General features: G+C 72.0%; 49 protein-coding genes and 4 tRNA genes (1 of these 53 running past the window's edge). 38 read left to right on the plus strand and 15 right to left on the minus strand.

The features are described 5' to 3' along the window. Positions 1–380: 380 nt before the first annotated feature. Both ACZ5DC_RS13145 and ACZ5DC_RS13150 read right to left on the minus strand, forming a co-directional pair. The gene (locus ACZ5DC_RS13145; RefSeq protein ID WP_468652229.1) at positions 381–1706 is read right to left on the minus strand and encodes a sensor histidine kinase; all 1326 of its coding nucleotides are present in this window, start codon (positions 1704–1706) and stop codon (positions 381–383) included. Positions 1707–1961: 255 nt separating this feature from the next. After that, the gene (locus ACZ5DC_RS13150) at positions 1962–3206 is read right to left on the minus strand and encodes a sensor histidine kinase (RefSeq protein ID WP_468652231.1); all 1245 of its coding nucleotides are present in this window, start codon (positions 3204–3206) and stop codon (positions 1962–1964) included. Positions 3207–3404: 198 nt separating this feature from the next. Between ACZ5DC_RS13150 and ACZ5DC_RS13155 the strand changes: the two genes are divergently transcribed. The 12 genes from ACZ5DC_RS13155 to ACZ5DC_RS13210 all read left to right on the plus strand — a co-directional run bounded on the left by ACZ5DC_RS13155 (position 3405) and on the right by ACZ5DC_RS13210 (position 15155). Continuing rightward, complete coding sequence (locus tag ACZ5DC_RS13155) at positions 3405–3824, plus strand: NADH-quinone oxidoreductase subunit A (RefSeq protein ID WP_225811474.1); 420 nt, start codon at positions 3405–3407, stop codon at positions 3822–3824. Further along, complete coding sequence (locus ACZ5DC_RS13160; protein ID WP_468652234.1) at positions 3815–4420, plus strand: NADH-quinone oxidoreductase subunit B; 606 nt, start codon at positions 3815–3817, stop codon at positions 4418–4420. The genes ACZ5DC_RS13155 and ACZ5DC_RS13160 overlap by 10 nt, the downstream gene beginning before the upstream one ends. Next, complete coding sequence (locus ACZ5DC_RS13165; RefSeq protein ID WP_468652236.1) at positions 4417–5814, plus strand: NADH-quinone oxidoreductase subunit C; 1398 nt, start codon at positions 4417–4419, stop codon at positions 5812–5814. Before ACZ5DC_RS13160 ends, ACZ5DC_RS13165 begins: the two co-directional genes overlap by 4 nt. Then, complete coding sequence (locus tag ACZ5DC_RS13170; protein ID WP_468652238.1) at positions 5811–6779, plus strand: complex I subunit 1/NuoH family protein; 969 nt, start codon at positions 5811–5813, stop codon at positions 6777–6779. The genes ACZ5DC_RS13165 and ACZ5DC_RS13170 overlap by 4 nt, the downstream gene beginning before the upstream one ends. Before the next feature lie 2 nt (positions 6780–6781). Next, a complete protein-coding gene (locus ACZ5DC_RS13175) occupies positions 6782–7342 on the plus strand; it encodes a NuoI/complex I 23 kDa subunit family protein (protein WP_468652239.1) in 561 nt (186 codons plus the stop codon). After that, positions 7339–7935 carry an NADH-quinone oxidoreductase subunit J family protein gene (locus ACZ5DC_RS13180; protein WP_468652241.1) on the plus strand — a complete coding sequence of 199 codons (597 nt, stop codon included), beginning with the start codon at positions 7339–7341 and terminating at the stop codon, positions 7933–7935. The genes ACZ5DC_RS13175 and ACZ5DC_RS13180 overlap by 4 nt, the downstream gene beginning before the upstream one ends. Beyond that, a complete protein-coding gene (gene nuoK / locus ACZ5DC_RS13185) occupies positions 7935–8324 on the plus strand; it encodes an NADH-quinone oxidoreductase subunit NuoK (protein WP_171153742.1) in 390 nt (129 codons plus the stop codon). Before ACZ5DC_RS13180 ends, nuoK begins: the two co-directional genes overlap by 1 nt. Beyond that, complete coding sequence (locus tag ACZ5DC_RS13190; protein WP_468652244.1) at positions 8321–10315, plus strand: NADH-quinone oxidoreductase subunit 5 family protein; 1995 nt, start codon at positions 8321–8323, stop codon at positions 10313–10315. The genes nuoK and ACZ5DC_RS13190 overlap by 4 nt, the downstream gene beginning before the upstream one ends. A gap of 6 nt (positions 10316–10321) precedes the next feature. Then, positions 10322–11950, plus strand: a complete 1629-nt coding sequence (locus ACZ5DC_RS13195; RefSeq protein ID WP_468652246.1) for a complex I subunit 4 family protein — start codon at positions 10322–10324, stop codon at positions 11948–11950. Beyond that, a complete protein-coding gene (locus ACZ5DC_RS13200; RefSeq protein ID WP_468652248.1) occupies positions 11947–13464 on the plus strand; it encodes an NADH-quinone oxidoreductase subunit N in 1518 nt (505 codons plus the stop codon). Before ACZ5DC_RS13195 ends, ACZ5DC_RS13200 begins: the two co-directional genes overlap by 4 nt. Before the next feature lie 189 nt (positions 13465–13653). After that, positions 13654–14517, plus strand: a complete 864-nt coding sequence (htpX, locus tag ACZ5DC_RS13205) for a zinc metalloprotease HtpX (protein WP_468652250.1) — start codon at positions 13654–13656, stop codon at positions 14515–14517. Positions 14518–14699: 182 nt separating this feature from the next. Further along, complete coding sequence (locus ACZ5DC_RS13210; RefSeq protein WP_468652252.1) at positions 14700–15155, plus strand: hypothetical protein; 456 nt, start codon at positions 14700–14702, stop codon at positions 15153–15155. 23 nt (positions 15156–15178) lie between these two features. Here the strand turns inward: ACZ5DC_RS13210 and ACZ5DC_RS13215 are convergent, their stop codons facing one another. Then, positions 15179–17710, minus strand: coding sequence for an ATP-binding protein (locus ACZ5DC_RS13215; RefSeq protein WP_468652254.1), 2532 nt, complete (start codon positions 17708–17710; stop codon positions 15179–15181). Between the two features lie 315 nt (positions 17711–18025). On the opposite strand from ACZ5DC_RS13215, the gene ACZ5DC_RS13220 reads away from it, so the two are divergent. Continuing rightward, positions 18026–18493: a hypothetical protein gene (locus tag ACZ5DC_RS13220; protein ID WP_468652256.1), complete on the plus strand. Its 468-nt coding sequence runs from the start codon at positions 18026–18028 to the stop codon at positions 18491–18493. A 386-nt stretch (positions 18494–18879) separates the two neighbouring features. Here the strand turns inward: ACZ5DC_RS13220 and ACZ5DC_RS13225 are convergent, their stop codons facing one another. Together ACZ5DC_RS13225 and ACZ5DC_RS13230 are read right to left on the minus strand one after the other, a co-directional pair. Further along, entirely contained in the window at positions 18880–19281 is a 402-nt protein-coding gene (locus tag ACZ5DC_RS13225) for a YccF domain-containing protein (protein ID WP_468652258.1), read from the minus strand. Between the two features lie 133 nt (positions 19282–19414). Continuing rightward, positions 19415–20668: an APC family permease gene (locus tag ACZ5DC_RS13230; RefSeq protein WP_468652260.1), complete on the minus strand. Its 1254-nt coding sequence runs from the start codon at positions 20666–20668 to the stop codon at positions 19415–19417. A gap of 158 nt (positions 20669–20826) precedes the next feature. On the opposite strand from ACZ5DC_RS13230, the gene ACZ5DC_RS13235 reads away from it, so the two are divergent. Then, positions 20827–21093, plus strand: coding sequence for a GlsB/YeaQ/YmgE family stress response membrane protein (locus ACZ5DC_RS13235; RefSeq protein WP_361466213.1), 267 nt, complete (start codon positions 20827–20829; stop codon positions 21091–21093). Between the two features lie 115 nt (positions 21094–21208). Here ACZ5DC_RS13235 and ACZ5DC_RS13240 read toward each other — a convergent pair whose 3' ends face one another. Beyond that, entirely contained in the window at positions 21209–21697 is a 489-nt protein-coding gene (locus ACZ5DC_RS13240) for a YajQ family cyclic di-GMP-binding protein (protein WP_356147287.1), read from the minus strand. 233 nt (positions 21698–21930) lie between these two features. Here ACZ5DC_RS13240 and ACZ5DC_RS13245 point away from each other — a divergent pair. The 4 genes from ACZ5DC_RS13245 (at position 21931) to ACZ5DC_RS13260 (ending at position 23041) form a co-directional block, all read left to right on the plus strand. After that, positions 21931–22012, plus strand: a tRNA-Tyr gene (locus ACZ5DC_RS13245). 128 nt (positions 22013–22140) lie between these two features. Further along, positions 22141–22497, plus strand: coding sequence for a DUF6233 domain-containing protein (locus tag ACZ5DC_RS13250; protein ID WP_468652263.1), 357 nt, complete (start codon positions 22141–22143; stop codon positions 22495–22497). Positions 22498–22541: 44 nt separating this feature from the next. Beyond that, positions 22542–22766 (plus strand): hypothetical protein, encoded by a 225-nt coding sequence (locus ACZ5DC_RS13255; RefSeq protein ID WP_468652265.1) that lies wholly within the window; start codon positions 22542–22544, stop codon positions 22764–22766. A 62-nt stretch (positions 22767–22828) separates the two neighbouring features. Then, the gene (locus tag ACZ5DC_RS13260; protein WP_366748541.1) at positions 22829–23041 is read left to right on the plus strand and encodes a hypothetical protein; all 213 of its coding nucleotides are present in this window, start codon (positions 22829–22831) and stop codon (positions 23039–23041) included. Between the two features lie 115 nt (positions 23042–23156). On the opposite strand, the gene ACZ5DC_RS13265 is transcribed toward ACZ5DC_RS13260, so the two are convergent. After that, entirely contained in the window at positions 23157–23813 is a 657-nt protein-coding gene (locus ACZ5DC_RS13265; RefSeq protein WP_366748542.1) for an NAD(P)H-binding protein, read from the minus strand. Positions 23814–23960: 147 nt separating this feature from the next. Next, entirely contained in the window at positions 23961–25226 is a 1266-nt protein-coding gene (locus ACZ5DC_RS13270) for an amidohydrolase family protein (protein WP_468652267.1), read from the minus strand. A gap of 315 nt (positions 25227–25541) precedes the next feature. Between ACZ5DC_RS13270 and ACZ5DC_RS13275 the strand changes: the two genes are divergently transcribed. The 9 genes from ACZ5DC_RS13275 (at position 25542) to ACZ5DC_RS13315 (ending at position 31154) form a co-directional block, all read left to right on the plus strand. Further along, positions 25542–25614: transfer RNA gene (locus tag ACZ5DC_RS13275), tRNA-Thr, on the plus strand. A 46-nt stretch (positions 25615–25660) separates the two neighbouring features. Then, positions 25661–25733, plus strand: a tRNA-Met gene (locus tag ACZ5DC_RS13280). Positions 25734–25823: 90 nt separating this feature from the next. Beyond that, positions 25824–25988, plus strand: coding sequence for a 50S ribosomal protein L33 (rpmG, locus tag ACZ5DC_RS13285; protein WP_003948671.1), 165 nt, complete (start codon positions 25824–25826; stop codon positions 25986–25988). Between the two features lie 170 nt (positions 25989–26158). Beyond that, entirely contained in the window at positions 26159–26611 is a 453-nt protein-coding gene (locus ACZ5DC_RS13290) for a MaoC family dehydratase N-terminal domain-containing protein (protein WP_171153719.1), read from the plus strand. Between the two features lie 7 nt (positions 26612–26618). After that, positions 26619–27047 carry a MaoC family dehydratase gene (locus tag ACZ5DC_RS13295; RefSeq protein ID WP_171153717.1) on the plus strand — a complete coding sequence of 143 codons (429 nt, stop codon included), beginning with the start codon at positions 26619–26621 and terminating at the stop codon, positions 27045–27047. A 121-nt stretch (positions 27048–27168) separates the two neighbouring features. Further along, a complete protein-coding gene (locus tag ACZ5DC_RS13300; RefSeq protein WP_468652270.1) occupies positions 27169–27738 on the plus strand; it encodes a TetR/AcrR family transcriptional regulator in 570 nt (189 codons plus the stop codon). Positions 27739–27835: 97 nt separating this feature from the next. Further along, positions 27836–29287, plus strand: a complete 1452-nt coding sequence (locus ACZ5DC_RS13305) for an MFS transporter (protein WP_468652272.1) — start codon at positions 27836–27838, stop codon at positions 29285–29287. Between the two features lie 28 nt (positions 29288–29315). Next, entirely contained in the window at positions 29316–29696 is a 381-nt protein-coding gene (locus ACZ5DC_RS13310) for a DUF3291 domain-containing protein (RefSeq protein WP_468652274.1), read from the plus strand. 402 nt (positions 29697–30098) lie between these two features. Next, entirely contained in the window at positions 30099–31154 is a 1056-nt protein-coding gene (locus ACZ5DC_RS13315) for a UDP-N-acetylmuramate dehydrogenase (protein ID WP_468652276.1), read from the plus strand. A 38-nt stretch (positions 31155–31192) separates the two neighbouring features. Here the strand turns inward: ACZ5DC_RS13315 and ACZ5DC_RS13320 are convergent, their stop codons facing one another. Further along, a complete protein-coding gene (locus tag ACZ5DC_RS13320) occupies positions 31193–31825 on the minus strand; it encodes an NAD(P)-dependent oxidoreductase (RefSeq protein ID WP_468652278.1) in 633 nt (210 codons plus the stop codon). A 111-nt stretch (positions 31826–31936) separates the two neighbouring features. Here ACZ5DC_RS13320 and ACZ5DC_RS13325 point away from each other — a divergent pair, with 111 nt between their 5' ends. Continuing rightward, positions 31937–32560 carry a TetR/AcrR family transcriptional regulator gene (locus ACZ5DC_RS13325; protein WP_366748549.1) on the plus strand — a complete coding sequence of 208 codons (624 nt, stop codon included), beginning with the start codon at positions 31937–31939 and terminating at the stop codon, positions 32558–32560. A gap of 410 nt (positions 32561–32970) precedes the next feature. Here the strand turns inward: ACZ5DC_RS13325 and ACZ5DC_RS13330 are convergent, their stop codons facing one another. Both ACZ5DC_RS13330 and ACZ5DC_RS13335 read right to left on the minus strand, forming a co-directional pair. Next, positions 32971–34011, minus strand: a complete 1041-nt coding sequence (locus tag ACZ5DC_RS13330; RefSeq protein WP_468652281.1) for an adenosine deaminase — start codon at positions 34009–34011, stop codon at positions 32971–32973. Positions 34012–34146: 135 nt separating this feature from the next. After that, positions 34147–35373, minus strand: a complete 1227-nt coding sequence (locus ACZ5DC_RS13335; RefSeq protein ID WP_468652283.1) for a pyridoxal phosphate-dependent aminotransferase — start codon at positions 35371–35373, stop codon at positions 34147–34149. Between the two features lie 260 nt (positions 35374–35633). Between ACZ5DC_RS13335 and ACZ5DC_RS13340 the strand changes: the two genes are divergently transcribed. The 10 genes from ACZ5DC_RS13340 (at position 35634) to ACZ5DC_RS13385 (ending at position 50680) form a co-directional block, all read left to right on the plus strand. Beyond that, positions 35634–35706: transfer RNA gene (locus ACZ5DC_RS13340), tRNA-Trp, on the plus strand. Between the two features lie 106 nt (positions 35707–35812). Further along, complete coding sequence (gene secE, locus ACZ5DC_RS13345) at positions 35813–36100, plus strand: preprotein translocase subunit SecE (RefSeq protein ID WP_014674349.1); 288 nt, start codon at positions 35813–35815, stop codon at positions 36098–36100. A gap of 80 nt (positions 36101–36180) precedes the next feature. Continuing rightward, on the plus strand, positions 36181–37041 hold the full coding sequence (nusG, locus tag ACZ5DC_RS13350) for a transcription termination/antitermination protein NusG (RefSeq protein ID WP_132786967.1): 861 nt from the start codon (positions 36181–36183) through the stop codon (positions 37039–37041). Positions 37042–37209: 168 nt separating this feature from the next. After that, entirely contained in the window at positions 37210–37644 is a 435-nt protein-coding gene (gene rplK, locus ACZ5DC_RS13355) for a 50S ribosomal protein L11 (RefSeq protein WP_030345386.1), read from the plus strand. 101 nt (positions 37645–37745) lie between these two features. Then, a complete protein-coding gene (rplA, locus tag ACZ5DC_RS13360) occupies positions 37746–38471 on the plus strand; it encodes a 50S ribosomal protein L1 (protein WP_366748553.1) in 726 nt (241 codons plus the stop codon). A gap of 167 nt (positions 38472–38638) precedes the next feature. Beyond that, a complete protein-coding gene (locus ACZ5DC_RS13365; RefSeq protein WP_468652286.1) occupies positions 38639–39559 on the plus strand; it encodes an SCO4651 family lipoprotein in 921 nt (306 codons plus the stop codon). A gap of 2052 nt (positions 39560–41611) precedes the next feature. After that, positions 41612–42142, plus strand: coding sequence for a 50S ribosomal protein L10 (gene rplJ / locus ACZ5DC_RS13370; protein ID WP_030641169.1), 531 nt, complete (start codon positions 41612–41614; stop codon positions 42140–42142). 111 nt (positions 42143–42253) lie between these two features. After that, positions 42254–42643, plus strand: coding sequence for a 50S ribosomal protein L7/L12 (gene rplL / locus ACZ5DC_RS13375; RefSeq protein WP_467392524.1), 390 nt, complete (start codon positions 42254–42256; stop codon positions 42641–42643). 549 nt (positions 42644–43192) lie between these two features. Further along, positions 43193–46678: a DNA-directed RNA polymerase subunit beta gene (gene rpoB / locus ACZ5DC_RS13380; protein ID WP_468652289.1), complete on the plus strand. Its 3486-nt coding sequence runs from the start codon at positions 43193–43195 to the stop codon at positions 46676–46678. Positions 46679–46780: 102 nt separating this feature from the next. Further along, positions 46781–50680, plus strand: coding sequence for a DNA-directed RNA polymerase subunit beta' (locus ACZ5DC_RS13385; RefSeq protein ID WP_171153693.1), 3900 nt, complete (start codon positions 46781–46783; stop codon positions 50678–50680). 72 nt (positions 50681–50752) lie between these two features. On the opposite strand, the gene ACZ5DC_RS13390 is transcribed toward ACZ5DC_RS13385, so the two are convergent. From ACZ5DC_RS13390 to ACZ5DC_RS13405, 4 genes are all read right to left on the minus strand, one after another. Further along, on the minus strand, positions 50753–51736 hold the full coding sequence (locus ACZ5DC_RS13390) for a M48 family metalloprotease (RefSeq protein ID WP_468652291.1): 984 nt from the start codon (positions 51734–51736) through the stop codon (positions 50753–50755). Between the two features lie 631 nt (positions 51737–52367). Further along, positions 52368–52901 carry a Pycsar system effector family protein gene (locus ACZ5DC_RS13395; RefSeq protein ID WP_468652293.1) on the minus strand — a complete coding sequence of 178 codons (534 nt, stop codon included), beginning with the start codon at positions 52899–52901 and terminating at the stop codon, positions 52368–52370. Then, positions 52898–54304 carry a PE-PGRS family protein gene (locus ACZ5DC_RS13400; protein WP_468652295.1) on the minus strand — a complete coding sequence of 469 codons (1407 nt, stop codon included), beginning with the start codon at positions 54302–54304 and terminating at the stop codon, positions 52898–52900. The genes ACZ5DC_RS13395 and ACZ5DC_RS13400 overlap by 4 nt, the downstream gene beginning before the upstream one ends. A 31-nt stretch (positions 54305–54335) precedes the next feature. Beyond that, positions 54336–56411, minus strand: the 3' portion of a protein-coding gene (locus ACZ5DC_RS13405) for a hypothetical protein (RefSeq protein ID WP_468652297.1). The gene runs 117 nt beyond the window's last position; only the last 2076 of its 2193 coding nucleotides appear in the window; its start codon lies beyond the right edge, outside the window; the stop codon is at positions 54336–54338.

Below are 56411 nucleotides of genomic sequence, written 5' to 3' on the forward strand. Positions count from 1 at the left end.
CGCGCGGGGCGCTCGGGCGTGCCGCCTGTTCAGCCGCCAGGAGTGCCCCCGCACCGCCGCCCCCGCGCCCAGGCGTGCCGCCGTTCTGCCGCGCGGGCGGGCTTTGGCGTACCGCCTCGGTTGTGCGGGCGCTTTGGCGTGCCGCCGTTCTGCCGCGCGGAGCGCCCACGCGTGGCGCCGTTCCGTCGGTCAGGCGTGTCACCGCTCTGCCCAGCGAGTTGCGCCGCTACGCCGTTCTGCCGCGCGGGGCGCTCGGGCGTGCCGCCTGTTCAGCCGCCAGGAGTGCCCCCGCACCGCCGCCCCCGCGCCCAGGCGTGCCGCCGTTCTGCCGCGCGGAGCGCCCACGCGTGGCGCCGTTCCGGCTGTGGGCCGTTCGGGGGTCAGCCGCGCCAGGGGAGTTCCGCGATCACCCGGGTGGGGCCGCCCGCCGGGGAGTCCACCATGAGGATGCCGTCCACCGCGTCCAGGCGGGCGGCGAGACCGGCCAGCCCGGAGCCCCGGGACGCGTCGGCGCCGCCCACGCCGTCGTCGGTCACCTGGAGCATCAGCCGGTCCTCCGAGCGCCACACGTCGACGGAGGCGGACCGGGCGCCGCTGTGCTTGCTGATGTTCTGGAGCAGCTCGGAGACGGTGAAGTAGGCGATGCCCTCGATCGCGGGCGCGGGCCGGGCCGGCAGGTCGACCTCGACCCGCACCGGCACCGCGCAGCGGGAGGCGACCGCCGACAGAGCCGCGTCCAGGCCGCGGTCGGTGAGCACGGCCGGGTGGATGCCCCGGGCCAGGTCCCGCAGTTCCTGCAGTGCCGTCTTCACCTCGCCGTGCGCCTCCTCCACCATCCGCGCCGCCGTCCGCGGGTCCTCCCGCAGCTTCTCCTTCGCCAGCCCCAGGTCCATCGCCAGGTTCACCAGCCGGGCCTGCGCCCCGTCGTGCAGGTCCCGCTCGATGCGGCGCAGATCGGCGGCGGCCGTGTCGACCACGACCCCCCGGTCCGACTCCAGCTCCACCACCCGCGCCGACAGTCGCGACGGGCCGAGCAGCCCGCGCACGAGCAGCCCGTCCACGGTCGTCAGGGCCCGTACGAGCCAGGGCGTGGCCAGGGTGAACACCAGCCCGACCAGCGCGGTCACGGTGATCTCGAAGGGGTTGTCGAGATAGACGCTGTGGTGGCCGTCGCCGTAGAGCTGGATCCCGCCCTCGCCGGCGTACGCCGGGAACACCCAGAACCACAGCGGATAGCTCAGCAGCGCCCAGCCGCAGGACCAGAAGGTCACCGCCACCGAGAACGAGAACACCGCCCACGGGAACTGCACCAGCGCGTACAGCGCGTGCCGCCAGGAGGCGCCGCTCTTGAGCACCGCGCCCATCCAGGCCGCCGCACCCTGCTTGCGCGGCCGCAGCGGCTCCGGGTCGGTCACCTCCAGGTCCAGCAGGCCGCGCGCCCGCGCCCGCTCCAGCACGCCGAAGCCCCGGCAGCCGGCGAGCGCCGCCGCCAGCACCGGGATGCCGAGGAAGGTCACCAGCAGGCCCGCGCCGAGCGCGACCATCGTCACCGTCCAGCTGAACAGGACGACCGCCACCGGCAGGCTCAGCAGCACGTAGCCGAACTCGCGCCAGCTGCGGCCCTCGAAGGGCGCCCGCAGCCCGGCGGGCAGCCGGTGCCGCGGCTCGCTGCGGGTGGCGTGTCCCTGTCCGTAGTCCGTGACCATCGGTGTCGTCCCGTTCTCCTCGTTCCGGCGGCGGTTCCAGCCGTACCTCCAGGGTCGTCCGCCGGGCCCTCCCGGGACATGGAGTACGTCGGCGTCTTGAGCGGGGGGTTTTCCCCACCCCCGCGCTCCGCCCAGCCGTAGTGCCCTGGAGGGCGCCGCGGTCGCCCGGTCCGGAAACGCGGCCACGCGCGCGTGAGGCGTCTTTCTCGTCTCACGCGCGCGTGCCGCCGCGGCCGCCGGCCAGGTGCGGCGGGGCTACTCCTGCCGGTCCCGCCAGGGCAGCTCCGCCGTGACCACCGTCGGGCCGCCCGCGGGGGAGTCGACCACGAACAGGCCGTCCACCGCGCCCAGCCGGTCCGCCAGGCCCCGCATCCCGCTGCCCCCGTCCAGCCGGGCGCCGCCCCGGCCGTCGTCCCGGACCTGGATGAGCAGCCGGTCCTCCGAGCGCCACACGTCGACGGAGGCGGACCGGGCGCCGCTGTGCTTGCTGATGTTCTGGAGCAGCTCGGAGACGGTGAAGTAGGCGATGCCCTCGATGGCCGCCGCCGGCCGGGCCGGCAGGTCCACGGTCACCGTCACCGGCACCGTGCAGCGGGAGGCGACCGCCGACAGGGCCGCGTCCAGGCCGCGGTCGGTGAGGACGGCCGGGTGGATGCCCCGGGCCAGGTCCCGCAGCTCCTGGAGGGCCAGCTTCACCTCGCCGTGCGCCTCGTCCACCATCGCCGCCGCCGCGTCCGGGTCCTCCAGCAGCTTCTCCTTGGCGAGGCCCAGCCCCATGGCCAGGTTGACCAGCCGCGCCTGGGCTCCGTCGTGCAGGTCCCGTTCGATCCGGCGCAGGTCCGCCGCCGCCGTGTCCACCACGATCCCGCGGTCGGACTCCAGCTCCGCGATGCGGCGCTCCAGCTCGTCCGAGGGCGACAGCAGCCCCCGCACCATCGCCCGGTCCAGGTTCGCCATGCCCCGCGCCAGGTACGGCAGCAGCGGCCACAGCACGAACAGCGAGACCAGCACCGTGCAGAAGGTGAGGATGCCCCAGGGCAGCCGGACGGCGTCGTACAGCATCGTGCGCCACCCCACCGGGTCCTTCAGCGCCATCCACAGCCGCTGCACCGGGCCCCCGCCCTTGGCGAGCGGCAGCGGCGAGGGCTCCTCCACCCGCACCCCGAGCAGCTTGCGGGCCCGGGCCCGTTCAAGTTTGCCCAGCTGCCGCGCGCCCAGCAGGGACAGTGCGAGCAGCGGCAGACCGATCACGGTGAGGGTGAGGGCGCCGCCGGCCACCAGCACGGTGACCGCGTACGTGAATCCGAACAGCGCCACCGGCAGGTTCAGCAGGAGATACGCGATTTCCTTCCAGGTGTGCGCCTCATAGGCCGGCCGGGGCGGCGGCAGCCGGTGCGGGCCGTCGTGTCCGCCGTGTCCGCCGTGTCCTCGGTCACCGGCACGGCCGTCACGTTCGTCGGTGCCGCCGGTCCGGTCGGCGGCGGGGCTGGGAGCGGTCATGCTGATCAGCCTGCCGTGCCCGGCACCGTCCACGCCATGCGGTACGCCGCCCTCCGCCGCCGGGGGAAAACCCCACCCCATCCCGGGTACCGGCTGTCTCACGGCCTGACGGGCTGCTTACCGGTTCTTTATCAGGGCCTAGACTCCCGTGCGTACAGGTCAACGAGGTCAACGAGGTCAGGGAGCGAGGGACGGACGGTGCGGGAGACGTTGGGGGACTCGTCGTACGCCGCGGTGAACGTCGTCGCGGCCGGCTACTTCCGGTCCTACTCGGTGGTCGGACTGCTCGCCCTCATCGGCGTGCTCTTCGTCGCGGTCGCCTTCGGCGCGGGCCGCCTGCTGCGTCCGGTCGTGCCGACACCGGAGAAACTCCTGACCTACGAATGCGGAGTCGACCCCGTCGGCGAGGGCTGGGCCCACACCCAGGTCCGCTACTACGTGTACGCCTTCCTGTACGTGATCTTCGCGGTCGACTCGATCTTCCTGTTCCCCTGGGCGACGGTCTTCGCCGCCCCCGGCTACGGCGCGGCGACCCTGGTGGAGATGTTCGTCTTCCTCGGCTTCCTCGCCGTCGGCCTGCTGTACGCATACAAGAAGGGCGTCCTGGCATGGACGTGAACCCCGCCGAGCCCGTGTACCTGCCCGAGCCCAAGAGGCTGGGCGCGCTCGCCCGCCTCGCCCCGGAGCCGATGAAGGTCGTCCTGAACTGGGGCCGCCGCTACTCGCTCTGGGTGTTCAACTTCGGCCTCGCCTGCTGCGCGATCGAGTTCATCGCCGCGTCGATGGCCCGCCACGACTTCATCCGCCTCGGCGTGATCCCGTTCGCGCCGGGCCCCCGCCAGGCCGACCTGATGGTGGTCTCGGGCACGGTGACGGACAAGATGGCCCCGGCGGTCAAGCGCCTGTACGAGCAGATGCCGGAACCCAAGTACGTCATCTCCTTCGGCGCCTGCTCCAACTGCGGCGGCCCCTACTGGGACTCGTACTCGGTGACCAAGGGCGTCGACCAGATCATCCCCGTCGACGTCTACGTCCCCGGCTGCCCGCCGCGCCCCGAGGCGCTGCTCCAGGGCATCCTCAAGCTCCAGGAGAAGATCGCCCGCGAGTCGCTGGGCGAGCGGTACGGCAGCGGGCCCGCCCGGCCGTCCGCCGCCGCCCTCCAGAGCGGCCTGGTGCGGCCCCCGGCGCCGGCCGGTGAGGAGGACCCGCGATGAGCACGGCCGCCGGCTGGCTGCCCGCCCCCGCCGAGGAACTCTTCGGTACGGGGGCCACGGCCGAGGAGTCCTACGACGTCCTGACGGTGGACGTACCGCCGTCCGCCTGGCTCACCGCCCTGGAGACGGCCCGTACGACCCTGTCCTGCACCTACTTCGACTGGCTGAGCGCGGTCGACGAGCCGGGCACCGGCTTCCGGATCTGCGCGCACGTCGTCGCCCTGCACCCGGTCCGCCGGCTCCTCGTCCGCACGACCGTGCCGCACGACGCCCCCGCCCTGCCCTCCGCCGTCGGCGTCTACGCCGGTGCCGCCTGGCACGAGCGCGAGACCCACGAGATGTTCGGCGTCGTCTTCGAGGGCCACCCCGGGCTGGAGCACCTCCTCCTCCCGGAGACCTTCGAGGGCCATCCCCTCCGCAAGGACTTCGTCCTCGCCGCCCGCGTCGCCAAGGCCTGGCCGGGCGCGAAGGAACCCGGCGAGTCCGAGCACGGCGGCCCCAAACGCCGGCAGATGCTGCCCCCCGGCGTCCCCGACCCCAACGAGTGGGGCCCCCTGAAGGGCCAGCTCCCGCCCGCCCCGGCCCGCCCGGCGAGGGCGGCGGCGGGCCGCACGGCGGCAGGTGCCGCGGCAGGCGCGGCGGGGGAGCGTCCGGTACGGCGCGTCCGCTCGGCCTCCCAGGGCTCGGCCAGCCAGGCCGCAGCCCCTGCCGCTGCCGCGGGCGGGGCCGGGGAGGCTGCTGGTGCCGGTGCTGGTGCTGGTGCCGGTGCCGGTGCGTCCGGTCGGCCGCGTCGGATGCGGAGTGCGAGCCAGGGCTCGGTGAGCCAGGCGGCGGCGCCGGCCGAGGACGCGGCGACGCGCGAGCAGGCCGCGGCCGAGGGCGACGCCACCCGGGCGGCGGCGCAGGGACCCGCGGAAGGGCCGGCCGCCGAGGCCTCGGTGGCCTACGAGCCCGGCCCGACGCCCGCACCCGCCCGGGCGCGCCGCGCCCGCAGCGCCTCCCAGGGCTCGGCCTCACAGCGGCCCGCGACGGCGCCGGAACCCTCCCCGACGGAACCGACGGAACCGACGGAACCGACGGAACCGACGGAACCGACGGAGCCGACGGAGCCGACGGAGCCGGCCGGCGCCACCCGCCCCGCCCGCCGCGGCACCGCCCCGCGCAGTTCCGACGCCCCGTGGCATCACGCCCGCCCGGCGTTCGCCGAGCCGGAGACCCCTGCTGAACCGGAGCCGCGGAAGGCAACCGGGCCGGAGCGGCCCACGGAACCCGAGCGGCCCGCGGAACCGGCACCGGAGCCGGAGGCGGAGCAGGCACGCGCCCCCGAGCCGCGCCCCGACGCCCCCGAGCACGACCCGACCACCCCCGACGACCCCGCCGGAGGCCCGCAGTGAACGGCGCGTGGGACGTCGCCCTGCGACTCGTGGTCGTCTTCGTCGTCTTCCTCACCTTCCCGCTGATCGTGGGCCAGACCGAGCACAAGGTGATGGCTCACATGCAGGGCCGGCTCGGACCGATGTACGCCGGCGGCTTCCACGGCTGGGCCCAGCTCATCGCGGACGGCGTGAAGTTCGCGCAGAAGGAGGACGTGGTCCCGGCGGGCGCCGACCGCCGCGTCTTCCAGCTCGCCCCCGCCGTCGCCCTGTTGCCGTACCTCCTCGTCCTCCTGGCCATCCCCATCGGCCCGGGCGAGGGCGCCGTCGGCCAGGTGCTGGACGCCGGCGTGTTCTTCGTGCTCGCGGTGATGGGCGTCGGCGTCCTCGGTTCGCTGATGGCCGGCTGGGCCAGCGCCAACAAGTTCTCCCTGCTCGGCGGCCTGCGCACGGCCGCCCAACTGCTCGCCTACGAACTCCCGATGCTGCTGGCGGCGGCCTCGGTCGCGATGGCGGCGGGCACCGTCTCCCTGCCCGGCATCGTGCACGCCTTCCACTGGTGGTGGCTGCCGTGGCAGATCGTCGGCGCGATCGTCTTCTTCGTCGCCGGACTCGCCGAGCTGCAACGCCCGCCGTTCGACATGCCCGTCGCGGACTCGGAGATCATCTTCGGCGCGTACACCGAGTACACCGGGCTGCGGTTCGCGCTCTTCCTCCTCGCCGAGTACGCCGGGATCGTCGTCCTGTGCGGCCTGACCACCGTCCTCTTCCTCGGCGGCTGGCACGGGCCGTGGGGCCACGACGGCCTGGGCTGGCTGTGGACGCTGCTGAAGACCGCGATCCTCGCCTTCCTCGTCATCTGGCTCCGCGTCACCTACCCGCGGCTGCGCGAGGACCAGCTCCAGAAGCTGTCCTGGACCCTCCTCGTCCCCCTCTCCCTCGCCCAGATCGCCCTCACCGGCATCGTCAAGGTGGTGATCAGCTAACCATGGCCCCCCTTCCCGGTAGCGGCCTCGCCAAGGGCCTGGCCGTCACCCTCCGCACGATGACCAGGAAACACGTCACCGAGCAGTACCCGGACGTCCTGCCCGAACTCCCGCCCCGCAGCCGCGGCGTCATCGGCCTGTTCGAGGAGAACTGCACGGTCTGCATGCTGTGCGCCCGGGAGTGCCCGGACTGGTGCATCTACATCGACTCGCACAAGGAGACGGTCCCGCCCGCCGCCCCCGGCGGGCGCGAGCGCAGCCGCAACGTCCTCGACCGGTTCGCCATCGACTTCTCCCTGTGCATGTACTGCGGCATCTGCATCGAGGTGTGTCCTTTCGACGCCCTGTTCTGGTCACCGGAGTTCGAGTACGCCGAGACCGACATCCGCGACCTCACCCACGAGCGGGACAAGCTCCGCGAGTGGATGTGGACCGTGCCGGCCCCGCCCGCCCTGGACCCCGGCGCGGAGGAGCCCAAGGAGATCGCCGCCGCCCGCAAGACCGCGGAGAAGCTGGCCGCCGCCCAGGCGCTGCCGGCCGAGCCGCGGGAGGGGGAGTCGTGACCCCCGCCGCAACCACGGTGGCCGCCTCCGCGACACCGGGCTTCCTGTCCCCGACCGGCGTCGAGATCGCGTTCCTGCTCGTCGGACTGGTCACCCTCGGCGCCGCGCTGGTCACCGTCACCACCCGGCAGCTGGTGCACGCCGCCCTGTGGCTGGTGGTCGCGCTCGGCGGCCTCGCCGTGGAGTACCTGCTCCTCACGGCCGAGTTCATCGCCTGGGTGCAGGTCCTGATCTACGTCGGTTCCGTCGTCGTCCTCCTCCTCTTCGGCCTCATGCTCACCAAGGCCCCCATCGGCCGCTCCCCGGACGCCGACTCCGGCAACCGCTGGGCCGCCCTCACGGTCGCGGTGGCCGCCGCCGTCGCCCTGGTGTGGGTGGTCGTCGACGCCTTCAGGGCCACCTGGATCGACCTGGACGGCCCGGCCGCCGGCACCACCGAGGTCACCGGCGCGAGCCTGTTCCGGCACTGGGTGCTGCCCTTCGAGGCCCTGTCCGTGCTGCTCCTCGCCGCGCTGGTCGGCGCGATCGTCCTGTCCCGCAAGGCCAGGGCCGACGCCGGCCCCGCGGCCCCCGGGAAGGAAGGCGCCCGCTGATGCACCTCGCCTACCCCGCCGTACTCTCAGCCCTCCTGTTCTGCACGGGCCTGTACGGCGTCCTCGCCCGCCGCAACGCGATCCTGGTCCTGATGTCGGTCGAGCTGATGCTCAACGCCGTCAACCTCAACCTGGTCGCCTTCGACGTCTGGCTCAGCCGTGCCGCGAAGGAGACCCTGCACTCCGGCCAGGCCCTGACCCTGTTCACCATCGCCATCGCCGCCGCCGAGATCGGCATCGGCCTGGCGATCGTGCTCGCCGTCCACCGCAACCGCGGCACCTCCGACATCGACAAGCTCCGCGACACCGCCGAGGGCCCCGACGCCGCCGGTCCCGGCACCGAGGGCCCCGGCACCCCCGCGGCCGGGAAGGCTGAGGCCACCGCGTGACCACGACCACCCTCGCCGTCCTCGTCCCCCTCCTGCCGTTCCTGGGCGCCGCGGCCGGCCTGCTCCTCGGCCGCACCGCCCCCGGGTTCGTCCGCCCGCTCGCCGTGCTGCCGCCGCTGGCCTCCCTGGTGCTGGCCGCGCTGGTCGCCGCGCGGCAGGGCGGTGACGCGGCCGTCGACGCCCACACCGAGCTGACGCCCACCGGATCCGTGCCGATCGAGCTGGCCCTGCACATCGACGGCTTCGCCGCGCTCGTCGCCGTCCTGGTCGCGTTCGTCGCGGCCTGCGTGCAGATCTACTCCACCGGCTACCTGCGGGACGACCCGCGCTACCCCTCGTACGCCGCGCTCGTCTCCCTGTTCACCTCCGCGATGCTCCTGGTCGTCTACTCCGGCGACCTGATCGTTCTGCTGGTCGGCTGGGAGGTCATGGGCATCTGCTCCTACTTCCTGGTCGGCCACTACTGGGAGACCCCCGAGGCCCGCGCCGCCTCCCTGAAGGCCTTCCTGGTCACCAAGCTCGGCGACGTGCCGTTCCTCATCGGCCTGTTCGCGCTGGGCGCCGACGCCGGCTCGTTCCGCATCACCCGCGTCCTCGGGGCCGTCGCGAGCGGCGGCATCGGCCACCCGACGGTGATCGCGCTGCTGCTGCTCGCGGGCGTCGCGGGCAAGTCGGCGCAGTTCCCGCTGCACACCTGGCTCCCGGACGCGATGGCGGGCCCGACGCCCGTCTCCGCGCTGATCCACGCCGCGACGATGGTCGCCGCCGGTGTCTACTTCACCGCCCGTCTCCTCCCGCTCTTCGAAGCCTCTCGGGCCGCGATGGTGGTCCTCGCCGTCATGGCCGCCGTCACCATGGCCGGCTCCGGTCTCGCCGCGCTCGCCCAGGACGACATCAAGCGCGTCCTCGCCTACTCGACGATCGGCCAGCTCGGCTACATGACCGGCGCCCTCGCCGTCGGCGACCGCGGTGCCGCCGTCTTCCACCTCCTCACGCACGGCGCCTTCAAGGCGCTGCTGTTCCTCGCGGCCGGCGTGGTCATCCACGCCGCCGGCACCAACTCGCTGGCCGCCATGTCCCGCATGCACGGCCTGCGCGACCGCATCCCGGACGCCTACTGGACGATGACGGTGGCGCTGCTCTCCCTGGCCGCGATCCCGCCCTTCAGCGGCTTCTTCTCCAAGGAGTCCGTCCTCGGCGCCGCCGAGCACGTGACCTCGGGCCACACCGAGCACGCCCCCGGCGCGGCCGGCTGGATCGTCCTCGTCGCCGGCCTGGTCACCGCCGTGCTGACGGCCGCGTACGCCACCCGGCTGTGGCTGCTGGCCTTCCGCGGCCGGGGCGCCGAGGCCCCCGACCACGGCCGCCAGCCGCTGACGATGACCGTGGTGCTCTGGGTCCTGGCGGTCCCCTCCCTCGCTCTCGGCGGGCTCGCCTACCGCGCGCTGCCCGGCTGGTTCGACGGCCGCGCCCTGACCCCCACCCTGCTCACCTCGGTCCTGGGCACAGGCCTCGCCCTGGCCGGCGGGCTGGTCACCTACGGCGCCTGGCAGCGCACGGCCGCGCTCGCCGCCCGCGTCCCGCTCGGCGCGGTCGCCGCCCACCCCGAGGAGGACGCCGGACTGGTCGAGGCCGAGGCCATCGCCTCCCACGAGCCGGCCTACGGCGACATCGCCTACGCCTCCGACCCGGCGGACCCGGCACGGCCGCTGCTCGGCCCGCTGCACCGGCACGCGGCCGCCGGCTTCCACCTGGACGCCGTGTACTCGGCGCTGTTCGTCCGCCCGGTCCAGGCCGGAGCGAGTCTCGTCCGGTTCCTCGACCGCGAGGTCGTCGACACCTACGTCCACGGCGCCGCCGCCCTGCCCCGGCTGCTCGGGGCCGCCGTGCGGCGCGCCCAGACCGGCAACGTGCAGACCTATGTGAGCGCGCTGCTCGCCGGCACCGTCGTCCTCGCGGTCGCCGTCCTCCTCGTCGCCACGGGAGTGTGAGCAGGCGTGATCGATATCAACGAGTCCGTGATGCAGTTCCTTCTGGCATTCGTCGTCGCCGGCCCGCTCCTCGGCGCCGTCGCCGCTCTCCTCCCCGCCCCGCCCGGACTGAAGGGGAAGTCGCCCGAGCAGGCCGTGCTCCGCCACGGCGTGACCGTGACCGGCGCGGTCCTCATCGCCGCGATCGTCCTCGCGCTCGGCTTCGACCACGACCACCCGTCGAAGATGCAGGCCACGACCGACATCAGCTGGATCCCCGCACTCGACGTGCGGATCCACCTCGGCACCGACGGCATCTCCCTCCCCCTTCTGGTCCTGACCACGCTGCTGACCTTCCTCTGCGCGCTCTACTCCTACTCCAAGCCGCCGTCGGGCCCGTCCCCGAAGGCGTTCGTCGCCCTGCTGCTCCTGCTGGAGTCCGGCACCCTCGCGACCTTCGCCGTCCTCGACCTGCTGCTGTTCTTCCTCGCGTTCGAGATGGTGCTCATCCCGATGTACTTCCTCATCGCCCGCTGGGGCGGCGAGGGCCGGACCCGGGCCGCGTGGAAATTCATCCTGTTCACGCTGCTCGGCTCCGTGGTCATGCTGCTCGGCCTGCTCCTGATCGGCATCAAGGCGGGCACGTTCGACATGGTGGCACTCGCCACTGACAACGGCCGGTCACTCACCGCGTCCGTGCAGGTCATCGCCGTTCTGGCGATCGGGATCGGGCTCGCGGTGAAGGCGCCGATGTGGCCGCTGCACAGCTGGCTGCCCGACGCCCACACCGCCGCGCCGACCGTCGGTTCGGTCCTGCTGGCCGGCGTCCTGCTGAAGATGGGTACGTACGGGTTCGTCCGCATCCTGCTGCCGGTGGCGCCGCACGGCTTCCACACCTTCGCGCCGTACATCGCCGCGTTCGCCGTCGTCGGGATCGTCTACGGGTCCCTGGCCTGCCTGGCCCTCGCCAAGCGGGGCGCGAAGGGCGACCTCAAGCGCCTCATCGCGTACTCCTCCGTCGGCCACATGGGCTTCGTCCTGCTCGGCATCGCCACCATGACCCCGACCGGCGTCAACGGCGCCCTGTTCGCCAACATCGCCCACGGCCTCATCACCGGCCTGCTGTTCTTCCTGGTCGGCGCCCTGAAGGACCGCACCGGCACCACCGACCTCGACGCCCTCGCCCACCCGTCGCCCGGCCGCCGCCCCTCACCGGGCGGCTCCGCCGCGCCGGATCGGTTCCAGACCGGCGCCGCCCTGTACGGCAGGGCCCCGCGCCTCGGCGGTCTGCTCGCCTTCGGTGCCGTCGCCTCCCTGGGGCTGCCCGGACTCGCCGGGTTCTGGGGCGAGATGCTGGCCCTGTTCGGGGCGTTCCGGCCCGCCGCCGGCCTCAGCCGCCCCGCCTTCCTCACCTTCATGGCGATCGGCGCGTTCGGCACCCTGCTGACCGCCGCGTACATGCTGATCGTGGTCCGCCGCGTCTGCATGGGCGGCGCGGAGCGCGAGGTGCCGAAGCTCGCCGACGTCCACGGGTACGAGTTCGCCGCCTGGACCCCGCTCGTCACCCTCACCGTCCTCGCCGGACTGTGGCCGAAGGCGCTGCTCGGCCTGACCGACCCGGCCGTGCAGCAGCTCCTCGCAGGAGGCACCCGATGAGCGCCCAGCCGCTTGCCGAGTCGCTGGTCCAGTCCGTCGACTGGCTCGCGATCGCCCCGCCCGCCCTCGCGGCCGTCGTGGCGCTGGCCGTCCTCGTCGCCGACCTGTTCCTGCCGGAGGCCCGCAAGGCCGTGCTCGGCTGGATCTCGGTCGCGGGCCTCGCCGCGGCGGCCCTGCTGCTCCTGCCCCTCCTGGACGGCGACCGCAGCACCTTCTGCCTCACCGGCCCCGCGCGCGCGTGCAGCTACACCGCCGACCGCTTCACCCTCGTCATCCAGTTCCTGGTCCTGGGCGGCGCCCTGCTGGCCGCCCTGCTGTCCGTCACCCACCTGGACGACGACCGGCGGCGCGTCCCCGCGGGCGAGTTCTGGTTCCTGCTGCTGTCCTCCGCGGCCGGTGCCGCCCTGCTGCCGGCCTCCCGGGACCTGGCCACCCTGATCGTCGCCCTGGAGGTCGCCTCCCTGCCGGCCTTCGCGCTGGTCGGCATCCGGCACGGCGACAAGCGGTCCTCCGAGGCCGCCCTGAAGTTCTTCCTGTCCTCGGTCACCGCCACCGCGGTCAGCCTGATGGGCATCAGCTTCGTCTACGCCTCCACGGGCACCCTCTACCTCACCCAGGTCGCCCAGCGCCTCCCGCACGTCGGCGGACAGCTGCACACCCTCGCCCAGGCCGGTGTGGTCCTCACCCTCGTCGGCTTCGCCTTCAAGACGGCCGCCGTGCCCTTCCACTTCTGGGTGCCGGACACCTACGTGGGCGCGCCCCTGCCCGTCGCCGCCTACCTGTCCGTCGTCGGCAAGGCCGTCGGCTTCTCCGGCCTGATCCTCGTCACGGTCGTCGCGTTCCCGTCGTACGCCGACGTCTGGGGGCCCGCGCTCGCCGCCCTGGCCGCCCTGACCATGACCGTCGGCAACGTCGCGGCCCTGCGCCAGCAGGCCACGCGCGCGTACAGCGCCGTACGGCTGCTCGCCTGGTCCTCCGTCGGCCAGGCCGGCTACCTGCTGGTGCCGATCGCCGCCGCCGGGTACTCCAGGGACGCCCAGAAGGCGATCGGCTCCACGGTCGCGTACGCCCTGATGTACGCCGCCGTGAACCTCGGCGCCTTCGCGGTGGCCGCCCTGGTGGGCCGCGGCCGCGCCCTGAACCGGATCAGCGACTACCGGGGCCTGTACGCCACCAACCCGCTCAGCGCCCTCCTGCTGGCCTTCTTCCTGCTGTGCCTGGCCGGGCTGCCGCCGGGCGTCATCGGCCTGTTCGCCAAGGTCACCGTGTTCTCGGCGGCCGTCGACGCGGGCCTCGGCTGGCTCGCGGTCGTCATGGCCGTCAACGTCGTGATCGCCCTCTTCTACTACCTCCAGTGGACGGCCCTGCTGTTCCGCGCACCCGAGGGCGAGCCCGCCCGGCACCGCGTCCCGGCGCCCGTCACCGCGGCCCTCGCCGTCACCGGGGTCCTCGCCGTCGCCCTCTCCGGGGCACCCCAGCTCGTCCTCCGCTTCGCGGCCGTCGGACTGTTCTGAGGAGTCGTCACGCGCGCGGGGGGCACTCGTGCCGGCACGCGCGCGTGGCCGAACCCGCACGTCACCCGTACGGCCGCGCCGCTCCGCCGTACGCACCGGGGAACTCGGGGCCGTCGCCTGGCGTTGTCACCAGCGGGAGGGTCCACTGGATCAGAGTGTTCCCCAGCTGCACGACTTGGAGGACGCACCGTGCACCGCCGGCACAACGGGCTCAGGACCGCCGTACTCCTCGGGGGACTGTCCGCACTCATCATCGTCATCGGCAGCTTCTTCGGCCGCGCGGGACTCGTCGTCGCGGTCCTGGTCGCTCTGGGGACGAACGCGTACGCGTACTGGAACAGCGACAAGCTGGCCCTGCGCGCGATGCGCGCCCGCCCGGTCAGCGAGTTCGAGGCGCCGGCGCTCTACCGGATGGTGCGGGAACTGTCCACGCAGGCCCGCCAGCCGATGCCCCGGCTGTACATCTCGCCGACGGAGGCCCCGAACGCCTTCGCCACGGGCCGCAACCCGCGCAACGCGGCCGTCTGCTGCACCGAGGGCATCCTGCGCCTGCTGGACGAGCGGGAGCTGCGCGGCGTCATCGGCCACGAACTGAGCCACGTCTACAACCGGGACATCCTCATCTCCTCGGTCGCCGGCGCGCTCGCCTCCGTGATCATGTTCCTGGTCAATTTCGCCTGGCTGATCCCGGTAGGCCGCTCGGACGACGACGACGGCCCCGGCCTGTTCGGCATGCTGCTGATCATGATCCTCGGCCCGCTCGCCGCCAGCCTGATCCAGCTGGCCATCAGCCGCTCGCGGGAGTACGAGGCGGACGCCTCCGGCGCCCAGCTCACCGGCGACCCGCTCGCCCTGGCCGGCGCCCTGCGCAAGCTGGAGACGGGCACCCGGCAACTGCCGCTGCCCCCCGAGCCCCGGATCGAGACGGCGAGCCACATGATGATCGCCAATCCCTTCCGCCCCGGCCAGGGGCTGTCCAAGATGTTCTCCACGCACCCGCCGATGGCGGAGCGCATCGCCCGGCTCGAGAAGATGGCGGGCGGCGACCGGTGAAGACCGCATCCGTATTCGTCGAGCAGGCGGCCGTCGTTCCCCACCCGATAATCCGCGCAAAACCCTGAGGCTGTCCGGGGGAAAACGCGGGCGTCACCGCGCGCCTGGGGATTGTCCGAGGCCCGCCCTCGCCATCCTGTGCTCTGGTAATGCGGCACCAGGGACGACGAAAGGTTGGCCGAGTGAAGTTCACCAAGCGGTTCGCCACGATCAGTACCGCCGCGATCACGGTGGTGCTCCTCAGTGCCGGCGGCGCACAGGCTCACGGCGACCCGGGACTCCTGTCCCGCCTGGGCGTCACGTCGCTGCTCCAGGCCCCCTACCGCGGGGCGCAGGGGGGCGCCGACACGCAGAGCACCACGAACACCACCACGAAAAACAATACCAACAACAATAACAACAACAATGCCGGCGGGGTGAACAACAACAACAATAACAACAACAACGGGGACCGGAACACGAATAACAACACCAACAACAACAACATCCTCGCCGGGCCCCAGACGCAAGGCGGCGGAGGACTTCTCTCGCTCCTCGGCGTCCCGCCGCTCCTTCAGATCTGCAACCCGACGGGACAGGCCGCCCACGGAAACAACACCTTCACCGGCAGCCAGAACCTCAACTGCAAATTCAGTTGAGATGACGAATCCGCCGCGAAGCCCTATTCGCGCCCGGGGTGGTGGAGCTTGCGGGCGGCTTCGTGCCGGGTGTGGACGTTGAGCTTGGTCAGTACGGCGCCCACGTGGTGCCCCGCGGTCTTCGGGCTGATGTAGAGGCGGACGGCGATCTCGGCGTCCGAGAGGCCCTCGTCCAGCAGTTTCAGGACGTCCATCTCCCGGTTGGTGAGCCGGTACGGATTGGCCCGGGTGGCCGGCCGCGGGCCCCGCCGGACCGGGCGGACACCGCGGGCCCGCATCAGGGAGCGGGCGCGAGCCACGGCCGGCCGGGCGCCGAGGGCCTCGAAGGCGGCCAGCGCCTGGCGCAGCGCGGGCGCGTCACCGGACAGACGGGCCAGCGCGGCGTCGTACGGGCAGCCGAGCCCGTCCCACCGGGCCGCGGCGCCGGCCCAGTCGCCCGCCAGTTCCAGCGCGTACGGTCCGGCCGCCGGGACCCGCGGAGGCTCTCCTCCGGCACGGCGGATCCAGCAGGCCAGGGGACCGGACAGCCAGGGATGGGTGCGCTCCCCGAGCGCGGCCAGACCGCGCCGGCCCTCGGCCTGGACCTGCTCCTGATCACCTGCCAGCCAGGCCGCCTCGACCCGGGCCTCCCACCCCAGGCCCGTGTCCAGCAGGCAGCCCTCATCGACCAGGCCCGCCGCCTGTGCCAGCGCCGGCCACACCTCGGGCCTGCCCTGGCGGGCCCGCACCAGGCCCAGCGCGGTCAGCGCGAGGGCCCGGGCGACCGGCGGCGAGCCCGGGTGGGACAGGACCTTCTCCGCGGCATCGGCGGCCTGTGGCCACAGGCCCCGGTGGAGCAGCCCCCAACTGCCCCAGGCCCTCGCGCACAGCAGGTAGGCCGGCAGGCCGCGATCGAGGCAGTAGGCCTCGGCCCGCCCCCCGGCGGCGGCCGAGCGGGCGGTGTCCCGCCGCAACGCGGCCAGCCAGCACAGGACGAGCGTCATGAGGCCCGTGTCGGGCGACAGGTCCCGCGCCTCCGCGTCGGACACCGCCCGCTCGCAGTCCTCCCAGCCGCGCCCCTCGCCCAGCACGCGCGCCGCCGCGGCATGGAAGCGTGCCTGGACGAGGACTCCCGGATCGCCGGAGCGCTCGCCCAGCGTGATCGCCTTCTCGGCGTGGGCGGCGACCACCGCCGCGCCCTCGTGCCCGTAACAGGCCAGTTGGCAGAGGTTCAGGTAGGCCCTCGCCAACTCGCGGCCCGGTGGGAGCCCTTCGAGCACCCGCACCGCGTCCAGGCCGGTCCGCCTGGCCTCGGCGGCCCGGCCGGCCGGCCACAACCAGCAGGACAGCCAGCGCAGGTCGTCCCCTTCGCGCAACCGGTCGCCGAGCGCACGGCGCAGCCACACCGCCGTACGGCGCGAAGTGATCCCCTCGTCCAGCTGGCTGGACAGCAGACACGCCTGGGAGTGGCCTTCCAGCAGGGAGATCCGTCGCTCGGGCGGCAGGCGGTCGGCGTGCCGCAGGGCACGGGCGTACTGGGCGGCGGCCTCCCGGTGCGCGCCGTGCGCGGCGGCACGGACGGCCGCCGCGGGCGCGTACTCCAACACGGCGGCGGGGTCCCCGGCGCCGTCGGCGTGATCCGCGAGCAGCGGCAGGTCCTCCGCGGAGACCGGCCCGGACCGCATCGCCGCCAGCACCTGCCGGTGGACCCGCAGGCGGTAGGCGGCCGGCACGGCCTCCCGCACCGCCAGCCGGGTCAGCTCGTGGCGGAACTCCGTCACCTGCCCGTGCGTCCGCACGATTCCGCGGGCCGCGGCCTCGTCCAGGGCCTCCTCGGGGGCCGGCAGGAGGCCGTCCAGCAGGGGCAGCGGGACCCGGGTGCCCAGGACGGCCAGGACGTCGACCACCTTGCGCGCCGGGCCCGACAGGTCCGCCAGGCGGCCAGCGACGGCCTCGCGCACCGTGGCGGGAACGGGTTCGGCGGGCGCGGCCAGGATCTCGGCGACCAGGAACGGGTTGCCGGCCGAGAGGCGGTACAGCTGCTCGGCGTCCACGGTGCGCCCTGTGGCCAGCCGGGCGACGGCCTCGCGGCTCAGGGGGGCGAGATCGTGCCGGTACACCCACGGATAGCCGGCGAGGGTGCCGAGGAGGGCGGTCAGGCCGTGGGTGCGGCCGATCTCGTCGTCACGGTACGTGGCCAGCACCAGCGCCGGAACGCCCGGCAGGCGCCGGGCCAGGTACCGCAGCAGGTCCATCGTGGCCTCGTCGGCCCAGTGGACGTCCTCGACGACCAGCAGGCTGGGGTACGCGCTCAGGTCGGCGAGCAGACAGTCGTAGACCTCGTCGGAACGGCCGGTGCCGGTCAGCGTGTCCGTCAGGGCGGTGCGCACCTCCCGGCCCAGGCGCGGTGCCAGGTCCAGCAGGGGGCCCAGGGGCCGCGGTGTGGCGAGCGGGTCGCAGGCGCCGATCACGACGCGGACGTGGGGGTCGGCCAGCTGGGCCAGGCGGTGGACGACGGCGGTCTTACCGATGCCGGCCTCGCCGCGGACAAGGGCCAGGCGTCCAGGGCCGCTCACGGCTGCCTTCAGGTGACCGGCGAGGTCCTGTAGCACGGCCTCTCGCTCTAGAAGGTCCATCACCAGCAGTTTCCCCCCGCGCCGGGAGCCGCGCAAAAGATCCAGACCGATCAAGAGTCCCGCGCTGGTGGAGCGTTGTGGTGGGCTGCCGGGCGGCACCTGGGGTGTGCCGGGGTCGGAAGTGGGGTGTGCCGGGTGGAACTTGGGGCGCTCACCCGATGCGCCCGCCGTCCACGGCTGGGCACGCTGGCTGGAGAGTTCACCCCCGAAATGGACTGCGATCCGGGACGTCCATGCCCACGGAAGGGAAACATCATGGCGAAGAAGTACGCCAAGCGCGCGGCCCTGATAGCCGCATCGGCAGCTCTGGCCGCAGGAGGCGCCCTGGCACCGTCGAGCGCCTTCGCCGCCCCGGCACCCACCGGAATCCACGCGATGGCACCGAGCGACCACGGCGGACACCACCACAACAACAACAATAACAACAACAATAACAACGGCGGCAGGGGCGGGAACAACAACAATAACAACAACAACAACGGCGGAGGCGGAAACAACAACAACAATAACAACAACAACGGCGGCAGGGGCGGAAACAACAACAATAACAACAACAACAACGGCGGCAGGGGTGGGAACAACAACAATAACAACAATAACAACGGCGGAGGTGGGAACAACAACAACAATAATAACAATAACGGCGGTGGCGGGAACAACAACAACAATAACAACAATAACGGCGGTGGGGGGAACAACAACAATAACAACAACAACGGCTGAACTTGAGAGTCCGGCGGCCGGGTGCCCGAAGCCTCCTGGCCGCCGTACTGCCACGGGCTGATGAGAATACGGCGAGCGGCCTCACGTGCAGGCGATCTCGCGGTGGCGATGACCTGCTGCATCACGCTGGGCGCATGGGGTGCCGCGACAGGTGAGGCGCGTGGAGCGAGCGGCTCACCCGCGAAGTCGACGACTCGGTGCTATGCGACGCGGGCCCACCCGGACGATGTCGTGTGCTACCGGAATTCCTGGAAGGCGGAGTTCAGGCACGGCGAAGTGGTGTACGTGCCTTTCCTGGTCCAGGTTCCCGAGCCTCCGCATCCGCCGCCCGCGCTGCTCGTGGACAGCCTGAACGGAGTCCGCCCGAGTGATACGGCGGGCTGAGTTCAGCGCCCGCCGAACGCCTGATCCGTGGGTACGACCTCCTGTCCCAGCGGCATGAGCGAGAGCGGAATGAGCTTGAGGTTGGCCCAGCCGAAGGGAATTCCGACGATCGAGAGGAACAGCGGGATGCTCGTGATCAGGTGGGCCAACGCCAGCCACCAGCCCGCGAAGACGATCCAGATGACGTTGCCGACGAACGACGGCGCCCCGGCGCCGGGCTGCCGCACGGTGGTACGGCCGAAGGGCCAGAGGACGAACCCGGCGATGCGCAGCGACGCGATGCCGAACGGGATCGTGATGATCAGGACGAAGCAGATGAGGGCGGCGATCAGGTAACCGATCGCCATCCACAGCCCGCAGAAGACGAGCCACAGGATGTTGAGCAGCAGGTTGAACACCTTCATGACCGGTACCTCTCCAGGCAGCTCGGTCGGCGTGCCTGCTACGCCCAGTATCGGCGGATCACGCGCTCAGGAGGAAGTGGACCGCTCTTGAGCGAAGCGCGCGGTGAGGCGCACGCGGGCGTACGCCCGTACGTCACTCCGGGTGCCGTCCCGGCCGCCATCGTTGTACGCAGTAGACCGCCACGCCCATCGCGAGGACGCCGGCGCCCACGGCGATCGAGACCGCGGGCAGCGCGAACGCCAGCGTGGCGCAGCCCAGCAGGCCCACCGCGGGCACCACGCGCGAGCGCGGAGGCGCGCCCAGCGTCCAGGCCGAGGCGTTGGCGACGGCGTAGTAGACCAGCACACCGAAGGACGAGAAGCCGATCGCGCCGCGCACGTCGACCGTCGCGGCCAGGACGGCGACCACCGCGCCCACGGCCAGTTCCGCCCGGTGCGGCACCCGGAAGCGCGGGTGCACGGCCGCCAGCGCGCCCGGCAGGTGCCCGTCCCGGGCCATGGCGAGCGTCGTACGCGAGACGCCGAGGATCAGGGCGAGCAGCGAGCCCAGCGCGGCCACCGCGGCTCCGGCCCGCACCACGGGCACGAGTCCCGGCGCCCCGGCCACCCGGACCGCGTCGGCCAGCGGCGCCGCCGCCTGCCCGAGCCGGCCCGCGCCGAGCACGGCGAGCACGGCGACGGCCACGCACGCGTACACCGCCAGCGTGATGCCCAGGGCCAGCGGGACCGCCCGTGGGATCGTGCGCGCCGGATCGCGCACCTCCTCTCCGAGGGTGGCGATCCGCGCGTACCCGGCGAACGCGAAGAACAGCAGTCCGGCCGCCTGGAGCACCCCGCCGGCACCCGTCGACAGGCCGATGTCCAGCCGTCCCGCGCCGGCCCGTGGGGAGGTCAGGCACACCACGACCACGGCCGCCAGCACGGCCAGGACGGCGGCGACGACCGCCCGCGTCAGCCACGCGGACTTCTGGATCCCGCCGTAATCGACCGCGGTCAGGGCCACCACCGCCGCGACCGCCACCGTGTGCGCCTGCCCCGGCCACACGTACGCACCCACGGTCAGCGCCATGGCCGCGCAGGAGGCCGTCTTGCCGACCACGAAGGCCCAGCCGGCCAGGTATCCCCAGAAGGGACCCAGCCGCTCCCTGCCGTACACGTACGTGCCGCCGGAAGCCGGGTAACGGGCGGCGAGCCGGGCAGAGGACATGGCGTTGCAGTAGGCCACGACCGCGGCGAGGGCGAGACCCGGCAGCAGCCCCGACCCGGCCGCCCGCGCGGCCGGCCCGAGGGCCGAGAAGACGCCGGCGCCGATCATCGAGCCGAGTCCGACGACGACGGCGTCCCGCACGCCCAGGGTCCGGCGGAGCCGGGCATCGGTCCGTGTCATGGGCCGCACCCTACTGATCGCGGCAACCGGCGGGTGGCCCCGTGACGTCCTCTTCATCGACACGGCACGAACACGCGCACGACGCGCAGCGGGTCCGGGAGCCGGAACTCCCAGGGAACCGACGGTGCGGACACAGCGCGGAAGGGCAGGTTCACGGCATGAGCATCATCGGTTGGATCATCCTCGGACTGCTGGCCGGAGCCATCGCCAAGGTCCTCCTGCCGGGACGCGACCCCGGCGGCTTCATCGGTACGACCCTCATCGGCATCGCGGGCGCGTTCATCGGCGGCTGGATATCGGCCCGCTGGCTGGACCACCCCGTCAGCAAGCACTTCTACGACGGTGCCACCTGGGCCGCCGCCATCGGCGGCTCCCTGGTGCTGCTGATCGTCTACCGGATCCTGTTCGGCAACTCACGCGACTGAGCGCGCGGCGCGGAGGCACGCGGGGTACGGCGGACGAGAGGGTGGGCACCGCACCGCGCGGTTCCGCGCCGCGGGGCGCGGGATGCCCACCCTTCGTTCTCTGTGGCGGTGGTTCCTACCGGTAGTTGACGAACTGCAGGGCGAAGTCGAAGTCCTTGCCCTTCAGGAGGGCGATGACGGCCTGGAGGTCGTCGCGGCTCTTGGAGCTGACGCGCAGCTCGTCGCCCTGGACCTGGGCCTTGACGCCCTTGGGGCCCTCGTCGCGGATGATCTTCGCCACCTTCTTGGCGTTCTCCTGGGAGATGCCCTCCTGGATCGACGCGAAGATCTTGTACTCCTTGCCGGAGAGCTGCGGCTCGCCCGCTTCCAGGGCCTTCAGCGAGATACCGCGCTTGATGAGCTTCGACTGGAAGACGTCGAGGACAGCCTTCACCCGGTCCTCGGAGTTCGCCTCCATGAGGATCTTCTCACCGGACCACGAGATCGAGGCCCCCACGCCCTTGAAGTCGTAGCGCTGCGAGATCTCCTTGGCGGCCTGGTTGAGGGCGTTGTCGACCTCCTGCCGCTCGACCTTCGAGACGATGTCGAAACTGGAGTCGGCCATGTCCTGTGGCTCCTTGTATCGGGGTGCGGGTGCGTATCGGGTGCGTGCCGGCGTGCGCGGCGGCCTCCGCCGGGCCCGGTGGAGTGCCGGTCCGCATCCGCACCAGCCTAGCCACCCCGTGCTCCGCCGGGCGGAGATCAACCGGGTGGCGAAGCACCCCCGGGCATCGGGTATTGTTTACGTCGTTGCCGGGGAGCCCCGCCGAAAGCGGGTTCGAAGCGGCAGCACTACCCGGCGGTGTGCCCGAGCGGCCAAAGGGAGCAGACTGTAAATCTGCCGGCTCAGCCTTCCCAGGTTCGAATCCTGGCGCCGCCACACGGGAGCGAGGCCCCGTGATCTGCGAAAGCAGGTCACGGGGCCTTCGTCGTTGTCTGGAGCGCCGTGTCGGCGGGTCGGGGTACCGCTGTCGCGCCCCGGCCCCGCACCTCAGTAGAATCGAACGTGTGAACGAGGACCGTCCGCTGACGCGTCTCGACATGCTGCGCTTCGCCCGCCGCGTCGTCGAACACCAGGCCGCCAGGCAGCTCGCGCTGATGGACCGGTGGATCGCCGACGAGGAACGCCGGGAGGCCGGACGGCAGCGCCGTGCCGGCGCCCGGCGGGCCGTCGCGGAGTGGGCCGTCGAGCGCGGTCTCAACGGCCGAAGCGCGGTGTACGTCCACGTCGGCGGCTGTACGGGCGCCGGCGGCGGGCGGGCCAAGGGCGTCGGCCGGGAGCAGGCGGTACGGGCCCTCACCGAGGAAGGAGTCCCCGCGTGCCCGCTGTGCCGGCCGGACACCGCGCTGGGGATTCTCGAATGACCGGCCCGGGTGCGGGCCCAGCCGGTCCGGATGATGCTGGAGCCATGGCCGGGAAACGACCCATCATCGTGCACCTGCCGTCCCCGACCGGCGGTCGCCGGGTCCGGGTGGACGGCGAGATCCTCGGCCTCGCGCACAACGTGCGGGACCTGGTGGAGTTCCTGCGCCGGGCGGGGCTGGAGATCGAGCCGGAGGAGGTGGCCGACTCGCCGCTGATCGACTGGCGCGGAATGGGCCCCGAGCGGTGGGAGGCGGAGACCCGGACCTGATCACACCGCCGTCGCCGCCGGGGGAGAGGTACGCCGACCGCCCGCTCGGGCACACTGACGGCATGTCCTCCCGACGCAGAACCTGCCCCGTGTGCCACCGCGACATCGCCGTCGTCGCGGGCCGCTTCGCACGGCACGACCCGCCCGGGGCGCGGGAGAACGGGGAACTCGTCTCCTGCGCCGGGTCGCGACAGCCGGCGCAACTCGGGGCGGCGCAGCCGTCCTTGGACGGGTACGCCGTGCCGGACTTTCCCGGGCAGCTGCCGCTGTTCTGAGGGCCTGACGGGCCGGCGGCAGGCGGGGCGGGGTTCCCACGGCTCGTCAGGACGCGGGCGGGGAGGGCGAGGAGGGCCGAGGCAGGCCCGACAGCTCAACGGCCGGCGGCCCCGCTCAGTTCCCGGCCACCGACTTCACCGCCACCGACACCGGCGTCGAACCGCTGATCAGCTCCAGCGTGAGACCGGACGTCGCCGGCGTGTCCACCAGTTCCGCGAGGACGGTCGCCACGTCGTCCCGGGGGATCGAGCCGCGCCCCGTGTGCGCCTCCAGCCGGACCAGGCCGGTGCCCGCGTCGTCCGTCAGCGCGCCCGGGCGCAGGATCGTCCAGTCCAGCGCCTCCTGCCGGGTGACGTAGGCGTCGGCCTCGCCCTTGGCACGCAGGTACACGTCGAAGACGTCGTCCCCCCGGTGCGCGGGATCCGCTCCCATCGACGACACCACCACGAAGCGGCGCACGCGCGCGCGTACGGCCGCGTCCGCGAACAGCACCGCCGCGCCCCTGTCCACCGTGTCCTTGCGGGCCGCGCCGCTGCCCGGGCCCGCGCCGGCCGCGAACACCGCCGCGTCCGCGCCCTGGAGGTGCGCCGCGACCTCCTCCACCGAGGCGGACTCGAGGTCGAGCAGGACCGGTTCGGCGCCGGCCGCGCGCAGATCGTCGCCCTGCTCTGCTCTGCGGATGATGCCCGCCACCTCGTCCCCGCGCGCGGAGAGCACACGCTCCAGCCGCAGCGCGATCTGACCATGACCACCAGCGATGACAATGCGCATGGAACCGACCGTACGCCCGGCGAGCGGCATCCGCCGCACGAGTCGACCGCCGCGTTCCGGAGCACCACGAGCGTGGTCAGGCGGTGCCGTCGTGTGGGGCCGCGCGGCCCCCGGACGGCTCCCGCACCCACCCGCGCCGCCGCCCACTCAGGACAGTTCCCCTCGCCCCTGTCGCGGCAGACCCAGTTCCGCTGTGACCGCTGAGTTGCAGTACTCGCGGACCGCGCTCGTGCGGGCCACGACCCGGCCGCGGTGGACGACGATCCGGCTGTAGGCGAGGGACAGCGCGCCGGGGAGGTGGTCGCCGCGTACGGCCAGCAGTTCGGCCGGGAACCCCGCTTCCACCCGGACCTCCGGCAGGCCCAGCACCGCGCGTGCCGAGGCGCACACCGCGTCGTAGGCGTCCTCGGGGCGCAGGCCGTGGGCGGAGGCGAGGAGGTAGGCGGCCTCCAGCGGGTCGCCGCGGCCGACGGGGTTGGAGACGTCCCGCAGGGCACCGCTGCCGGCCGCCACCCGCACCCCGGCCGCACGCAGCAGCCGTACCGGCGCGGTGCCCCGCCGGTCGGCGCCGCCGCAGCCGCCCTGGGGCAGGCACACGACCGTCACCCCGGCCGCCGCGAGCTGGTCGGCCACGCGGGAAGCGGCATTGCTGGGCAGGCGCGCGAGACCGGCGCACGGTCCGATCGTCACGCCGGGGCGCAGGCCCCCCGCCATCGCCGCGAGCCGGGAGAGCCGGGCCGGGTCGGCGGCGTCCGTGTGCAGGTCCACGGGGCAGCCGTGTTCGGAGGCCACCTCCAGGACCGTCTCCACGTAGCCCGTGGGATCGGGGTCCAGGTCCGGGCAGCCGCCCACCACACCGGCGCCCATCTTCACCGCGTCCCGCAGCATCGCGAGCCCGTCGGCCCCGGCCACCCCGGTCAGCAGCCGGGGCATCGCCACCGCCGTCAGTTCCGCCAGCCCGCGCAGCGACCGGCGCGCCTGGAGGACCGCGCCCAGCGCGCCGAGCCCCTGGACGTCGCCCACGCGCACGTGCGCGCGTACCGCTGTCGCCCCGTGCCCGAGCTGGAGCAGGGCCGCCTCCGTGGCCCGGCGCTGGACGTCCTCGGGGGCGTACGACGCGGGGCCGGACTGTTCGGCGGACAGGGCCGTGTCGCCGTGGGCGTGCGGTTCGGCCGGCGCCGGCAGGAGCAGGTAGCCGCTCAGGTCCACGCGCGTGGCGCTGGTGCGGGCCGGGCCCGGCGCGAGACTGCCGGTGGTGCCCACGGCCTCGATGCGCCCGCCGCCCAGCCGCACGTCCACCGTCCGGCCGTCGGTGAGGCGTGCCCCGCAGAGCAGGAGCGCGGCCTGGTCGGAGGGCCCGGAGGACCCCGACGGGTTCGACGGCGGTTGCGGCTGCGGCTGGCTGTCGGGCATCGCGCTCCAGGTGGGGGGCCGGGGGGCGGGCGGGCCGGCGTGGGGGAATCGGGGCCGTCCACCGCCCCAAGATCACGCAGAGTGAGTCGAGCCTAGGACGACGAGCCGCGCGGGACGCGGAGGAGCGCAATAGTCGTACCGGCGTGGTCCGCCCCGGACGTCACACGGACCGCCCACGCGCGCGGGCGATCGGTGATCGCGCCGCGTCTCCAGGGGCCCGAGGGGCCGCCGAGTTCGCCGCGGGGAGGGTTCCGCCGGGCGGCGGGATACGGATTTGGGTGAACGGCTGCGGACCGTGTAATGTCTTCATCGCTCGCCCCAATAGCTCAGTCGGCAGAGCGTCTCCATGGTAAGGAGAAGGTCAACGGTTCGATTCCGTTTTGGGGCTCTGGTGTGAGAGGTTCCCGCCGCGAGGCGGGGGCTGATCTCATCAAAGCGGTGTAGCTCAGTCGGTAGAGCAAGCGGCTCATAATCGCTGTGTCACCGGTTCAAGTCCGGTCACCGCTACTGACAGTAGCCGATTGCGGGGTCGGTCCTTCGATCGGCTACTCTTTCTTGCGTTGAACAAGTCCACCCGTTCGTCATAGGAGCACTCACGTGGCTGCCACCGACGTCCGCCCGAAGATCACGCTGGCCTGCGTGGAGTGCAAGGAGCGGAACTACATCACCAAGAAGAACCGGCGTAACAACCCGGACCGTCTTGAGATGAAGAAGCACTGCCCGCGTTGCAACGCGCACACCGCGCACCGCGAAACGCGATAATCAGGCTCGACCGTGAGGCCGTCCCCTTCCGAGGGGGCGGCCTCACGGCGTTTCCCCGGCTCGGCACCCAGCCCGCCGTACCCGCCCGCCGCGCCGCCTCCGTGCGCGTCCCGCGGCGGGTTTCCGGCTAATTTGGGGCCAGCACAGCAGACATCAGGAGGTGCCGGGCCATGGCGCTCGACCAGTCCTTCGTGGGACGGACCTACCCGCCCACCGCGCCCTACGAGGTGGGCCGGGAGAAGATCCGGGAGTTCGCCGAGGCGGTGGGCGAGACCAACCCGGTGTACACGGACCCCGAGGCCGCCAAGGCGTTCGGTCACTCCGACGTGATCGCCCCGCCGACCTTCGTGTTCTCCATCACCTTCCGCGCGGCGGGCCAGGTCGTCGAGGATCCCCAGCTGGGGCTCGACTACAGCCGCGTGGTGCACGGCGACCAGAAGTTCGCCTACGCCCGCCCGGTGCGCGCCGGCGACCGGCTCACGGTCACCTCCACGATCGAGGCGATCAAGTCCCTCGCGGGCAACGACATCCTGGACATCCGCGGTGAGGTGCACGACGAGGCCGGCGAGCACGTCGTGACCGCCTGGACCAAGCTCGTGGCCCGCGCGGCCGAGGAGGCGTGAGGACCCGATGACGGCGAAGATCGCCTACGACGAGGTCGAGGTCGGCACCGAGCTGCCGGCGCAGACGTTCCCCGTGACCCGCGCCACGCTCGTGCGCTACGCGGGCGCCTCCGGGGACTTCAACCCGATCCACTGGAACGAGAAGTTCGCCAAGGAGGTGGGCCTGCCGGACGTCATCGCGCACGGCATGTTCACCATGGCCGAGGCGATCCGCGTGGTCACCGACTGGACCGGCGACCCGGGCGCGGTCGTGGAGTACGGCGTCCGCTTCACCAAGCCCGTCGTCGTCCCGAACGACGACCACGGCGCCCTGATCGAGGTCAGCGCCAAGGTCGCGGCCAAGCTGGACGACAACACCGTGCGGGTGGACCTGACGGCGATGAGCGCCGGTCAGAAGGTGCTGGGCATGTCCCGGGCGGTCGTACGGCTCGCCTGACGGCCCGCGTGCCGCGTGAGAGGGGCGTCCTCCTTCGGGGGGCGCCCCTCGCGCACGCCGTCCTCCCGCACGGCTCCGCACACCCTTGACGGAGTTAGTGATTGAGCACTAACTTCGTGGCATGGCAAGGATGAGCGCAGAGGAGCGACGCGAGAGCGTCATCCGCGCGGCGACCGCCGAGTTCGCACGCGGCGGGTACCACGGCACCTCCACGGAGGCCATCGCCAAGCGGGTCGGCGTCTCCCAGCCGTACCTCTTCCGGCTCTTCCCGGGCAAGAAGGCGATCTTCCTCGCTGCGGCCGAACGCTGCGTGGAGGACACCATCCGGACCTTCGGGCGGGCGTCGGAGGGGCTGCGGGGCGAAGAGGCCCTGCACGCCATGGCCAACGCGTACACCAAGGTCATCGCGGAGCGGCCCGAGTGGCTGATGATGCAGATGCAGATGTACATCGCCGTGGCCGCCGCCGAGCAGGAGGGCGACCGGGAGTTCGGCGAGAGCGTACGGGCCGGCTGGATGCGGCTGTGGGACACCGTGCGGCTGGCGCTCGGCGCGGACGTCGACGAGACGACCGCCTTCCTGGCCCACGGGATGCTCATCAACTGCCTGGTGGCCATGGGTTTTCCGCCCGAGCACCGGGTGTGGGAGGGGCTCTATCCCTCGGCCCGGCTCACGGGTCGCCTGGAGGCGTAGGGACCTGGCCCTGTCGTCTCGGCGGGCACGAGCATGCGCACACCCATGCCCACAAAAGTTAGTCAGCAATAACTAACTACGATCCCCAGGGGGGACGATGGCACAGCAGACAGCACCACCCGTCACCGAACCGTCACGCGCGAGCGTGATATGGGCCCTCGTCATCACGAGCGTCGCCGGGTTCATGGCGTCCCTGGACAACCTCGTCGTCACCACCGCCCTGCCCTCCATCCGCGAGGACCTCGGCGGGGCGCTGGACGACCTGGAGTGGACGGTGAGCGCGTACACGCTCACCTTCGCCGTCCTGCTGATGTTCGGCGCCGCGCTCGGCGACCGCTTCGGACGCCGGAGGATGTTCATCGCCGGACTCGCCGTCTTCACCGGCGCGTCCGCCGCCGCGGCCATGGCCCCCGGCATCGACTCCCTGATCGCCGCCCGCGCGGTCCAGGGCGTCGGCGCGGCCGTGATGATGCCGCTCACGCTGACCCTGCTCACGGCGGCCGTGCCCGCGGCCCGGCGCGGGACGGTGTACGGCATCTGGGGCGCCGTCAACGGCCTCGCCGTCGCCTCCGGGCCGCTGATCGGAGGCAGCCTCACCGAGCACGTCTCCTGGCACTGGATCTTCTGGCTGAACGTCCCGCTGGGCCTCGCCGCGCTGCCGCTCGCCCGGCTGCGCCTCGCCGAGTCCCACGGCACCGGCGCCCGCCTCGACGTCCCCGGCACGCTCCTCGCCAGCGGCGGGCTCTTCGGGATCGTCTACGGCCTGGTCCGCGGGCCCGCCGACGGCTGGACCGACTCCGTGGTGCTGACCGCGCTCGGCGCGGGCGGGGCGTTGCTCGCGGGCTTCGTCGGCTACAGCTCCCGCGCGGCGCACCCGATGCTGCCCACGCGGCTGTTCCGCTCCCGGGCCTTCTCCGGGATCAACGCCGCCAGCCTGCTGATGTTCGTCGGCATGTTCGGCTCCATCTTCCTGCTCAGCCAGTACATGCAGGGCGTCCTCGGCTACTCGCCCACCGAGGCGGGACTGAGGATGCTGCCGTGGACCGGCATGCCGATGCTCGTCGCGCCCGTCGCGGGGCTCCTGTCCGACCGGATCGGCGGCCGGCCGGTCGTCGCCGCGGGCCTGTTCCTCCAGGCCGCCGGGCTCGGCTACATGGCCTGGGTCGTCACCACGGACGTCTCCTACGGCGCCCAGCTGCCCGGCCTCGTCATCAGCGGAGTCGGCATGGCCCTGTACTTCGCGCCGGCCGCCAGCCTGGTCATGGCCAGTGTGCGCCCGCAGGAGCAGGGGATCGCCTCCGGCGCCAACAACGCGCTGCGCGAGGTGGGCGGCGCGCTCGGCATCGCGGTGATGTCGTCGATCTTCTCCGCGCGGGGCGGCTACGAGTCCGCGCAGAGCTTCGTCGACGGTCTGCGGCCGGCCCTGGTCACCGGCTCGGCGGTGGTCGCCCTCGCCGCGGTCGCGGCCCTGGTGATCCCCGGGCGCCGCGGTGCCGTCCCCGCGGCCGGGGAGGCGCCCGCGCCGGTCCTCGAGACCGCCTCCCGCTGACCCGCCGCCACCGCGCGAGGAGCCCGCGATGCCCACGCTTCCCTGGACCGTGCCCCACCCGCCGCCCGCCGGCGCCGAGGCGCACGTCTCCGCCTCGCGCTTCGAGACCCGCACCCTGTGGGGCGCCCTCCGCTTCCTCGTCCGCACACCCGCCGTCTGGCGGCAGGCCGGCCGCGCACCGGGCGCCTACGGGGCCGCCCTCAGGGCCCGGCCCCTGCGGCGGACCTTCTGGACCCTGTCTGCCCGGGAGTCGGCCGCCGCGCTCCGGGAGTTCGCCCGCTCCGGAGCCCACCGGCCGACGTCCCGCGCCCTGGCGGACCAGATGCGCGACGTCCGGTTCACCACCTGGCAGACCTCCGCCGACGGCCTCCCGGTGAGCTGGGAGGAGGCGACACGGCGACTGACGTAGCCGTTGCCTGTGCAGGACAGGCAAGGACAGCACCGCACGCGCGCGTGGACCTGTGGCCCGCGGGGGAGGTCGACGCGTGCGTGTGTTTTCGGGGGCGGGGGGAACGGGTGCGTGCCCGGTGGTGGGCAGGGTGCGGTCCGGGAGCGCGCTGCTGTGCGTGCCGCGTGGGCAGCCTGGTGGCGCCGCGGGGGAGGCACGCGCGTGCGTGCGCCGCCGGGCGTGGGGGACGGGTGCGTGTGCCGCGTGGGAGGGGAAGCGGCAGGGCACCGTCCGGCAGCGCGCTGTCGTGAGCGCCGGTCGGCACCGGGTCGGCAGGCCGGTGGTGCAGGCGGGTCCGGGTCCGTCGGCGGTCTGCTGTCGGTCGGCGTGGCCGCCGTCGGACCGTCTCGTAGTCTTGGGGCCGTGCAGGTACTCCACGACGCCCCCCTTGCCCCGCTGACCACCTTCCGGCTGGGTGGTCCCGCGACGCGGCTGGTGACCGCCGCCACCGACGCCGAGGTGATCGCCGCCGTCCGCGAGGCGGACGACAGCGGCACCCCGCTGCTGGTCATCGGCGGCGGATCGAACCTGGTCATCGGCGACAAGGGCTTCGACGGCACCGCGCTGCGCATCGCCACGCGCGGGGTCGAGCTGCGCGGCACCAGCTTGGAGCTGGCGGCCGGCGAGGTGTGGACCGACGCCGTCGCCCGCACCGTGGAGGCCGGGCTCGCCGGGATCGAGTGCCTGGCCGGCATCCCCGGATCCGCGGGCGCCACGCCGATCCAGAACGTGGGCGCCTACGGCCAGGAGGTCTCCTCGACGATCACCGAGGTGATCGCCTACGACCGGCGGGCCGGCGAGACCGTCGCGCTGACGAACGAGGAGTGCGCCTTCTCCTACCGCCACAGCCGCTTCAAGGACGACCCCGAGCGCTACGTCGTGCTCCGGGTCCGCTTCGAGCTGGAGGACGCGGGCGGGCTGTCCGCGCCGGTCAGGTACGCCGAGGCCGCCCGTGCGCTCGGTGTGGAGCCGGGGGACCGGGTGCCGCTGGCCGACGCCCGGGAGGCCGTGCTGAAGCTGCGCGCCGGCAAGGGCATGGTCCTCGACCCCGAGGACCACGACACCTGGTCGGCCGGTTCCTTCTTCACCAACCCGATCCTCAGCGACGAGCAGTTCGCCGCGTTCCACGCGCGCGTGCGCGCACGGCTGGGCGAGGGCGTCGAGCCGCCCGCCTACCCGGCGGGGGAGGGCCGTACGAAGACGTCCGCGGCCTGGCTGATCGACAAGGCGGGCTTCACCAAGGGGTACGGCAGCGGCCCCGCCCGCATCTCCACCAAGCACACCCTCGCGCTCACCAACCGGGGCGGTGCCACCACGGAGGACCTGCTCGCCCTGGCCCGCGAGGTGATCGCCGGCGTCCGTGAGGCGTTCGGCGTCACCCTCGTCAACGAGCCGGTGACCGTCGGCGTCAGCGTCTAGGAGCGGTTCCGGGAGCCGTCGGTGGCGGGCCGCGCCGCTCAGTAGGCCACCCCGACCCCCTGCTTCAGGGTCTCCCCGGCGTCGATCATCGCAAGCATGGCGTGCGCGACGTCCGCGCGCCCGATGAAGCGTCCCCGGGGCGGGAAGCCGCCGACGACGGTGCGGTAGCGGCCGGTCAGCGGCTTGTCCTGGAGCCGGGGCGGCCGTACGGACGTCCAGTCCGTGCCGCTGCGGGCCAACTCCGCCTCCATCGCCCGCAGGTCGGCGTAGACGTCCTTGAGGACCGCCGACACCAGGCGCCGCACCCCTCGGTCCAGGGGGCCGTCGTGCGCCGGAGCCGGGCCGACCGGCGCGGCGCTCACCACCAGCAGCCGGCGCACCCCCTCCGCCTCCATGGCGTCCAGCACCGTACGGGTCAGCCGGGTGGCCACCCCGGCGTCCTTGCGGCTGCGCGCGCCCAGGCCCGACAGCACGGCGTCGCGGCCCCGTACGGCGGGCCGCAGCTCCTCGGAGCCGCTCAGGCCGCTGCGCACGACCTCCAGACGGTCGCCGGTGACGGCGAGCCGGGCCGGGTCCCGTACCACGGCGGTGACCTCGTGACCGGCGGCCAGGGCCTGGCGGACCAGTTCCCGGCCGATCCCTCCCGTGGCGCCGAAGACAGTGAGCTTCATGGTGACGTCCGGCTCCCTGGTCCGCCGACTGGTTGGTAAGTGTTCACTCACCCTTGTGGCCTCTAGGGTGGGTAGGCACTCACCCACTCGTCAAGTCCTGATCGGAGCCCCATGGAGACGAAGCCGGCGCGTGTCCGCATCCTCGACGCGGCGCACGAGCTGATGCTCACCGTCGGACTCGCCCGCGCCACCACCAAGGAGATCGCCCGCGCGGCCGGCTGCTCCGAAGCGGCCCTCTACAAGTACTTCGACAGCAAGGAGGAGCTGTTCGTACGGGTCCTCACCGAGCGCCTGCCCCGCCTCACCCCGCTGCTCGGCGGCCTCGCCGCCGAACCGGGCCGGGGCACGCTCGCCGGGAACCTCACCGAGATCGCCCGCCAGGCCGCCCTCTTCTACGAGCAGAGCTTCCCGATCGCCGCCTCCCTCTACGCCGAGACCCAGCTCAAGCGCCGCCACGACGAGGCGCTGCGCGCGATCGGCTCCGGCCCGCACCTGCCCATCCAGGGCCTGGACGCCTACCTCCGCGCCGAGCAGGCGGCCGGCCGGGTCCGTGCCGACGCCGACACCTACGCCGCCGCCTCCCTCCTCCTCGGCGCCTGCGCCCAGCGCGCGTTCGCCTACGACGCCACCGAGACCGGCGCCCGCCCTCCCGTGGACGAGTTCGCCACCCGCATCGCCCGCACCCTGGCGGGCGGAATCTCCGTCGCGGACGCGCCGGGCGACCCGCGGCCCTGACGTCATGAGGCACCGCTCGACCGGCTCGCCGGGCTGTTCGCCTTCGCCGTCCGCTCCCCGCACACGATCGTCCACGTGCCGCTGCGCGACGGCGTCCCGCCCGACCAGGGCGCCGGCGAACCGGTCGGCCTGCTCCTCGTCCACGAAAGCCCCGGCCTGCGCCGCCGGCTGCGGCAGGGCACCCCGCTGACCGTCCGCACCGACGAGGCCCGCACCGCGGCACGCCACGCGCGCGCGTGCCCTCTTCCTCTTCCTTCGTCTTCGGTCACCGGGAGGTCTTCGCCAGGACCGCGTCCGCGAGGAGCGCATGGCATACCTGGGATCGTTCCCGCCCCTGGCCGATCCGCCCGGCGGCGGGCACCCCGCCGAGATGACGGTCTGCTTCAAGCCCTGTCCGCCGTACGCCCGCCTCAGGCCGCCGGGCGCGCCAGCCAGTCGTCCACGCCGGCCAGCAGCCGCTTCCTGACCTCCTCCGGGGCGGCCGAACCGCGCACCGACTGCCGGGCCAGCTCCGCCAGTTCCGCGTCCGTGAAGCCGTGGGAGTGGCGGGCGATCTCGTACTGGGCGGCCAGCCGGGACCCGAACAGCAGCGGGTCGTCGGCGCCCAGCGCCATCGGGACGCCCGCCTCGAAGAGCGTGCGCAGCGGCACGTCCTCCGCCTTCTCGTACACGCCGAGCGCCACGTTCGACGCCGGGCACACCTCGCAGGTCACGCCCCGGTCGGCCAGCCGCTTCAGCAGCCGGGGGTTCTCCGCCGCCCGCACCCCGTGCCCGATCCGCGTGGCGTCCAGGTCGTCCAGGCAGTCCCGGACCGACGCCGGGCCGGCCAGCTCGCCGCCGTGCGGGGCCGACAGCAGACCGCCCTCGCGCGCGATGTGGAAGGCCCGGTCGAAGTCCCGCGCCATGCCCCGCCGCTCGTCGTTGGAGAGCCCGAAGCCGACCACGCCCCGGTCCGCGTAGCGCACCGCCAGCCGGGCCAGGGTGCGCGCGTCCAGCGGGTGCTTCATCCGGTTCGCGGCCACCAGCACCCGCATGCCGAGCCCGGTCTCCCGCGAGGTCGTGTCCACCGCGTCCAGGATGATCTCCAGGGCCGGGATCAGACCGCCCAGCCGGGGCGCGTACGACGTCGGGTCCACCTGGATCTCCAGCCAGCCCGAGCCGTCCCGCAGGTCCTCCTCGGCGGCCTCCCGGACCAGGCGCTGGATGTCCTCCGGCTCGCGCAGGCAAGAGCGCGCGGCGTCGTACAGCCGCTGGAAACGGAACCAGCCCCGCTCGTCCGTGGCCCGCAGTCTCGGCGGTTCCCCGCTGGTCAGCGCCTCCGTCAGCGCGTCGGGCAGGCGGACACCGTACTTGTCGGCGAGTTCCAGGACGGTGCCCGGCCGCATCGAGCCGGTGAAGTGCAGGTGCAGATGGGCTTTCGGCAGCTCAGAGAGATCACGTACACGCTCCATTCCCAGATCCTGCCGTATGTCCCCGCTGTCCCGGTAGCCGTTTCCCCTCACGTGGTCTTGCTCGCACAAAGGAACGGGGGCACCTCCGGAGATCCGGAAGTGCCCCTGTCCAGAAATGGACGACAAGTGGACGACTCAGTCCCTGGCCTCCGCCAGCAGCTTCTGGACGCGGCTCACGCCCTCGACGAGGTCCTCGTCACCGAGCGCGTACGACAGCCGCAGGTAGCCCGGCGTGCCGAACGCCTCGCCCGGGACGACCGCGACCTCGGCCTCCTCCAGGATCAGCGCGGCCAGCTCGACGGTGTCCTGCGGGCGCTTGCCGCGGATCTCCTTGCCGAGCAGCGCCTTGACCGACGGGTAGGCGTAGAAGGCGCCCTCGGGCTCCGGGCAGACCACGCCGTCGATCTCGTTGAGCATCCGCACGATGGTCTTGCGACGCCGGTCGAAGGCCTCGCGCATCGTCGCCACGGCGTCGAGGTCACCGGAGACGGCGGCCAGCGCGGCCACCTGGGCGACGTTGGAGACGTTCGAGGTGGCGTGCGACTGGAGGTTCGTCGCGGCCTTGACCACGTCCTTCGGGCCGATGACCCAGCCCACGCGCCAGCCGGTCATGGCGTACGTCTTCGCCACACCGTTGACCACGATGCACTTGTCGCGCAGCTCGGGGAAGAGCCCCGGCAGGGACACGGCGGCGGCCTCGCCGTAGACCAGGTGCTCGTAGATCTCGTCGGTGAGCACCCACAGGCCGTGCTCCACGGCCCAGCGGCCGATCGCCTCGGTCTCGGCCTCGGAGTACACCGCGCCGGTCGGGTTGGACGGGGAGACGAACAGCACGACCTTCGTCTTCTCCGTGCGCGCCTCCTCCAGCTGCTCGACCGAGACCCGGTAACCGGTGGTCTCGTCGGCGACGACCTCGACCGGGACGCCGCCGGCCAGGCGGATCGACTCCGGGTAGGTCGTCCAGTACGGTGCCGGGACGATGACCTCGTCGCCCGGGTCGAGGATCGCGGCGAACGCCTCGTAGATGGCCTGCTTGCCGCCGTTGGTGACGAGGATCTGCGAGACGTCGGGCTCCCAGCCGGAGTCGCGCAGCGTCTTCGCCGCGATGGCGGCCTTCAGCTCCGGCAGGCCGCCGGCCGGGGTGTACCGGTGGTACTTGGGGTTCTTGCAGGCCTCGACGGCCGCCTCGACGATGTAGTCCGGGGTCGGGAAGTCGGGCTCCCCGGCGCCGAAGCCGATCACCGGACGCCCGGCGGCCTTCAGGGCCTTCGCCTTGGCGTCCACGGCGAGGGTGGCGGACTCGGAGATCGCGCCGACTCGGGCGGAGACCCGGCGCTCGGTGGGAGGGGTTGCAGCGCTCATGCGGCCCATCGTTCCAGACCGGAAATGAGCCCGGCACACGGGTTTCACAGACTGAACAGGAAGGGTCGAGGCGTGAACACGGGTCCGAATCCGGGCCCCGGCCAGGACGATCTCTGGCCGCGCGTCCCCGAACGGGCACTTTCTGTTCGACGCCGCGCCCCGGACCACGTACACTCTCACCTCGTTGGCCTTCAGCAGCCGCCGCCGGGCCGGTGCACACCGGGCACCCGGTCGGATGCGGTACGTTGGGGGACACACAAAGGGTCGTAGCTCAATTGGTAGAGCACCGGTCTCCAAAACCGGCGGTTGGGGGTTCAAGTCCCTCCGGCCCTGCTACACACACCGCCAGGATGTGTGCGCATGTACGTACTGCAATGCACCGCCGTGCGGCTCAGAAACCGGGCGCGGCACGGCCACGACCCGGGATCAGGTGAGGACTATGACGGACGCCGTGGGCTCCATCGACACGCCTGACGCCCAGGACGAGGTGTCCGAGTCCAAGAAGAGGGCTCGCAAGGGCGGCAAGCGCGCCAAGAAGGGCCCGCTCAAGCGGTTGGCCACCTTCTACCGCCAGATCATCGCGGAGCTCCGCAAGGTCGTCTGGCCCTCGCGCAACCAGCTGACCTCGTACACCACCGTGGTGATCTTCTTCGTCGCCATCATGATCGCCCTGGTGACCGTGATTGACTATGGGCTCAACCACGCGGCCAAGTACGTCTTCGGCTGAGCCAAGAGCGAAGGGCGCCGTGGTACCGGCGCCCGTTTTCGCATGTTCCACCCCTATGTATCCAGGAAGAAGCAGCCATCGTGTCTGACCCGAACCTGAACGACGACGCCACCGAGCCCCGAGGGCTGGCTGCCGAGACGGTGGACGACGAGCTCGACATCGTCGAGGGCGCGGACGAGCAGGACGAGTTCGAGGCTGCCGAGGCCGAGGCGGGTGAGCCGGCCGAGGAGGCCGCCCTGCACGCCGAGGACGAGGACGAAGAGGCCGAGGCCGACGAGGAGGCCGCCGTCGCGGAGGCCGCCGAGGAGGAGCCCGCCGCTCCGGTGGACCCGGTCGAGGCCCTGCGCGAGGAACTGCGCACCCTGCCCGGCGAGTGGTACGTCATCCACACCTACGCCGGTTACGAGAACCGCGTGAAGACCAACCTGGAGCAGCGCGCCGTCTCGCTGAACGTCGAGGACTACATCTTCCAGGCCGAGGTGCCGCAGGAAGAGGTCGTCCAGATCAAGAACGGCGACCGCAAGACGATCAAGCAGAACAAGCTGCCGGGTTACGTCCTGGTCCGCATGGACCTGACGAACGAGTCCTGGGGCGTCGTCCGCAACACCCCGGGCGTCACCGGCTTCGTCGGCAACGCCTACGACCCGTACCCGCTGACCCTCGACGAGATCGTCAAGATGCTCGCCCCGGAGGCCGAGGAGAAGGCCGCCCGCGAGGCCGCCGAGGCCGAGGGCAAGCCCGCCCCGCAGCGCAAGGTCGAGGTCCAGGTGCTGGACTTCGAGGTCGGCGACTCGGTCACCGTCACCGACGGCCCGTTCGCCACGCTGCAGGCGACCATCAACGAGATCAACCCCGACTCGAAGAAGGTCAAGGGCCTGGTGGAGATCTTCGGCCGCGAGACGCCGGTCGAGCTCTCCTTCGACCAGATCCAGAAGAACTAGAACTTTCTGGACGTACCGCTTCCGTGCAGGTCAGGCGGGCTGAACCAGCCCGCCTGACCTGCACGGTTTTTAGCCGCGCATCTATACCCGTTATCGTTGTGCGGTATGCCTGCATCCGGGTGGTCCCCGGAGGCGGGCAGGACCCGAACCGAAAGGACCCGGAGAGCTATGCCTCCCAAGAAGAAGAAGGTCACGGGGCTCATCAAGCTCCAGATCCAGGCCGGCGCCGCCAACCCGGCTCCGCCGGTCGGCCCGGCGCTGGGTCAGCACGGCGTCAACATCATGGAGTTCTGCAAGGCCTACAACGCCGCGACCGAGTCGCAGCGCGGTTGGGTCATCCCGGTGGAGATCACGGTCTACGAGGACCGCTCCTTCACCTTCATCACCAAGACGCCGCCGGCCGCGAAGATGATCCTCAAGGCCGCGGGCATCGAGAAGGGCTCCGGCGAGCCGCACAAGACCAAGGTCGCCAAGATCACCGAGGCGCAGGTCCGCGAGATCGCCCAGACCAAGATGCCCGACCTGAACGCGAACGACCTGGACGCCGCCGCGAAGATCATCGCCGGTACCGCGCGTTCCATGGGCGTCACGGTCGAGGGCTGACCCCACCCCCCCAAGCAGTCATGCGGCCGTAGCCGGTCGCACGTGGCAGGGCCTGCTCGGCCCAGGGACCACGACTCCTTCAGAACACACAGGAGCAAGTTGTGAGCAAGCGCAGCAAGGCTCTCCGCGCTGCGGACGCCAAGGTCGACCGGGAGAAGCTGTACGCCCCGCTCGAGGCCGTCCGTCTGGCCAAGGAGACCTCCACGACCAAGTTCGACTCCACCGTCGAGGTCGCCTTCCGTCTGGGTGTCGACCCGCGCAAGGCCGACCAGATGGTCCGTGGCACCGTGAACCTTCCGCACGGCACCGGCAAGACCGCCCGGGTCCTGGTCTTCGCGACCGGTGACCGTGCTGCGGCCGCGGAGGCCGCCGGCGCCGACATCGTCGGCTCCGACGAACTGATCGACGAGGTGGCGAAGGGCCGTCTGGACTTCGACGCCGTCGTCGCCACCCCGGACCTCATGGGCAAGGTCGGCCGCCTCGGCCGCGTCCTCGGCCCGCGTGGTCTGATGCCGAACCCGAAGACCGGCACCGTCACCCCCGACGTCGCCAAGGCCGTCACCGACATCAAGGGCGGCAAGATCGAGTTCCGCGTCGACAAGCACTCGAACCTGCACTTCATCATCGGCAAGGCGTCCTTCGACGACACCAAGCTGGTGGAGAACTACGGCGCCGCGCTGGAGGAGATCCTCCGTCTGAAGCCGTCCGCCGCCAAGGGTCGCTACATCAAGAAGGCCGCGGTCAGCACCACCATGGGCCCCGGCATCCCGGTCGACCCGAACCGCACCCGTAACCTCCTCGTCGAGGAGGACCCGGCCGCCGTCTGAGCCCTCGGCTCAGTCCGGTAGCCGCGTCAGGTACGCGTAAAGAAAAAGGGCGGGCCCTGGAACCTCGAAGGTTCCGGGCCCGTCCTTTCTTTGTGCGACTTTTCGCACGACTGTCAGTGGCCTGGCATACGGTGCGGGCACAGGACACGCATTAGGGGTGGGAGTACATGATGAGCACGATCGTGCGCCGGGCGGCCCTTGCCGCAGCCGTGGTGGCCGCGCTGACCGGAGTGGCCGCGTGCGGCTCCTCCGACTCCGGCAAGGACGGCGGTGAGAAGGCGGCCGGCAAGACCGCGACGCACGTCAGCCCCATCGCCGCCCTGCGCTCCGCGGAGAAGTCCACCGACAAGGCCGACTCCGCCAAGGTGCGCTCCACCACGTCCATCGGCGACCTCATGTCGATGACCGCGAACGGCGCCCTCACCTGGGGCGACGGCCTCAAGGGCAACCTCACCATCACGTACACCGGCGGCCAGATGGCCGAGCTGATGAAGAAGGCCGGCACGCAGTCGATGGAGGCCCGGTACCTGCCGGACGCCTACTACGCCCACATGAGCGACGCGTACGCCCAGCAGGCGGGTGGCGGCAAGCACTGGATCAAGTACTCCTACGACGACCTCGCCAAGCTCGGCGGCGCCTCCGGTTCGTACATGAAGGACCAGATACAGAACGCCACGCCGAACCAGTCCGTGAAGATGCTGCTGGCCTCCGGCGACGTCAAGAAGGTCGGCGAGGAGACGGTCTCCGGCGTCCACACCACCCACTACTCGGGCACGCTGAACGTCGCCGACCTCGCGGGCAAGACCAGCAACCTCGGTGCCGAGCAGCTGTCGGCCCTGAAGAAGCAGCTCAGCCAGGCCGGCGTCACCACCGACAAGGTCGACATCTGGATCAACGACCAGGACCTGCTGGTGAAGAAGACCGAGAAGGCGGACACGGCCAACGGCGCCATGACCAACACGTCCTTCTACACCGACTACGGCGTGAAGGTCACCGCCGAGGCGCCCCCGGCCGGCGACACCAAGGACTTCGCGGACATGATGAAGTCCGGCGGCACGCTGACGGGCGGCACCGGCGCGACGTCCTGACCCGACGCCTCCGCGAGGCCCCCGGCCCCCCGGAGGGCCTCCAGCCCCCGCGCAGGCCGGCCTCCTACCCGGACGGCCGGGGCCAGGGAACACTCGACGGCCTCCCGGCAGAGGCCCCGCTCGCCCCGGCTGGGGGCTGCGGCCAGGCGGCGCTCGTCCTGGCCATGGCTTCCCGGCGGAGGCCCGCTCGCCAGGGCCGGGGTCGCGGCTGGGGCTCGCTCGCCCAAGCCGCGGCCTCCCGTTGTGGGGCCGGCGTGCTCGCGCAGGGGCCGCCTGGCTGAGGCTTGCTGGTCCGGGCCGGGGTGCGGCTACGGGTCGCTCGTCCAAGCCGCAGCCTCCCGTTGTGGGGCCTGTCCGCTCGGGCCGTGGCCTTTTGGCTGAGGTCTGCACGTCCGGGCCGGGGTTGCGGCTGGGGCTCGCTCGCCCAAGCCGCGGCCTCCCGCTGTGGGGCCGGCGTGCTCGCGCAGGGGCCGCCTGGCTGAGGCGTGCTTGTCCGGGCCGGGGGTGCGGCTACGGGTCGCTCGTCCAAGCCGCAGCCTCCCGCTGTGGGGACTGCCCGCTCGGGCCGTGGCCTTTTGGCTGAGGTCTGCACGTCCGGGCCGGGGCTGTCGGCGCGGCTAGCTGGTCCGGGCCGTGGTTTCCCGTTGCGTGACCTGCGCGCTCGGGCCATGGCCCTCCGCATGGGTCCGCTCACCCGGGGCAGTGCTGCGGCCAGGGGTCACTTGCCCGAGCCGGGGCTTGCGTCACGGCCTGCTTGCTCGGGCCACGGTCTTCCGTCCTTGGCCCGCTCGTCCGGGCCGGGGCTGTCGGCGCGGCTGGCTGGTCCGAGCCACGGCCTCCCGTCGCGCGGTCTCCCCGCACGCGCCGTGGCTCCCGGCAGGAGCCCGCTCGTCCGGGCCGGGGCTGCGGCAGCGGCAGCTCGTCCGAGCCACAGCCTCTGTTGCGCGGCCGGCCCGCTCGCGCGGGCCGGGGCTGCCGTCACCGGTGGCTTGCCCGAGCCTCGACCTCCCGTCGAGTGGCCTGTCCGCGCGCGTCATGACCTCTCAGCCTTGGCCCCCTCGCCCGAGCCGGAGGCTGCGGTCACGGGTCGCTTGTCCCAGCCCGGGCTCCCGTCACGGCCAGCTCGCCCGAGCCACGGCCTGCCGCGCTTGACCCGTTCGCTCGGGCCGGGTCTGCGGCCACGGATAGCTCGTCCGAGCCATGGCCTTCCGTCGCGGTGGCCCGCCCGTACCCACCACGATCTCCCGCAGGGGCCCGCACGGCCGGTCACGGCCTCCCGTCACAGCGCGCCCGCACACGCCGTGGCCTCCCGGCAGAGGTCCCCTCGCCCCGACCAGGTCTGCCGTCACAGCCCGCCCTGCCGGGGCCTGTCCGCTCGCGCCGCGGCCTCTCGCAGAGGCCTGCATCGTCAGTCCGAGTCACAGCCCGCCGTCGCAGCCCGTCCCCGCAGGGACGCGCTCGACCGAGCCAAGGCTTCCCGTCACCGCTCGCCCCCGCAATAGCCCGTTCGCGTCGTGGCCCCTCGCAGAGGCTTGCCCGGGCCAGAGGCCGCCGGCACGCATAGCCGGTCCGGGGCACGGCCCGCCGTCACAGTCCGCCCCCGCAAACGCCCGCCCACCCGAGCCAAGGGCCGCCGTCACAGCCCGCCCCCGCAAACGCCCGCCCGCCCCGTCCGAGCCAAGGCTTCCCGTGAAAGCCTGGCCCTACGCGTCGCAACCCCCGGAGGGACCCGTTCGCGGAGCCCGTTGCCCCGGGTGGAGCGGTCGTAAACGGTCGATTTGCTCGGAGGAGGCCGTGTCCCGTACTCTCTCCGAGAAGCCAAAGACCGCTGGTCGTTGCCGCACGCTCGAACGAGGGTGCGGTGGCCGAAGGATCCGCTGAAAAGTGGGCGACCCGCGCAGGTGACAGTGGAAGAACTCCCGGAGTGCGCGCGCCGAGCGCGTGTGCGGCCGGTCGAGTCCGCCCCGTGCACCTGCGCCGGGGCGTTTCGTTTTACCCAGTCCTCCTTCGGGTCCGCGCGGTCCGAATCACCCGGAAGGAGGCCGAGGCTCTATGGCGAGGCCCGACAAGGCTGCCGCGGTTGCTGAGCTGACGGACAAGTTCCGCAGCTCCAACGCCGCCGTGCTGACCGAGTACCGCGGTCTCACCGTGGCGCAGCTCAAGACGCTGCGCCGGTCGCTCGGTGAGAACGCCCAGTACGCCGTGGTGAAGAACACGCTGACCAAGATTGCGGCCAACGAGGCCGGGATCACGCTGGACGACCAGCTCTTCGCTGGTCCGACGGCCGTCGCCTTCGTCACCGGTGACCCGGTGGAGTCGGCGAAGGGTCTCCGTGACTTCGCCAAGGACAACCCCAATCTCGTCATCAAGGGCGGTGTCCTTGACGGCAAGGCGCTGTCCGCCGACGAGATCAAGAAGCTTGCGGACCTCGAGTCCCGCGAGGTTCTGCTCAGCAAGCTGGCCGGTGCCTTCAAGGCGAAGCAGTCCCAGGCTGCCTCCGTCTTCCAGGCGCTGCCGTCGAAGCTCGTCCGCACCGTGGACGCGCTGCGCGCCAAGCAGGCCGAGCAGGGCGGTGCCGAGTAATTCGGCTCGCTTTCTGACCCGCGCCGACGGCGCGGGTCGCAGCGGGCCGACGTACGCCCGCCTTACCCAGTACATCCGGCACCTGCCGATTTGAGTGGAAGGACCGCCATCATGGCGAAGCTCAGCCAGGAAGACCTGCTCGCCCAGTTCGAGGAGATGACCCTCATCGAGCTCTCCGAGTTCGTGAAGGCCTTCGAGGACAAGTTCGACGTCACCGCCGCCGCTGCCGCGCCGGTCGTCGTCGCCGGTGGTGCCGCTGGTGGCGCCGCCGCCGAGGCCGAGGAGGAGAAGGACGAGTTCGACGTCATCCTCACCGGCGCCGGCGAGAAGAAGATCCAGGTCATCAAGGTCGTGCGTGAGCTGACCTCCCTGGGTCTGAAGGAGGCCAAGGACCTCGTCGACGGCACCCCGAAGCCGGTCCTCGAGAAGGTCAACAAGGAGCAGGCCGACAAGGCCGCCGAGGCCCTCAAGGGCGCCGGCGCGTCCGTCGAGGTCAAGTAAGACCTTCGCGACCGCCGAAACGGCCCCGTAGGGCTGTAACGCGAACGCACCGAAGGGCGATCATCCATCCGGGTGGTCGCCCTTCGGCGTTCCCCGGGGTCCGGCTGGGCTGCCTTGCACCTCTGTTCGTGAGGGGTAAGGTGATCTTCGTCGTGTCTCCCGATGCCCCGGTATCGGCAAGGAACCCTTGACGAACCGCACGCAGCGCGCAATTCTCAGGACGCGTCGTCACAAGGATCCGAATCCGAGGCATGGATCGGCGACGAAGAGGGCAGTATCAACGTGCGTTGAGGGCAGGCATGCCGAGGGCGTTGAAGAGGGCGTTGAGGGCAACGAGGGTCTTCGAAAACCCGCACTGGACATCAGTGTGCCAAGTGGCTACACTGACCCTTTGCGCTGCCTGTTAGCTGTCCCCTGCCCGTCACCAGGGGTCTGCCCTCACTTGAGCACAGTCGACCGAAGCCCCCTTGACCTGGGATTTCCGTCTCTGTGTACGGGAGAGGGACCGGTACGCGCGTAGTGAGTCCGAGCCCTCGGAAGGACCCCCTCTTGGCCGCCTCGCGCACTGCCTCGACCGCGAATACGAACAACGGCGCCAGCACCGCCCCGCTGCGCATCTCCTTTGCAAAGATCAAGGAGCCCCTCGAGGTTCCGAACCTGCTCGCGCTGCAGACCGAGAGCTTTGACTGGCTGCTCGGCAACACCGCCTGGCAGACTCGGGTCGAGGAGGCCCTTGAGAACGGTCAGGACGTCCCCACCAAGTCCGGTCTGGAGGAGATCTTCGAGGAGATCTCCCCGATCGAGGACTTCTCCGGGTCGATGTCGCTGACGTTCCGGGACCACCGCTTCGAGCCGCCCAAGAACTCGATCGACGAGTGCAAGGAGCGCGACTTCACGTACGCCGCCCCGCTCTTCGTCACCGCCGAGTTCACCAACAACGAGACCGGCGAGATCAAGTCCCAGACCGTCTTCATGGGCGACTTCCCGCTCATGACGAACAAGGGCACTTTCGTCATCAACGGCACCGAGCGTGTCGTGGTGTCGCAGCTGGTCCGTTCCCCCGGTGTCTACTTCGACTCCAGCATCGACAAGACGTCCGACAAGGACATCTTCTCCGCCAAGATCATCCCGTCCCGGGGCGCCTGGCTGGAGATGGAGATCGACAAGCGCGACATGGTCGGTGTCCGCATCGACCGCAAGCGCAAGCAGTCGGTCACCGTGCTGCTGAAGGCGCTCGGCTGGACGACCGAGCAGATCCTTGAGGAGTTCGGCGACTACGAGTCGATGCGCGCCACCCTGGAGAAGGACCACACCCAGGGCCAGGACGACGCGCTGCTCGACATCTACCGCAAGCTGCGCCCGGGCGAGCCCCCCACGCGTGAGGCCGCGCAGACGCTGCTGGAGAACCTCTACTTCAACCCCAAGCGCTACGACCTCGCCAAGGTCGGCCGCTACAAGGTCAACAAGAAGCTGGGTACGGACACCCCGCTGGACGCGGGCATCCTGACCGTCGAGGACATCATCGCGACGATCAAGTACCTGGTGAAGCTGCACGCCGGCGAGACCGAGACCACCGGTGACAACGGCGAGACGGTCGTCGTCGAGACCGACGACATCGACCACTTCGGCAACCGTCGTCTGCGCAGCGTCGGCGAGCTCATCCAGAACCAGGTCCGTACGGGTCTGGCGCGTATGGAGCGTGTCGTCCGCGAGCGGATGACGACCCAGGACGTCGAGGCGATCACGCCGCAGACCCTGATCAACATCCGGCCGGTCGTCGCCTCCATCAAGGAGTTCTTCGGCACCAGCCAGCTGTCGCAGTTCATGGACCAGAACAACCCGCTGTCGGGTCTCACCCACAAGCGCCGTCTGTCGGCTCTTGGCCCGGGTGGTCTCTCCCGTGAGCGGGCCGGCTTCGAGGTCCGTGACGTGCACCCGTCGCACTACGGCCGTATGTGCCCGATCGAGACGCCGGAAGGCCCGAACATCGGTCTGATCGGCTCGCTCGCCTCCTACGGCCGGGTCAACGCGTTCGGCTTCGTGGAGACCCCGTACCGCAAGGTCATCGACGGCCAGGTCACCGACGAGGTCGACTACCTGACCGCCGACGAGGAGGACCGCTTCGTCATCGCGCAGGCCAACGCGCCGCTGACGAACGACCTCCGGTTCGAGGAGAGCCGCGTGCTCGTCCGCCGTCGTGGCGGCGAGGTCGACTACGTCGGCCCCGAGGACGTGGACTACATGGACGTCTCGCCGCGCCAGATGGTGTCGGTCGCGACCGCCATGATCCCCTTCCTCGAGCACGACGACGCCAACCGTGCCCTCATGGGCGCGAACATGATGCGCCAGGCCGTTCCGCTGATTAAGTCGGAGGCCCCGCTCGTCGGCACCGGCATGGAGTACCGCTCCGCCGTCGACGCCGGCGACGTCGTCAAGGCCGAGAAGGCCGGTGTGGTCCAGGAGGTCTCCGCGGACTACATCACCACGGCCAACGACGACGGCACGTACATCACGTACCGCCTGGCCAAGTTCGCCCGCTCCAACCAGGGCACCTCGGTCAACCAGAAGGTCATCGTCAACGAGGGCGACCGTGTCGTCGAGGGCCAGGTCCTCGCCGACGGCCCGGCCACCCAGAACGGCGAGATGGCCCTCGGCAAGAACCTGCTCGTGGCGTTCATGCCGTGGGAGGGTCACAACTACGAGGACGCGATCATCCTGTCGCAGCGCCTCGTGCAGGACGACGTCCTCTCCTCGATCCACATCGAGGAGCACGAGGTCGACGCCCGTGACACCAAGCTCGGCCCCGAGGAGATCACCCGGGACATCCCGAACGTCTCCGAGGAGGTCCTCGCCGACCTCGACGAGCGCGGCATCATCCGCATCGGCGCCGAGGTCATCGCCGGTGACATCCTCGTCGGCAAGGTCACCCCGAAGGGTGAGACCGAGCTGACGCCGGAGGAGCGCCTGCTGCGCGCGATCTTCGGTGAGAAGGCCCGTGAGGTCCGTGACACCTCGCTGAAGGTGCCGCACGGCGAGACCGGCAAGGTCATCGGTGTGCGCGTCTTCGACCGCGAGGAGGGCGACGAGCTGCCGCCGGGCGTGAACCAGCTGGTCCGCGTCTACGTCGCGCAGAAGCGCAAGATCACCGACGGTGACAAGCTCGCCGGCCGGCACGGCAACAAGGGTGTCATCTCCAAGATCCTGCCGATCGAGGACATGCCGTTCCTGGAGGACGGCACCCCGGTCGACATCATCCTCAACCCGCTGGGTGTGCCGTCCCGAATGAACCCGGGACAGGTCCTGGAGATCCACCTCGGCTGGCTCGCCAGCCGCGGCTGGGACGTCTCCGGCCTCGCGGAGGAGTGGGCCCAGCGCCTCCAGGTCATCGGCGCCGACCAGGTCGCCCCCGGCACCAACGTCGCGACCCCGGTCTTCGACGGTGCCCGTGAGGACGAGCTGGCGGGTCTGCTGCAGCACACCATCCCGAACCGGGACGGCGAGCGCATGGTGCTCCCGACCGGTAAGGCGCGGCTGTTCGACGGCCGTAGCGGTGAGCCGTTCCCGGACCCGATCTCGGTCGGCTACATGTACATCCTGAAGCTGCACCACCTGGTCGACGACAAGCTGCACGCCCGTTCGACCGGTCCGTACTCGATGATCACCCAGCAGCCGCTGGGTGGTAAGGCCCAGTTCGGTGGCCAGCGGTTCGGCGAGATGGAGGTGTGGGCCCTCGAGGCCTACGGCGCCGCGTACGCCCTCCAGGAGCTGCTGACCATCAAGTCCGACGACGTCACCGGCCGCGTGAAGGTCTACGAGGCCATCGTCAAGGGCGAGAACATCCCCGAGCCCGGCATCCCCGAGTCCTTCAAGGTGCTCATCAAGGAGATGCAGTCGCTCTGCCTGAACGTGGAGGTGCTGTCCAGCGACGGTATGTCCATCGAGATGCGCGACACCGACGAGGACGTCTTCCGCGCTGCGGAGGAGCTCGGTATCGACCTGTCCCGGCGCGAGCCGAGCAGCGTCGAAGAGGTCTGACGGGAGTCCGGTAGGGGCCTCGCCGCCGTGTGAGGCCCCCGCCGACCCCCAGGCCCCCGTTTCAGACCACAGACTTTCGACCCTGAGAGGGATTGACGCATAGTGCTCGACGTCAACTTCTTCGACGAGCTCCGGATCGGCCTGGCCACCGCTGACGACATCCGTCAGTGGAGCCACGGCGAGGTCAAGAAGCCCGAGACCATCAACTACCGCACCCTCAAGCCCGAGAAGGACGGACTCTTCTGCGAGAAGATCTTCGGTCCGACCCGGGACTGGGAGTGCTACTGCGGCAAGTACAAGCGCGTCCGCTTCAAGGGCATCATCTGCGAGCGCTGCGGCGTCGAGGTCACGCGCGCCAAGGTGCGCCGTGAGCGGATGGGCCACATCGAGCTGGCCGCCCCCGTCACGCACATCTGGTACTTCAAGGGTGTCCCCTCGCGCCTCGGCTACCTGCTGGACCTGGCGCCGAAGGACCTCGAGAAGGTCATCTACTTCGCCGCGTACATGATCACGTACGTCGACGAGGAGCGCCGTACCCGCGACCTGCCCTCCCTGGAGGCGCACGTCTCGGTCGAGCGTCAGCAGATCGAGAACCGCCGGGACGCCGACCTGGAGGCCCGCGCCAAGAAGCTCGAGTCCGACCTGGCCGAGCTGGAGGCCGAGGGCGCCAAGGCCGACGTGCGCCGCAAGGTGCGCGAGGGTGCCGAGCGCGAGATGAAGCAGCTGCGCGACCGCGCGCAGCGCGAGATCGACCGCCTCGACGAGGTGTGGAACCGGTTCAAGAACCTCAAGGTCCAGGACCTGGAGGGCGACGAGCTGCTCTACCGCGAGCTGCGCGACCGCTTCGGCACCTACTTCGACGGCTCGATGGGCGCCGCGGCGCTGCAGAAGCGCCTGGAGTCCTTCGACCTGGAGGAAGAGGCCGAGCGGCTCCGCGAGATCATCCGCACCGGCAAGGGCCAGAAGAAGACCCGTGCCCTGAAGCGGCTGAAGGTCGTCTCCGCGTTCCTGCAGACCTCCAACAGCCCCAAGGGCATGGTCCTGGACTGCGTCCCGGTCATCCCGCCGGACCTGCGTCCGATGGTGCAGCTGGACGGTGGCCGCTTCGCGACCTCCGACCTGAACGACCTGTACCGCCGTGTCATCAACCGCAACAACCGCCTGAAGCGCCTTCTCGACCTCGGTGCCCCCGAGATCATCGTGAACAACGAGAAGCGCATGCTCCAGGAGGCCGTCGACGCGCTCTTCGACAACGGCCGTCGCGGCCGCCCGGTCACGGGCCCCGGCAACCGTCCGCTGAAGTCGCTGTCCGACATGCTCAAGGGCAAGCAGGGCCGTTTCCGTCAGAACCTGCTCGGCAAGCGAGTCGACTACTCGGCGCGTTCCGTCATCGTCGTCGGCCCGCAGCTGAAGCTGCACCAGTGCGGTCTGCCCAAGGCCATGGCGCTGGAGCTGTTCAAGCCGTTCGTGATGAAGCGCCTGGTGGACCTGAACCACGCGCAGAACATCAAGAGCGCCAAGCGCATGGTGGAGCGCGGCCGCACCGTCGTGTACGACGTCCTCGAAGAGGTCATCGCCGAGCACCCGGTGCTGCTGAACCGTGCTCCCACCCTGCACCGCCTCGGCATCCAGGCCTTCGAGCCGCAGCTGGTCGAGGGCAAGGCCATCCAGATCCACCCGCTCGTCTGCACCGCGTTCAACGCGGACTTCGACGGTGACCAGATGGCCGTGCACCTGCCGCTGTCCGCGGAGGCGCAGGCCGAGGCCCGCATCCTGATGCTGTCCTCGAACAACATCCTCAAGCCGGCCGACGGCCGCCCGGTGACGATGCCGACCCAGGACATGGTCCTCGGTCTGTTCTTCCTCACCACCGACGGCGAGCTGCGTGACACCAAGGGCGAGGGCCGCGCGTTCGGTTCCACGGCCGAGGCGATCATGGCGTTCGACGCCGGCGAGCTGGCGCTGCAGTCGCCGATCGACATCCGCTTCCCGGTGGGCACCATCCCGCCGCGCGGCTGGACCCCGCCGGCGCGCGAGGAGGGCGAGCCCGAGTGGCAGCAGGGTGACAGCTTCCGCCTGCGCACCACCCTGGGCCGCGCGCTCTTCAATGAGCTGCTGCCCGAGGACTACCCGTTCGTCGACTACTCGGTGGGCAAGAAGCAGCTCTCCGAGATCGTCAACGACCTGGCCGAGCGCTACCCGAAGGTCATCGTGGCGGCGACGCTCGACAACCTGAAGGCGGCCGGCTTCTACTGGGCGACCCGTTCCGGTGTCACCGTGGCCATCTCCGACGTCGTCGTTCCCGAGGCGAAGAAGGAGATCGTCCGCGGCTACGAGGCGCAGGACGAGAAGGTCCAGAAGCAGTACGAGCGCGGTCTGATCACCAAGGAAGAGCGCACGCAGGAGCTCATCGCGATCTGGACCAAGGCGACCAACGAGGTCGCCGAGGCGATGAACGAGAACTTCCCCAAGACCAACCCCATCTTCATGATGGTTGACTCGGGTGCCCGAGGAAACATGATGCAGATGCGGCAGATCGCCGGTATGCGTGGTCTGGTGTCGAACGCGAAGAACGAGACCATCCCGCGTCCGATCAAGGCGTCGTTCCGTGAGGGTCTGTCCGTGCTGGAGTACTTCATCTCCACGCACGGTGCCCGTAAGGGTCTGGCGGACACCGCCCTGCGTACCGCCGACTCGGGTTACCTCACCCGTCGTCTGGTCGACGTCTCGCAGGACGTCATCATCCGCGAGGAGGACTGCGGCACCGACCGCGGCCTGCGGCTGCGGATCGCCGACCGTGGCGCCGACGGCGTGCTGCGCAAGGCGGACGACGTCGAGACGTCCGTGTACGCGCGCTGCCTCGCCGAGGACATCGTGGTCGACGGCCAGGTGCTGGCCCCGGCCGGCACCGACCTGGGCGACGTCCTCATCGAGGAGCTCGTCGGCCGTGGCGTCGAGGAGGTCAAGACCCGCTCGGTCCTGACCTGCGAGTCCGCCGTCGGTACCTGCGCGATGTGCTACGGCCGCTCGCTGGCCACCGGCAAGCTGGTCGACATCGGTGAGGCGGTCGGCATCATCGCCGCCCAGTCCATCGGTGAGCCCGGTACCCAGCTGACGATGCGTACCTTCCACACCGGTGGTGTGGCCGGTGACGACATCACCCAGGGTCTGCCGCGTGTCGTCGAGCTCTTCGAGGCCCGTACCCCGAAGGGTGTCGCCCCGATCTCCGAGGCCTCCGGCCGCGTCCGGATCGAGGAGACCGAGAAGACCAAGAAGATCGTCGTCACCCCGGACGACGGCAGCGACGAGACGGCGTACCCGATCTCGAAGCGTGCCAAGGTCCTGGTCCGCGAGGGCGACCACGTCGAGGTGGGCCAGCAGCTCACCGTGGGTGCCACCAACCCGCACGACGTGCTGCGCATCCTGGGTCAGCGTGCCGTCCAGGTCCACCTGGTCGGCGAGGTCCAGAAGGTGTACAACTCGCAGGGTGTGTCGATCCACGACAAGCACATCGAGATCATCATCCGGCAGATGCTCCGCCGCGTGACGATCATCGAGTCCGGCGACGCCGAGCTGCTGCCCGGCGAGCTGGTCGAGCGCTCCCGCTTCGAGCAGGAGAACCGTCGTGTGGTCCAGGAGGGCGGTCACCCGGCCTCCGGTCGTCCGCAGCTGATGGGTATCACCAAGGCCTCGCTGGCGACCGAGTCCTGGCTGTCGGCGGCGTCCTTCCAGGAGACGACGCGAGTCCTCACCGACGCGGCGATCAACGCCAAGTCGGACTCGCTGATCGGCCTCAAGGAGAACGTCATCATCGGTAAGCTCATCCCGGCCGGTACGGGTCTGTCCCGCTACCGCAACATCCGGGTCGAGCCGACCGAGGAGGCCAAGGCCGCGATGTACTCGGCCGTCGGCTACGACGACATCGACTACTCGCCGTTCGGCACGGGCTCCGGCCAGGCCGTACCGCTGGAGGACTACGACTACGGTCCGTACAACCAGTAAGCGAGCAGCTTGAACTGAAGGGCGGTCACTCCCGTGAGGGGGTGGCCGCCCTTCGGCGTGTGCGGGACCGGGTCAGCGGTGCAGGCCGAGGTAGGGCTGCAAGGCGGTGATCCGGGCGGAGCGGTCAGGGTGGGAGGACAGCAGCCGGCCGAGCCAGCCGGGCTCCTTGACCTGCCGGCCCTGTGCGGCGAGGGCCGCCTTGGTCGCCTCCTCCTGGACCTGGAAGTGGTACAGGACCTCGGCCAGTTGCCGGGCGAAGCCCAGCTCGGCCGCCTGCTGGTCGGCGCGCAGCTCCCCGCGCCGGCCCGCGTACGCCAGCAGATAGGGGGCGAGCACGAGGGGGACGGCGATGTACCAGGCGAAAAGGAACACGCCGACCGCCATCAACGCCATGATCAGGATCAGGGCGCCGGTCGCGGCGGCGGAGAAGAAGCCGGTGACCGTGATCGCGAGCCCGGCCAGTATCCGGGTCATCGCCCAGGCGATGCGGCCGGGCAGCGAGTACCAGTAGCCGAGCAGACCGGCCCAGGCGTGGCCGCCGGTGTGGTGGCCCAGCTCGTGCGCGAGTACGGCCGCCAGGTTGCTGCTCGGGACCTGGGTGAGAGAGTACGTCGTGACGCCGACGACGTGCCCGGCCACCGCCGCCGCGTTGAGTTCGCCGCTGTTCTCCACCATCAGCTCGTAGGTGCCCGGTTCGATGCCGGCCCGGGCGGTCACCTCGTTCCAGACGGGTTCCAGACGGGCCCGCTCCTGCGCGGTGGGCGGGCGGAGCTTGAGCACGTACCGGGCGAAGGCGCGCTCGGTCGGCCGGTGGAAGACGAGCAGCCCGGAGGCGACCCACGCCAGCACCACCGACGTCCCCACGACGGTGCCGAAGACGCCGAGTGCGACGGAGCAGACCAGCCCGAGGCTCACCAGGGCCCCGGGCACCTGCACCGCCAGCCGCCCGATCGCCGTCGCGTCGACCCCGCGCTGGTGCTCGGACACGTGCACGCGGGCGCCGCGGTGGCGGTAGTCGAGGTCGTCCGGCGGCGGGCTCGCCCCTTCACCGGCCACGTCCGGGCCGGGGTACTGCGGAGGCTGGGCGGGAAGGGCCGAGCGGGCGGGCCCTGGGGTCGGCTGGGCGGGCGGAGACGTCGCCGGATAGGCGGGCGGCCCGCCCGGGTGCGGGGGTGCGATGACGGCGGGGTGTGCGGAAGGCGGACCCGGGGGCGCGGGAGGCGCGGCGGGGTAGGGCGGGGGTGAGGCCGAGGAGGTGAAGGCTGTGGTCGGGTACGCGGGCGGCGGGCCCTGCGGCGCGGGGACTGTGCCCGGGTAGACCGGGGGCGGGCCCAGCGGTGCGGAAGGCGGGGCCGTGGACGTCAAGGCTGTGGCGGGGTAGGCGGGGGGCGGGACCTGAGGTGTGGAGGGCGCGGTCGGGTAGGCCGGTGGCGGCTCCGAAGGCGTCAGGGCCGTCGTCGGGTAGGCCGGGGGCGGGGTCGGGGCCGTCGGCGGGTACGGCGGGGGGAACCGCGGGACCGCCGGGGGTGGCTGGGGTGCGGGGTGGGCGGGCTCTTCCGGGTACGCCGGCGGGGCCGTGGGCAGCGCCGGAATCGCCGCCTCGGGACGGTGGGACTCGGGGTACGGGGGTGGCAGGGACGGGTCCGGCGGCTGGGACATGGGCGGGACTCCTTCGCATACGGGGACGTCAGCCGATGAGCGCGGCGGTGGGCAGCAGCAGGGCGCCGGCGCAGAACGCGATCAGGCCGGTGCGGATCCACCGGTGCTTGGACGCGGCGATCCGGCTGTTCTCGGCGAGCGCCGCCAGCAGCCCGGCCGCGGGGTCCCGCTCGGTGTCGGCGAGTGCCTCGGCCAGCCGGCCCTCGCGGACCGCCTGGTGGATGTCGCCGAAGTAGCACAGCGGGCGTCCCGCGGCCCAGGAGCCGGCACGGTAGCGGGGCAGCACGGCGAGCATCAGCGCGAGCAGCGACAGGGCCAGCCCCGCCGCCCCGGCCCACCACAGGCCGGTGCCGAACCCGGACAGCCGGCCCGGCGACCAGTTCCGTCCGGCGACCAGGGCGGAGAACAGACCGGCGGTCATGCCGAGCGCCGCCACCAGGACGGAGGCTTTGGTGTCGGCCCGTGCGATCTCGTCGCGTAACTCCGCGAGCAGCCGTTCCGCGGTGTGCTGGGCGCCGGTGGCCGTCCGGACCGGCGGCGCGGTGGTGCCGGAAGCGGTCATGCCGGCCCCGCCTCGGGCGATTCCCGCTCCCCGGGCCGGGCACCGGGCGAGGGCGGTACGACCGGTGCGGGCCCGTCGGCGACGAGCGTCGGCGGAGGCGTGAACGGTGCGGGAGGTGCCGGCGGCGCGGGCGGCGGCGGAGGCGTGGCCGGGGCGGCGAGGGCCGTCGCCGGGTCGTAGGGCTGCTGCCCGTACGGGGGCGGGCCGGGCGGCGGGACGACCGGCGGCTGCCCCTGCGCGGGCAGGCCGTACGCCTGCCGGCCGTGGGGAGGCCGGCCGTACGCCTGTCCCCCGTAAGGGACGTGGCTGTGCGGGGGCTGCCCGTACGACCCGGCCGTCCCCTGTGCGGCCGGGTCGTACGGTGTCGTGGAGCCGGACGCCGAGGGCGGGGCGTACGGCTGGGGCGGGGCGTACGGCGGCTGCGGGGGCACTCCCGGGGGGAGGGCCGGGGCCGGCGGCTCCTGCTCGCGCATGAGGTCGTCGACGGAGCGCAGCACCGACCTGGCCGACTCCGCCTTCTGGTAGTCCTCCAGGGTGTCCCCGGCGATGACCTCCAGCTCCTTGCGGATCGCGCCGAGCTGGTCCCGCTTCAGGGTGCCGATGACCATCCGGGTGTCGGCGGGGTGTGCCGCGAGGTGCAGGGCCCACGCGGCGACGCCACCGTGCTGGAGCCAGTACTGGTAGAACTCGATCTTCCGGGCGACCAGTTCCTGCGACTGCTGTTCGCGCAGGACCGCCAGCTGGTGTTCGAGCTGTGCCTGGCGCACCAGGTACTCGTGCTCGGGGTCGAGCATCTCCGACTCGTAGCGCAGGGCGCGCTTGCGGCGGCGGTGGGCGAGCGCGTCGTCGTCCAGGCGGAGCCGCACCACGCAGGTCACGTGCAGACCGGTGCCGGCGGCGAAGGAGCCCTCCTCGACGGCGCGCTGCACCGCCCGTTCGGCGGCCGGGCTGTCCTCGATGGGATGGAGCCGGGTCACCGGGCGGGCCAGCTGGTGCAGTTCGCGGACGAGCCGGGTCGGCACGTCCCGCTCGCCGCTCGCCACGAACGCCTGCGGGTCCGCCACCCGCCAGGTGAGGTCGGCGGTCGCTCCGAAGGAGAACGCGTCGTCGTCGCTGGGCAGTTCCAGTTCCAGCTGGACCGGGTGGCTGCCCATGTCCACCTCGTAGACGGAGGTGTAACGACGGGTCGCGGCCTCGGTGCGGCTCGGGCGGTGCGGTGGCAGGTAGACGTCGTACGAGCCGCCCGCGGTGACGAAGACCAGTGCGTGGTCGATCGCGCCGACCTGGCGGCGCGCGGTGTAGTCGAACCGCGATATCGGGCGCACGGTCAGCACGGGGTCGATCAGTTCGGTGTGCCGGTCGGCGTGCTGGGTCCACTCCGGTGGGCGGCGGAAGTCCGCCATGGGGCAACTCCTCTGTTCTTCGCGGGGTCTTTCAGCGCGTGGCGGGCACCGGGTGCACGACCGAGAGCAGCCGTTCGGCCATCGGCGGCCGGGTGCTGCCGTCCTCCGCGCGCATCGTGCGCAGTGCGTGGTCGAGGCGCTTGCGGTCGTCCGCGGTGACGATCAGCGCGGGCAGCAGCAGCTCCAGGGCCGTGGCGACGTCCGCGCGGCGGGCGGCGACGTGCACCCAGGTCGCCAGGGCGGCCAGCGCCTGCCGGGTGTGGCCGAGGTCGCCCAGGGCGGTGCGCCACAGGGTGGCCAGGTCCCGGGCCGCGTCCGGCTGGTACATGCCCTCCTCGGCGTACCAGCCGACGAGCGCGCCGTCCCCGGCGTTGTCGCAGGCGTGGGCGAACGCGGCCAGGGCGAGGTCGCGGACCGCGGGGGTGTCCCGGTACAGCAGCCGTACGAACTCGGCGAGTACCTCCCCGCGGCGCCGCCCGGCGGAGAGCAGCAGGGCGGCGGACTCGGTGAGGTTCTCCCGCTCGGCCTGGCCGCTGGCGTCGACCCGGGCCCGGGAGGCCAGCGCGTCGAGGGCCGGGCCGGCCAGGTCGGGGCGGAGCGGGGCCAGCAGGCCCAGGGCGCGGATGGCGGTCCACCGCCGTCCCCAGTGGCCGTCGTTGCACCACTGGGTGAGCAGGCGCAGGACGACCGGGGCGCCGAGGAGCTGGGACAGGGTGAGGGTGTTGGCGGCGGTGACACGCGGGCCGACGGCCTGCGCGGTCGCCCAGCCGTCGACGAGCAGCGCGATCGTCGAGGGCAGGTCGGCGGCGGCGAGCAGGGCCGTCGCGGCGGCGGCACGGGTGCGGACCAGGCCGCGGCCGTCCCGGGCGAGCTGGCGCAGCCACTCCACCAGGGCCGGGCGGGCCGAGGGGTGGCTGGTCCACACCTCGGTGAGCAGGACCCGGGCGGTGCGCTCGTCCCAGAAGGCGGCCGTGTACTGCGGGACCGGGCCCCAGTCGGTCTCCTCCTGCCGTACCTCGCCGACGGCCCGGGCGCGGTCGAGCCGGTCCGCGGCGGCCGGCCCGAACACCGGGACGGTGGGGGGCCGGTCGGGGTGCTGCAATCTCTCGAAGTGCACGAACAGCTGGTCGGCGAGTTCGGCGGCGAGGACGTAGGGCGCCTGGTCGAAGACGGCGAGGGCGATGAGGAAGGCCTTGTCGCGCAGCCCCGTCTGCGGATCGCCCAGCCAGTCCCGGCACTGCTTCTCCACGGCGGCCTGTCCGAAGTCCGCGAGCCGGGCGAGCGCGCCGGGGGTGCCGTCGTACGCCGCCAGCGTCTCGGCGAACGCGGCGGCCTCGGCCGGGCGGCGGTCCGCCTCGGCGAGGAACGCGGCCACCTCGGGGAGCGCGAGCAGGGTGTCGGCCTCGTCGGGCCGGCGCCGCCGGAGCAGGGCCCGTACGACCTCCTCGGCGGGCGGTGCCTCCCAGGGGCAGGGTCTGACGCCGGGCAGGTGGGGCGAGTTCTCGACGGTGACGACGAGGCAGCCGCCGGTCCGGGCGAGCTGGTCGCGGGCCGCGAACAGGTGGGTGTCCCGCAGCGGCCGGTTGCGGCTGAGGGGCAGGTCGCGCAGGACGTAGCCGCCGGGCTGGGTCAGCTGCCCGCTCAGAGCGGCGGGCGGGGTCTCCGGGCTCAGTGCGTGTACGGCGGGCATGCCGAGGCGGTGCACCAGCATCAGCGCGGCGGCGTTGCGGCCGGTGGCGTGGGCGCCGGCGAGGACCAGCACCCGCTCTTCGCGCAGCCGCTCCAGCGCGGCGGCGAAGGCGGGGCCGTCGGCGAACACGGCGGCCAGTTCCCCGATCCAGTCGCGGGGGATCTCGCCGGAGGCGTCGGGCGTGGCGCCGGCGGGGCCGTGGTGGTGGATCTCGGTACGGCCGCCCAGGTAGACGTCGCCGTCGACCCGGCCGCCGGAGACGCCGTGCTGGGCGCCGCCGACGAGGCTGCCGCCGAACCGGGCGTCACCGTCGAGGAAGAAGCCCGGGGCGTGCGCGACCAGCTCGCGCTGGGCGGCCCGGGCCTCCTCGTGGCCTTCGGCCTCCGGCTCCGGGCCGACGGGGGAGTGCGGGTCCGC

The organism is Streptomyces sp. NPDC031445 (genome assembly GCF_055581365.1).

Bases quoted from the DNA above. Each gene is read 5' to 3' on its own strand.
- ACZ5DC_RS13145 (WP_468652229.1), bottom strand. From the start codon at position 1,706: ATGGTCACGGACTACGGACAGGGACACGCCACCCGCAGCGAGCCGCGG.
- ACZ5DC_RS13150 (WP_468652231.1), bottom strand. From the start codon at position 3,206: ATGACCGCTCCCAGCCCCGCCGCCGACCGGACCGGCGGCACCGACGAA.
- ACZ5DC_RS13160 (WP_468652234.1), top strand. From the start codon at position 3,815: ATGGACGTGAACCCCGCCGAGCCCGTGTACCTGCCCGAGCCCAAGAGG.
- ACZ5DC_RS13165 (WP_468652236.1), top strand. From the start codon at position 4,417: ATGAGCACGGCCGCCGGCTGGCTGCCCGCCCCCGCCGAGGAACTCTTC.
- ACZ5DC_RS13175 (WP_468652239.1), top strand. From the start codon at position 6,782: ATGGCCCCCCTTCCCGGTAGCGGCCTCGCCAAGGGCCTGGCCGTCACC.
- nuoK (WP_171153742.1), top strand. From the start codon at position 7,935: ATGCACCTCGCCTACCCCGCCGTACTCTCAGCCCTCCTGTTCTGCACG.
- ACZ5DC_RS13200 (WP_468652248.1), top strand. From the start codon at position 11,947: ATGAGCGCCCAGCCGCTTGCCGAGTCGCTGGTCCAGTCCGTCGACTGG.
- ACZ5DC_RS13220 (WP_468652256.1), top strand. From the start codon at position 18,026: ATGGCGAAGAAGTACGCCAAGCGCGCGGCCCTGATAGCCGCATCGGCA.
- ACZ5DC_RS13225 (WP_468652258.1), bottom strand. From the start codon at position 19,281: ATGAAGGTGTTCAACCTGCTGCTCAACATCCTGTGGCTCGTCTTCTGC.
- ACZ5DC_RS13230 (WP_468652260.1), bottom strand. From the start codon at position 20,668: ATGACACGGACCGATGCCCGGCTCCGCCGGACCCTGGGCGTGCGGGAC.
- ACZ5DC_RS13235 (WP_361466213.1), top strand. From the start codon at position 20,827: ATGAGCATCATCGGTTGGATCATCCTCGGACTGCTGGCCGGAGCCATC.
- ACZ5DC_RS13240 (WP_356147287.1), bottom strand. From the start codon at position 21,697: ATGGCCGACTCCAGTTTCGACATCGTCTCGAAGGTCGAGCGGCAGGAG.
- ACZ5DC_RS13255 (WP_468652265.1), top strand. From the start codon at position 22,542: ATGGCCGGGAAACGACCCATCATCGTGCACCTGCCGTCCCCGACCGGC.
- ACZ5DC_RS13260 (WP_366748541.1), top strand. From the start codon at position 22,829: ATGTCCTCCCGACGCAGAACCTGCCCCGTGTGCCACCGCGACATCGCC.
- ACZ5DC_RS13265 (WP_366748542.1), bottom strand. From the start codon at position 23,813: ATGCGCATTGTCATCGCTGGTGGTCATGGTCAGATCGCGCTGCGGCTG.
- ACZ5DC_RS13270 (WP_468652267.1), bottom strand. From the start codon at position 25,226: ATGCCCGACAGCCAGCCGCAGCCGCAACCGCCGTCGAACCCGTCGGGG.
- ACZ5DC_RS13290 (WP_171153719.1), top strand. From the start codon at position 26,159: ATGGCGCTCGACCAGTCCTTCGTGGGACGGACCTACCCGCCCACCGCG.
- ACZ5DC_RS13295 (WP_171153717.1), top strand. From the start codon at position 26,619: ATGACGGCGAAGATCGCCTACGACGAGGTCGAGGTCGGCACCGAGCTG.
- ACZ5DC_RS13300 (WP_468652270.1), top strand. From the start codon at position 27,169: ATGGCAAGGATGAGCGCAGAGGAGCGACGCGAGAGCGTCATCCGCGCG.
- ACZ5DC_RS13305 (WP_468652272.1), top strand. From the start codon at position 27,836: ATGGCACAGCAGACAGCACCACCCGTCACCGAACCGTCACGCGCGAGC.
- ACZ5DC_RS13310 (WP_468652274.1), top strand. From the start codon at position 29,316: ATGCCCACGCTTCCCTGGACCGTGCCCCACCCGCCGCCCGCCGGCGCC.
- ACZ5DC_RS13320 (WP_468652278.1), bottom strand. From the start codon at position 31,825: ATGAAGCTCACTGTCTTCGGCGCCACGGGAGGGATCGGCCGGGAACTG.
- ACZ5DC_RS13325 (WP_366748549.1), top strand. From the start codon at position 31,937: ATGGAGACGAAGCCGGCGCGTGTCCGCATCCTCGACGCGGCGCACGAG.
- ACZ5DC_RS13330 (WP_468652281.1), bottom strand. From the start codon at position 34,011: ATGGAGCGTGTACGTGATCTCTCTGAGCTGCCGAAAGCCCATCTGCAC.
- ACZ5DC_RS13335 (WP_468652283.1), bottom strand. From the start codon at position 35,373: ATGAGCGCTGCAACCCCTCCCACCGAGCGCCGGGTCTCCGCCCGAGTC.
- secE (WP_014674349.1), top strand. From the start codon at position 35,813: ATGACGGACGCCGTGGGCTCCATCGACACGCCTGACGCCCAGGACGAG.
- rplK (WP_030345386.1), top strand. From the start codon at position 37,210: ATGCCTCCCAAGAAGAAGAAGGTCACGGGGCTCATCAAGCTCCAGATC.
- ACZ5DC_RS13365 (WP_468652286.1), top strand. From the start codon at position 38,639: ATGATGAGCACGATCGTGCGCCGGGCGGCCCTTGCCGCAGCCGTGGTG.
- rplJ (WP_030641169.1), top strand. From the start codon at position 41,612: ATGGCGAGGCCCGACAAGGCTGCCGCGGTTGCTGAGCTGACGGACAAG.
- rplL (WP_467392524.1), top strand. From the start codon at position 42,254: ATGGCGAAGCTCAGCCAGGAAGACCTGCTCGCCCAGTTCGAGGAGATG.
- ACZ5DC_RS13395 (WP_468652293.1), bottom strand. From the start codon at position 52,901: ATGACCGCTTCCGGCACCACCGCGCCGCCGGTCCGGACGGCCACCGGC.
- ACZ5DC_RS13400 (WP_468652295.1), bottom strand. From the start codon at position 54,304: ATGGCGGACTTCCGCCGCCCACCGGAGTGGACCCAGCACGCCGACCGG.